The 57,671-nt window shown below is 60.4% G+C and carries 45 protein-coding genes, 4 tRNA genes and 3 pseudogenes (2 of these 52 cut by a window edge); 28 read left to right on the forward strand and 24 right to left on the reverse strand.

Annotated features, from left to right (window positions below):
• The 9 genes from HU731_RS25055 to HU731_RS25095 all read left to right on the forward strand — a co-directional run.
• Positions 1–746: the 3' portion of an NAD(P)H-dependent glycerol-3-phosphate dehydrogenase gene (locus HU731_RS25055; RefSeq protein WP_044273025.1), read on the forward strand. 280 nt of this gene lie to the left of the window's left edge; only the last 746 of its 1,026 coding nucleotides appear in the window; the start codon falls outside the window, past its left edge; it ends in the stop codon at positions 744–746.
• A gap of 10 nt (positions 747–756) precedes the next feature.
• Entirely contained in the window at positions 757–1,104 is a 348-nt protein-coding gene (locus tag HU731_RS25060) for a DUF4389 domain-containing protein (RefSeq protein WP_003190047.1), read from the forward strand.
• Positions 1,101–1,550 (forward strand): phosphohistidine phosphatase SixA, encoded by a 450-nt coding sequence (gene sixA, locus HU731_RS25065; protein ID WP_186608052.1) that lies wholly within the window; start codon positions 1,101–1,103, stop codon positions 1,548–1,550. The genes HU731_RS25060 and sixA overlap by 4 nt, the downstream gene beginning before the upstream one ends.
• A 720-nt stretch (positions 1,551–2,270) precedes the next feature.
• The gene (locus tag HU731_RS25070; protein WP_186609534.1) at positions 2,271–3,920 is read left to right on the forward strand and encodes an AMP-binding protein; all 1,650 of its coding nucleotides are present in this window, start codon (positions 2,271–2,273) and stop codon (positions 3,918–3,920) included.
• A gap of 30 nt (positions 3,921–3,950) precedes the next feature.
• Complete coding sequence (locus tag HU731_RS25075; RefSeq protein WP_014717751.1) at positions 3,951–4,394, forward strand: hotdog fold thioesterase; 444 nt, start codon at positions 3,951–3,953, stop codon at positions 4,392–4,394.
• Between the two features lie 97 nt (positions 4,395–4,491).
• Positions 4,492–5,295 carry an alpha/beta fold hydrolase gene (locus HU731_RS25080; RefSeq protein ID WP_044273029.1) on the forward strand — a complete coding sequence of 268 codons (804 nt, stop codon included), beginning with the start codon at positions 4,492–4,494 and terminating at the stop codon, positions 5,293–5,295.
• The gene (locus HU731_RS25085) at positions 5,292–6,146 is read left to right on the forward strand and encodes an alpha/beta hydrolase (protein ID WP_186609532.1); all 855 of its coding nucleotides are present in this window, start codon (positions 5,292–5,294) and stop codon (positions 6,144–6,146) included. The genes HU731_RS25080 and HU731_RS25085 overlap by 4 nt, the downstream gene beginning before the upstream one ends.
• A 102-nt stretch (positions 6,147–6,248) precedes the next feature.
• Positions 6,249–7,067, forward strand: a complete 819-nt coding sequence (locus HU731_RS25090; RefSeq protein ID WP_186609530.1) for a DUF4892 domain-containing protein — start codon at positions 6,249–6,251, stop codon at positions 7,065–7,067.
• A gap of 73 nt (positions 7,068–7,140) precedes the next feature.
• Positions 7,141–8,205 carry an AI-2E family transporter gene (locus HU731_RS25095; protein ID WP_003190063.1) on the forward strand — a complete coding sequence of 355 codons (1,065 nt, stop codon included), beginning with the start codon at positions 7,141–7,143 and terminating at the stop codon, positions 8,203–8,205.
• Positions 8,206–8,368: 163 nt separating this feature from the next.
• Here the strand turns inward: HU731_RS25095 and HU731_RS25100 are convergent, their stop codons facing one another.
• Together HU731_RS25100 and HU731_RS25105 are read right to left on the reverse strand one after the other, a co-directional pair.
• Positions 8,369–9,400: a sensor histidine kinase gene (locus HU731_RS25100; RefSeq protein WP_186609528.1), complete on the reverse strand. Its 1,032-nt coding sequence runs from the start codon at positions 9,398–9,400 to the stop codon at positions 8,369–8,371.
• Positions 9,400–10,164: a response regulator gene (locus HU731_RS25105; protein WP_034127268.1), complete on the reverse strand. Its 765-nt coding sequence runs from the start codon at positions 10,162–10,164 to the stop codon at positions 9,400–9,402. Before HU731_RS25105 ends, HU731_RS25100 begins: the two co-directional genes overlap by 1 nt.
• A 259-nt stretch (positions 10,165–10,423) precedes the next feature.
• Here HU731_RS25105 and pyrF point away from each other — a divergent pair, with 259 nt between their 5' ends.
• Positions 10,424–11,122 (forward strand): orotidine-5'-phosphate decarboxylase, encoded by a 699-nt coding sequence (gene pyrF, locus HU731_RS25110; protein WP_032892612.1) that lies wholly within the window; start codon positions 10,424–10,426, stop codon positions 11,120–11,122.
• A 124-nt stretch (positions 11,123–11,246) separates the two neighbouring features.
• Here the strand turns inward: pyrF and HU731_RS25115 are convergent, their stop codons facing one another.
• Positions 11,247–12,254, reverse strand: coding sequence for an NADP-dependent oxidoreductase (locus HU731_RS25115; protein WP_186609527.1), 1,008 nt, complete (start codon positions 12,252–12,254; stop codon positions 11,247–11,249).
• Positions 12,255–12,482: 228 nt separating this feature from the next.
• Between HU731_RS25115 and HU731_RS25120 the strand changes: the two genes are divergently transcribed.
• The 4 genes and pseudogenes from HU731_RS25120 to HU731_RS29025 all read left to right on the forward strand — a co-directional run bounded on the left by HU731_RS25120 (position 12,483) and on the right by HU731_RS29025 (position 16,937).
• The gene (locus tag HU731_RS25120; RefSeq protein ID WP_003190072.1) at positions 12,483–13,244 is read left to right on the forward strand and encodes an SDR family oxidoreductase; all 762 of its coding nucleotides are present in this window, start codon (positions 12,483–12,485) and stop codon (positions 13,242–13,244) included.
• 200 nt (positions 13,245–13,444) lie between these two features.
• Positions 13,445–14,857 (forward strand): aminotransferase-like domain-containing protein, encoded by a 1,413-nt coding sequence (locus tag HU731_RS25125; protein WP_186609526.1) that lies wholly within the window; start codon positions 13,445–13,447, stop codon positions 14,855–14,857.
• A gap of 994 nt (positions 14,858–15,851) precedes the next feature.
• Positions 15,852–16,031 (forward strand): annotated as a pseudogene (locus tag HU731_RS29020) (HAMP domain-containing protein); the annotation flags it as partial.
• Positions 16,032–16,232: 201 nt separating this feature from the next.
• Positions 16,233–16,937 (forward strand): methyl-accepting chemotaxis protein, encoded by a 705-nt coding sequence (locus tag HU731_RS29025; protein WP_437180740.1) that lies wholly within the window; start codon positions 16,233–16,235, stop codon positions 16,935–16,937.
• A gap of 36 nt (positions 16,938–16,973) precedes the next feature.
• Here HU731_RS29025 and HU731_RS25135 read toward each other — a convergent pair whose 3' ends face one another.
• Positions 16,974–17,786 (reverse strand): alpha/beta fold hydrolase, encoded by an 813-nt coding sequence (locus HU731_RS25135; RefSeq protein ID WP_186609520.1) that lies wholly within the window; start codon positions 17,784–17,786, stop codon positions 16,974–16,976.
• Positions 17,787–18,079: 293 nt separating this feature from the next.
• On the reverse strand, positions 18,080–18,838 hold the full coding sequence (locus HU731_RS25140) for a hypothetical protein (RefSeq protein ID WP_014717762.1): 759 nt from the start codon (positions 18,836–18,838) through the stop codon (positions 18,080–18,082).
• 370 nt (positions 18,839–19,208) lie between these two features.
• Here HU731_RS25140 and HU731_RS25145 point away from each other — a divergent pair.
• The 5 genes from HU731_RS25145 to HU731_RS25165 all read left to right on the forward strand — a co-directional run bounded on the left by HU731_RS25145 (position 19,209) and on the right by HU731_RS25165 (position 19,835).
• Positions 19,209–19,284, forward strand: a tRNA-Glu gene (locus HU731_RS25145).
• Between the two features lie 3 nt (positions 19,285–19,287).
• Positions 19,288–19,363 (forward strand) — tRNA-Gly (locus HU731_RS25150).
• 105 nt (positions 19,364–19,468) lie between these two features.
• Positions 19,469–19,544, forward strand: a tRNA-Glu gene (locus tag HU731_RS25155).
• 3 nt (positions 19,545–19,547) lie between these two features.
• Positions 19,548–19,623: transfer RNA gene (locus tag HU731_RS25160), tRNA-Gly, on the forward strand.
• Positions 19,624–19,661: 38 nt separating this feature from the next.
• Positions 19,662–19,835, forward strand: a complete 174-nt coding sequence (locus HU731_RS25165; RefSeq protein ID WP_186608375.1) for a hypothetical protein — start codon at positions 19,662–19,664, stop codon at positions 19,833–19,835.
• A 429-nt stretch (positions 19,836–20,264) separates the two neighbouring features.
• Here HU731_RS25165 and HU731_RS29085 read toward each other — a convergent pair.
• The 7 genes and pseudogenes from HU731_RS29085 to tssF all read right to left on the reverse strand — a co-directional run.
• Positions 20,265–20,579: pseudogene (locus tag HU731_RS29085) on the reverse strand (hypothetical protein); the annotation flags it as partial.
• Between the two features lie 180 nt (positions 20,580–20,759).
• Positions 20,760–20,951: pseudogene (locus tag HU731_RS25180) on the reverse strand (PAAR domain-containing protein); the annotation flags it as partial.
• Positions 20,948–21,439, reverse strand: a complete 492-nt coding sequence (locus HU731_RS25185) for a hypothetical protein (protein ID WP_186608377.1) — start codon at positions 21,437–21,439, stop codon at positions 20,948–20,950. The pseudogene HU731_RS25180 and the gene HU731_RS25185, both read right to left, overlap by 4 nt.
• Before the next feature lie 60 nt (positions 21,440–21,499).
• Entirely contained in the window at positions 21,500–25,981 is a 4,482-nt protein-coding gene (locus tag HU731_RS25190) for an RHS repeat-associated core domain-containing protein (protein ID WP_186608378.1), read from the reverse strand.
• Positions 25,978–28,758, reverse strand: a complete 2,781-nt coding sequence (locus HU731_RS25195; protein ID WP_186608379.1) for a type VI secretion system Vgr family protein — start codon at positions 28,756–28,758, stop codon at positions 25,978–25,980. Before HU731_RS25195 ends, HU731_RS25190 begins: the two co-directional genes overlap by 4 nt.
• 189 nt (positions 28,759–28,947) lie before the next feature.
• Positions 28,948–29,745 carry a type IVB secretion system protein IcmH/DotU gene (gene icmH / locus HU731_RS25200; RefSeq protein ID WP_186608380.1) on the reverse strand — a complete coding sequence of 266 codons (798 nt, stop codon included), beginning with the start codon at positions 29,743–29,745 and terminating at the stop codon, positions 28,948–28,950.
• Between the two features lie 15 nt (positions 29,746–29,760).
• Positions 29,761–31,527: a type VI secretion system baseplate subunit TssF gene (tssF, locus tag HU731_RS25205; protein ID WP_186608381.1), complete on the reverse strand. Its 1,767-nt coding sequence runs from the start codon at positions 31,525–31,527 to the stop codon at positions 29,761–29,763.
• Between the two features lie 313 nt (positions 31,528–31,840).
• Here tssF and tssM point away from each other — a divergent pair, with 313 nt between their 5' ends.
• Entirely contained in the window at positions 31,841–35,518 is a 3,678-nt protein-coding gene (tssM, locus tag HU731_RS25210; protein WP_186608382.1) for a type VI secretion system membrane subunit TssM, read from the forward strand.
• Between the two features lie 35 nt (positions 35,519–35,553).
• On the opposite strand, the gene HU731_RS25215 is transcribed toward tssM, so the two are convergent.
• Positions 35,554–36,345, reverse strand: coding sequence for a helix-turn-helix transcriptional regulator (locus HU731_RS25215; RefSeq protein WP_186608383.1), 792 nt, complete (start codon positions 36,343–36,345; stop codon positions 35,554–35,556).
• Positions 36,346–36,482: 137 nt separating this feature from the next.
• Here HU731_RS25215 and HU731_RS25220 point away from each other — a divergent pair, with 137 nt between their 5' ends.
• From HU731_RS25220 to HU731_RS25240, 4 genes are all read left to right on the forward strand, one after another.
• Entirely contained in the window at positions 36,483–37,586 is a 1,104-nt protein-coding gene (locus tag HU731_RS25220) for a polyamine ABC transporter substrate-binding protein (RefSeq protein WP_186608384.1), read from the forward strand.
• 28 nt (positions 37,587–37,614) lie between these two features.
• Positions 37,615–37,902 carry a hypothetical protein gene (locus HU731_RS25225; protein WP_225931528.1) on the forward strand — a complete coding sequence of 96 codons (288 nt, stop codon included), beginning with the start codon at positions 37,615–37,617 and terminating at the stop codon, positions 37,900–37,902.
• A gap of 654 nt (positions 37,903–38,556) precedes the next feature.
• Positions 38,557–39,768, forward strand: coding sequence for a sodium/glutamate symporter (gltS, locus tag HU731_RS25230; RefSeq protein WP_003190086.1), 1,212 nt, complete (start codon positions 38,557–38,559; stop codon positions 39,766–39,768).
• Positions 39,769–40,154: 386 nt separating this feature from the next.
• The gene (locus HU731_RS25240; RefSeq protein WP_186608386.1) at positions 40,155–40,850 is read left to right on the forward strand and encodes an outer membrane protein; all 696 of its coding nucleotides are present in this window, start codon (positions 40,155–40,157) and stop codon (positions 40,848–40,850) included.
• Here HU731_RS25240 and pdxR read toward each other — a convergent pair.
• Entirely contained in the window at positions 40,847–42,334 is a 1,488-nt protein-coding gene (pdxR, locus tag HU731_RS25245; RefSeq protein ID WP_186608387.1) for a MocR-like pyridoxine biosynthesis transcription factor PdxR, read from the reverse strand. The genes HU731_RS25240 and pdxR overlap by 4 nt on opposite strands.
• 77 nt (positions 42,335–42,411) lie before the next feature.
• Between pdxR and HU731_RS25250 the strand changes: the two genes are divergently transcribed.
• On the forward strand, positions 42,412–44,073 hold the full coding sequence (locus tag HU731_RS25250; RefSeq protein ID WP_186608388.1) for a M24 family metallopeptidase: 1,662 nt from the start codon (positions 42,412–42,414) through the stop codon (positions 44,071–44,073).
• 129 nt (positions 44,074–44,202) lie between these two features.
• Here the strand turns inward: HU731_RS25250 and HU731_RS25255 are convergent, their stop codons facing one another.
• From HU731_RS25255 to HU731_RS25285, 7 genes are all read right to left on the reverse strand, one after another.
• Positions 44,203–45,942 carry a dipeptidase gene (locus tag HU731_RS25255; protein ID WP_186608389.1) on the reverse strand — a complete coding sequence of 580 codons (1,740 nt, stop codon included), beginning with the start codon at positions 45,940–45,942 and terminating at the stop codon, positions 44,203–44,205.
• Between the two features lie 166 nt (positions 45,943–46,108).
• Entirely contained in the window at positions 46,109–46,537 is a 429-nt protein-coding gene (locus HU731_RS25260; protein WP_225931530.1) for a hypothetical protein, read from the reverse strand.
• Positions 46,538–46,692: 155 nt separating this feature from the next.
• Complete coding sequence (locus HU731_RS25265; protein ID WP_186608391.1) at positions 46,693–47,910, reverse strand: phospholipase D-like domain-containing protein; 1,218 nt, start codon at positions 47,908–47,910, stop codon at positions 46,693–46,695.
• Between the two features lie 56 nt (positions 47,911–47,966).
• On the reverse strand, positions 47,967–48,614 hold the full coding sequence (locus HU731_RS25270; protein ID WP_186608392.1) for a MotA/TolQ/ExbB proton channel family protein: 648 nt from the start codon (positions 48,612–48,614) through the stop codon (positions 47,967–47,969).
• 25 nt (positions 48,615–48,639) lie between these two features.
• Entirely contained in the window at positions 48,640–50,925 is a 2,286-nt protein-coding gene (locus HU731_RS25275; RefSeq protein ID WP_186608393.1) for a TonB-dependent receptor, read from the reverse strand.
• Between the two features lie 24 nt (positions 50,926–50,949).
• Positions 50,950–51,678, reverse strand: coding sequence for an energy transducer TonB family protein (locus tag HU731_RS25280; RefSeq protein WP_054897857.1), 729 nt, complete (start codon positions 51,676–51,678; stop codon positions 50,950–50,952).
• 2 nt (positions 51,679–51,680) lie between these two features.
• Positions 51,681–52,088, reverse strand: coding sequence for an ExbD/TolR family protein (locus tag HU731_RS25285; protein WP_005786670.1), 408 nt, complete (start codon positions 52,086–52,088; stop codon positions 51,681–51,683).
• 191 nt (positions 52,089–52,279) lie between these two features.
• Here HU731_RS25285 and HU731_RS25290 point away from each other — a divergent pair, with 191 nt between their 5' ends.
• Both HU731_RS25290 and HU731_RS25295 read left to right on the forward strand, forming a co-directional pair.
• Entirely contained in the window at positions 52,280–52,834 is a 555-nt protein-coding gene (locus tag HU731_RS25290; RefSeq protein ID WP_186608394.1) for a GNAT family N-acetyltransferase, read from the forward strand.
• Positions 52,831–54,402, forward strand: a complete 1,572-nt coding sequence (locus HU731_RS25295; RefSeq protein ID WP_186608395.1) for an alkaline phosphatase D family protein — start codon at positions 52,831–52,833, stop codon at positions 54,400–54,402. The genes HU731_RS25290 and HU731_RS25295 overlap by 4 nt, the downstream gene beginning before the upstream one ends.
• Before the next feature lie 90 nt (positions 54,403–54,492).
• Here HU731_RS25295 and HU731_RS25300 read toward each other — a convergent pair whose 3' ends face one another.
• A complete protein-coding gene (locus tag HU731_RS25300; RefSeq protein WP_186608396.1) occupies positions 54,493–55,134 on the reverse strand; it encodes an alanyl-tRNA editing protein in 642 nt (213 codons plus the stop codon).
• 89 nt (positions 55,135–55,223) lie between these two features.
• On the opposite strand from HU731_RS25300, the gene HU731_RS25305 reads away from it, so the two are divergent.
• Entirely contained in the window at positions 55,224–56,168 is a 945-nt protein-coding gene (locus HU731_RS25305; protein WP_186608397.1) for a LysR family transcriptional regulator, read from the forward strand.
• 135 nt (positions 56,169–56,303) lie between these two features.
• Here the strand turns inward: HU731_RS25305 and HU731_RS25310 are convergent, their stop codons facing one another.
• Entirely contained in the window at positions 56,304–56,711 is a 408-nt protein-coding gene (locus tag HU731_RS25310; protein WP_032892578.1) for a PA2817 family protein, read from the reverse strand.
• A gap of 75 nt (positions 56,712–56,786) precedes the next feature.
• Positions 56,787–57,671: the 3' portion of an acyl-CoA dehydrogenase gene (locus HU731_RS25315; RefSeq protein WP_186608398.1), read on the reverse strand. Its footprint extends 1,563 nt past the window's final position; 885 of the gene's 2,448 nt are visible here — the last part of the coding sequence; the start codon falls outside the window, past its right edge; it ends in the stop codon at positions 56,787–56,789.

Genomic DNA, 57,671 nt, shown 5'->3' on the forward strand with positions numbered 1-57,671 from the left:
ACGCCGAACGCCTGGCCGGCAAGTTGCTGGTCAGCCTGACCAAGGGCATCGAAGCCCACACCTTCAAGTTGATGAGTGAAATCCTCACCGAAATCGCCCCCCAGGCGCGCATTGGCGTGCTGTCCGGGCCGAACCTGGCGCGGGAAGTCGCCGAGCACGCGTTGACCGCCACCGTGGTCGCCAGTGAAGACGAGGCCTTGTGCGAGCGGGTCCAGGCGGTGCTGCATGGCCGTACTTTCCGGGTCTACGCCAGCGCCGATCGCTTCGGCGTCGAATTGGGCGGAGCCTTGAAAAACGTCTACGCGATCATTGCCGGCATGGCTGTGGCGTTGGGCATGGGCGAAAACACCAAGAGCATGTTGATCACCCGTGCCCTGGCCGAGATGACCCGTTTTGCGGTGAACCAGGGCGCCAACCCCATGACCTTCCTCGGCCTGGCGGGCGTGGGCGACCTGATCGTCACCTGCTCATCGCCTAAAAGCCGCAACTATCAGGTCGGGTTTGCCCTGGGCCAAGGGCTGAGCCTGGACGAGGCGGTGACGCGCCTGGGCGAAGTGGCCGAAGGGGTCAACACCCTCAAGGTCTTGAAGGCCAAGGCCCAGGAAGTGGGCGTATATATGCCGCTGGTCGCCGGGCTGCACGCGATCCTGTTCGAAGGGCGCACCTTGAACCAGGTCATCGAGTTGCTGATGCGGGCCGAGCCCAAGACCGATGTCGACTTTATTTCCACCAGTGGTTTCAACTGAGGAACGCGTCATGAACGATCCCAAAGCAGCCCCCCCCTACGAGTCGATTGTCTTGCGCATCCTGTGGATGCTGGTGTTTGCGCTGGTGTGGCAGGTGGCGCAATTCCTGCTCGGCGCGCTGGTGGTGGTGCAACTGATTTACCGGCTGATCTACGGCGCACCGAACCTGGGCCTGATGAACTTTGGCGACAGCCTCAGCCAGTTCCTGGCGCAGATTGGCCGCTTCGGCAGCTTCCACACTGAACAAAAGCCTTGGCCATTCGCCGATTGGCCAACCCCGCGTGCACCCGAAGGTGAAGCGGCCCACAGCGTACCGCCGGCACCGCACCCGGTGCGTGATGAAGAGCCGAAGCTATGAAGGTATGGATTCTGCGTCACGGTGAAGCTGAAGGGCACGCACCCACGGACGCCGAGCGCAACCTTACCGAGCATGGGCGTGCCGAAGTATTGCGCAGTGCTGCGCACCTGATTGGCCAGCCCTTGGGCGCCATTATTGCCAGCCCTTATGTACGGGCGCAGCAGACGGCGCAGCTGGTGCGCCATGTGCTGGGGTTTCAGGCCGATATCGTTACGGTGCCGTGGCTGACGCCCGATGGGGATGTTCAACAGGTGCTGAAGAAACTCGACAGCGATGACGACGTGCTGTTGGTCAGCCACCAGCCGCTGGTGGGCAGCCTGATCAGTTTTTTGCAGCATGGGCATCAGCGTCAGCCACAGCCGATGTACACGGCCAGTTTGGCGCAGCTTGAGGGGGACTTTCCGTTGGCGGGGTTGATGAGTCTGGTGGATGTGAAGAATCCCTAACGCACTCCACCTGTGGGAGCTGGCTTGCCTGCGATGACGGCCTGCCAGCCAACACCTATCTACCTGACACCCCAACGATCCCTCTGTGGGCTTGCCTGCGATGACGGCCTGCCAGCCGACACCTGTCTACCTGACACCCCAACGATCCCTCTGTGGGAGCTGGCTTGCCTGCGATGACGGCCTGCCAGCCGACACCTGTCCACCTGACACCCCACAATCCAACTGTGCGTGCGGGCTTGCTCGCGAAGGCGGCCTGACAGGCGACACAGTTGGATTGGGTACATATCCATTGCTGCGGTAACGGCCACCTAGGGTTCCGCTCTGACAGCGGGTCACTTTTGGAAAAGAGCCCCAAAAGTAACCAAAAGGGCTCTTGCCCCACCACTCGGCACCTCGCTTGGGCTCGGTGTGCCCGTAATCCGCCAGTGATTTGGGGGGCCGCCGCCACGCGCCATCCATGGCGCGGGGCGGCTAAACCGGCATCCCTGCCGGTTTACCCCCCAAATCCCTGTCGAATTCCGGCCAGCGTGGTTTGACGGGGCGCTTAAGATCAAAATCAAAAGCAGATCAAGAGCAGATCAAGAGCAGATCAAGAGCCAGATCAAGAGCGGCTCGCTTCGCATCGTGGTTAGCGGTAAGCCGTTTCCTTCTCCTGTGCTATACAGTCAACCAAGCAAGTGCTTGGTTGGCTGTATCTCGGATCACAAAGGAGCGCGTCCCATGCCTGTCGCTTTTCGTTTGCCGTTGCAGGTCTTCTTTGAGCGTGAAGCGCGGCACCCGCGTAAAGTTTTTCTTGTTCAGCCCATCGGCGGCGGTGAGGTGCAGACCCTTACATGGGGCGAGGTCGGCCACCAGGCGCGTTGCGCTGCGCATTGGCTGCGTGCGCGGGAGTTGCCCCAGGGCTCGCACATTGCGCTGATTTCAAAAAACTGCGCGCACTGGATCATCGCCGATCTGGCGATCTGGATGGCCGGGCATGTGTCGGTGCCGCTTTATCCCAACCTCACCGCTGAGTCCGTCGCCCATGTGTTGACCCATTCGCAGGCGCGGTTGGCGCTGATTGGCAAGCTCGATGACTGGTCGGCGATGGCGCCTGGCGTTCCTGCGGGGGTGTCGACTATCAGCCTGCCGCTGTGTCCTGGCGGGGCTTTCGATTTCAGTTGGGCAGACCTGCAAGCCTGTTCTCCGATCCAGGACAACCCGCTGCCGGATGCCGCCAGCCTGGCCACTATCATCTACACCTCCGGTACTACTGGCCTGCCTAAAGGGGTGATGCACAGTTTCGGCGCCTTGGGTTTTGCTGCCACGCGCGGTACTGAGTTGTTCGGCCTGGGGGAAGGCGACCGGTTGCTGTCGTACCTGCCGCTGTGCCATGTGGCGGAGCGGATGTTTGTCGAAATGGCTTCGATCTATACCGGGCAAACCGTTTTTTTCGCCGAGAGCCTGGAGACCTTCCTCACCGATTTGCGCAGGGCGCGGCCGACGGCCTTGTTTGGTGTGCCGCGTATCTGGACCAAATTCCAATTGGGCGTTTACGCCAAAATCCCGGAAAAACGCCTCGATACCCTGTTACGCCTGCCTTTTATCGGCAAGCGCGTCGGCCATAAAGTCCTTGCCGGTCTGGGGCTGGATGCGCTGCGTATCGCTCTGTCCGGCGCGGCGCCGGTGCCCGAGGCGTTGCTGCGTTGGTATCAGCGCCTGGGCCTGGATGTGCTGGAGGTGTATGGCATGACCGAAAACTGCGGCTATTCCCATGTGTGTCGCCCTGGCGGGCAAAGGCTCGGTTGGATCGGCCAGCCCTGCCCAGGCGTGCAAGTGCGTATCGACCCGTCAGGCGAAGTGCAGGTACACAGTGGCGCGACCATGTTGGGCTACTTCAAGGACCCGCAGAAAACCGCGGATACGCTCACCGCAGATGGCTTCCTGCGTACCGGTGACAAGGGCGAGCAGGACGCTGACGGCCGACTGCGCCTGACCGGGCGCCTCAAGGAAATCTTCAAGACCAGCAAAGGCAAATACGTGGCCCCGGCGCCGATTGAAAACCGTCTGGCCGAACATGCGCGTATTGAGCAGGTGTGTGTGGTCGGCGAGGGGCTCAGCGCACCGATCGGGCTGTGCGTGTTGTCGGCGCCGGGCGAGGACCGCCGCGCCCTGAGCAGTGGCCTTCAGCGTTGGCTGGCACAGGTGAATGCTGGCCTGGATAAGCATGAGCGCATGGGGCAGTTAGTGGTGGTGAAAGATCACTGGGCGGTGGAAAACGGCTTTCTCACGCCGACCTTGAAGATCAAACGCAACGTGATCGAGTCGACGTACGGGCCACATTTGCAAGCGTGGAGCGCGCGCGGCGAAACCGTTCTGTGGCAGGATTAGGGCCGTAATAAAACCAACAAGGACAACCGTATGAGCCTGTGGCGTACCCAACCGAATATCGAACACCTCAACGCGATCCAGAAAAACACCATCGGTGAAATGCTGGATATTCGTTTCGAAAGCTTCGACGACGAATCCCTCACCGCCAGTATGGTGGTCGACCACCGCACCCATCAGCCCTACGGCCTGCTGCACGGTGGCGCCTCGGTGGTACTGGCCGAAAGTGTCGGCTCCATGGCTGCCTATTTGTGTATTGATGCCAGCAAGTTCTATTGCGTAGGCCTGGAGGTCAACGCCAACCACTTGCGCGGTGTGCGTAGCGGGCGGGTGACGGCGGTGGCCAAGGCCATTCATATCGGGCGCACCACCCAGGTGTGGGACATCCGCTTGAGCAGCGACGAGGGCAAGGCCAGTTGTGTCTCACGCCTGACCATGGCCGTGGTGCCGCTGGGTGAACAACCGCCGGCGCGATAGGCGTGGCGTGAGTGTCATCATTCCTGGCAGTTACAGTCATTGCTGAAGGCGCCGGGCATGGTGACAATCCCCCTCTGTTCTGGTTGATGGAAACTGTATGTCGCAGCACGTGTTTTTTACCCACGCCAATGGCTTCCCTTCGGCCACCTACGGCAAGCTGTTTGCCGCCTTGGCCCCGGAATATGCAGTGGCACATCTGCCGCAGCACGGTCACGACCCCAGGTTCCCGGTGGATGATAACTGGCAGAACCTGGTGGACGAACTCATCCACCATCTGGAGCAGCAGCCAGAGCCAGTGTGGGGCGTGGGCCACTCCCTGGGCGGCGTACTGCATTTGCACGCGGCCATGCGCTGCCCGCACCTGTACCGGGGCGTGGTGATGCTGGATTCACCGGTGCTCACCCGCGCAGACCGCTGGGTGATCCGCGCTGCCAAGCGCTTTGGCTTTATCGACCGCCTCACCCCGGCTGGGCGCACCCTTGGCCGGCGCGAAGAATTCACCGACCTGGATACCGCGCGCAGCTACTTCGCTGGCAAGACCCTGTTCCGGGGCTTTGACCCCGATTGCTTTGACGCGTACCTGCAACATGGCCTGCAGCAAGTGGGCGATCGCCTGCGCCTGCGGTTCGACCCGGCCACGGAAATCAGCATCTATCGCGGCGTGCCCCACACCAGCCCGGGCCAGGTGCGCCAGTTGAAGGTGCCCCTGGCCGTGGTGCGTGGCCGCCAGAGCCGGGTGGTGATGCGTCACCATGCCAGCGGCGTCGACCGCCTCCCCATGGGCGAAATGCTCACCATGCCCGGCGGCCATATGTTCCCCCTTGAACGCCCCCAGGACACCGCCGCCTTGATCAAGACTCTGTTTGCCCGCTGGCAGGCCCGTGAGCGCAGTTGCGCATGAGTACGCCTGTCGAAGAGGTACGCCTGAGCCTGCCGCACATCGAACTGGCCGCGCATCTGTTTGGGCCCGAGGACGGCCTGCCGGTGATTGCGCTGCATGGCTGGCTGGACAACGCCAACAGCTTTGCGCGCCTGGCGCCCAAGCTGCACGGCTTGCGCATCGTCGCTCTGGACATGGCGGGGCATGGGCATTCGGCGCACCGCCCGGCCGGCGCCGGTTATGCCTTGTGGGATTACGTCTACGACGTGCTGCAGGTGGCCGAGCAACTGGGTTGGAAACGTTTTGCATTACTTGGCCACTCCCTGGGCGCCATCGTCTCCCTGGTGTTGGCCGGGGCTTTGCCGGAGCGGGTGACACACCTGGGCCTGATCGACGGTGTGATCCCGCCGACCGCCAGCGGCGAGAACGCGGCCGAGCGCCTGGGCATGGCGTTGCAGGCGCAAATGAGCCTGCAAGACAAGCGTAAGCCGGTCTACAACAGCCTTGATCGAGCGGTTGAAGCGCGGATGAAAGGTGTGGTGGCGGTCAGCCGTGAAGCGGCGCAGCTCCTGGCCCAGCGCGGTTTGATGCCGGTGCCGGGCGGCTACACCTGGCGCAGCGATAGCCGCCTGACCCTGGCGTCGCCGATGCGCCTGACCGATGAACAGGCCATGGCTTTCGTGCGAAGGATAGGGTGCCCTACGCAGTTGGTGGTCGCGGCTGACGGCATGCTGGCGAAACATCCCGAATTGCTTTCTCAGCTACCCTTCACGGTTACCACGCTGCCAGGCGGCCATCATTTACACCTGAATGACGAGCCCGGGGCGGTTCTTGTTGCAGACTGTTTCAATCGGTTCTTCTCCACGCCTTGACTTGGCGGGGTCAACTGCCGAGGCTGGGCGGATTGAAAGGGAGTCAACCATGAACACACTCAATATCGCTGTGAACAACATTGGCCAGGGCTCACTGATCCGATGAGCCTGGGTAGAGGAGGTATCCGTGCCCTTGGCCTTTGCTGTTTCAGCCCCCTCGTATTTGCCGCCGACCTGCCGGGCAGCCAGGATTTACCGGCGGTAGCCCGCCAGGTGGATGCGCAAATCGTCGATTACCGCCCCGCTGAAGACAAGGAACGCATCTACCCCATGGGCGCGATCCGCAAGATCAGCGGCCAGTTGCGCTATGAAGGCCAAGCCATCGCGCGCGGCCCGGCCACTGCCATCACCTATGAACTGCCCGCCGAACACAGCTCCAGCGCTGCCTTTACCTCAACGCGCGAAGCCTTGCAGGCCAAGGGCGCGCAGTTGTTGTTCTGGTGCAAGGCCCGCGATTGTGGCGAAAGCAGCCTGTGGGCCAACGAGGTGTTCGGCAACGCCAAGCTGGTAGGCGCCGACGGCCAACAGGAATACCTGCTGCTACGCCTGGCCGCCCCCCAGGACAATTCCCTGGTCGCGCTGTACGGCATCACCCGTGGTAACCGCCGCGCCTACCTGCATGTGGAGCAACTCGACGCCAGCGCGCCCTTGGGCGACCTGCTGCCCACCTCGGCCACCCTGCTGCGGGAACTCAAAAGCACCGGCGAGCTGGATTTTCCCGCGCTGGGCACCGAACCGGATGACACCTGGCTGACCTTGATATCCCGAGCCTTGAACCTCGACACCACCCTGCGTGTGAGCCTGAGCGGGCCGCAGGCGCAGGCCTGGCGCCAGGCGCTGGTGGAGAAGGGCGTGCGCACAGCCCGTCTGGAAACCGGCAGCGGTGAAACCCGAGGGCTGCATCTGCATCTGATACGCTAAGCACCACAAGGGCGAACGGACCCGCGCCGTTCGCCTAAGCTCTCTTTCTACAGCCTTCTTCTCGAGATACCCGATGCTCAATAACGATCGCCTGCTGGTGCAAATCCTGCTGTTGGTGCTGTTTGGTGCCAGCTTCTGGGTCATGGCGCCGTTCTGGTCGGCGCTGTTCTGGGGCGCGGTGCTGGCCTTTGCCAGTTGGCCGCTGATGCGTTTGCTCACCCGCTGGCTCGGCGGCCGGGAATCCCTGGCCGCCGGCATCCTGACGTTGGGCTGGATGTTGCTGGTGGCGGTGCCATTGGTATGGCTGGGGTTCAACCTGGCTGACCATGTGCGTGATGCGGTGGCGCTGATCAAGGACATCCAGGTCGACGGCTTGCCCGAGGCGCCGACCTGGTTGGGGTCGATCCCCTTCGTAGGCGAGCGCCTGGTGGCGACCTGGGACAGCATTGATCAACAGGGCGCGGCGCTGATGGTGAGCATCAAGCCGTACCTGGGCCAGGTCGGCAATTGGTTGTTGGCGCGCAGTGCGCAAATTGGCGGCGGCATTCTTGAACTGACCCTGAGCCTGGTCTTCGTGTTCTTTTTCTACCGCGACGGGCCGCGCCTGGCGATGTTTGTGCACCGCCTGTTGGAGCGCCTGATTGGCGAGCGCGCGGGCTATTACATCGAACTGGTGGCCGGCACAGTGCAGCGGGTGGTCAATGGTGTGATCGGCACCGCTGCGGCCCAGGCGCTGCTGGCGCTGATCGGCTTTCTGATCGCTGGCGTGCCGGGCGCGCTGGTGCTGGGCATCGTGACTTTCCTGCTCAGCCTGATTCCCATGGGGCCGCCGCTGGTGTGGATCCCGGCCACGGCGTGGCTGGCGTGGAAGGGCGACTACACCTACGCGGTGTTCCTGGGCGTGTGGGGTACGTTCGTGATCAGCGGCGTGGATAACGTGCTCAAGCCATACCTGATCAGCCGTGGCGGCAACCTGCCGTTGGTGATTGTGTTGTTGGGCGTGTTTGGCGGGTTGATAGCGTTTGGCTTTATCGGCCTGTTTATTGGCCCGACGTTGCTGGCGGTGGCTTACAGCCTGCTGACAGACTGGAGCGCGAGCCAGGCGCAGGTGCGCCGTGAAGACAAACCCTGTAACTGATCGGTGACTACATAACTGGCCTTCTGTAGGAGCGAGCTTGCTCGCGAAAAACGTCAACGATAACGCGTGCTTCCTGAATAAACGCGGTGCCTGTGAGTTTTTCGCGAGCAAGCTCGCTCCTACATTTTGGCCTCCCACAGGTGCGGGTCGTGCGACTGCCTTCTTAAACCCTCGGCAACCACATCACCGCCGTCAACCCACCCCCTGGTGTCTCCTCCAGGCTCAGGTGGCCGCCGAGTCGCTCGACGGCCTCCCGGGCAATGGTCATCCCCAAGCCGACCCCTCCGGAATTGCGGTTGCGCGACCCTTCCAGGCGAAAGAACGGCTCGAACACCGCTTCGCGCTTGTCGGCGGCGATTCCCGGGCCGTGGTCGATCACCCGAATCACCAGGGCGCCACGGCTGTCGGCCAGTTCTACCCGGGCGGTGCCGGCATAGCGCAGGGCATTGTCGATCAGGTTGTTCAGGCATGAACGCAGGGCCATCGGCTGTACCTGCAACGGCGTACAGGTGCCGGAAAATTGCACATCGCGGCCTTGGTCCTGAGCGTTTTCACTCAAAGATTCCACTAATGCCTGCACATCGAGCCAATGCCGTGTCTCGCTGGTGCGCTGTTCGTGCAGGTAGCTCAAGGTGGCATCGAGCATGCCGATCATGTCGTCCAGGTCCTGGCGCATCTGGCCTTGCAGCTTGGGGTCTTCGATTTGTTCCAGGCGCAGCTTGAGGCGCGAGAGCGGGGTGCGCAGGTCGTGGGAGACCGCGCCGAGCATGCGGGCGCGCTGGCTGACTTGTTCGCGGATGCGCTTTTGCATCAGGTTGAAGGTGGAGGCCGCCTGGCGTGCTTCGCGAGGGCCGGATTCCATCAGGGGTGGGCTGTCGAGGTCGACGCTCAGGCGCTCGGCCGCTGCGCTCAGGCGCTGGATCGGCCGGCTCAGCAGTTTGGCGCCGTACCAGGCAGCGATGATCAGCGAGATAAATTGAAACGTCAGGGGCACCACCGGTCCGCCGAACCAGGGGCGAGCCGCTTTGCGCAAAGGCGTGAGGCTGCCGTCCGGTTGCTCGACGAAGGCCGCGCGAGGTGGTGGCGGCGGGCCGTAGTGGTGGAACCAGAAGAACGCCAGCACATGGGCCAGCACAATCGCCACCAGCAACAGGCCGAACAGTCGCCCGAACAGCGTATTGAAGGGGGCGCGCATCAACCGATATCCCGGGCGTCGAACAGGTAGCCTTCGCCGCGTACGGTCTTGATCAATTGCGGAGCCTTGGGGTCATCCCCCAACTTCTGGCGCAGGCGCGACACCAGCAAGTCGATGCTGCGATCAAAAGCCTCGATGGAGCGCCCACGGGCCGCGTCCAGCAGCTGTTCGCGGCTCAGCACACGGCGGGGGCGTTCGATAAACACCCACAACAAACGAAACTCGGCGTTGGACAACGGCACCACCAGGCCATCATCGGCCACTAACTGGCGCAGCACGCTGTTCAGGCGCCAATTGTCGAAACGGATATTGGCCCGCTGTTCGGTGCGGTCATCACGCACCCGGCGCAGGATGGTCTGGATACGCGCGACCAGTTCTCGGGGTTCGAACGGCTTGGACATGTAGTCATCGGCGCCCAGTTCCAGGCCGATGATGCGGTCGGTAGGTTCGCAGCGGGCGGTGAGCATCAAAATCGGAATATCCGACTCGGCGCGCAGCCAGCGGCACAACGTCAGCCCGTCTTCGCCCGGCAGCATGAGGTCGAGCACCACCACATCGAAGGTTTCGGCTTGCATGGCCTGGCGCATGGCAGTGCCGTCGGTAACACCCGAGGCGAGAATATTGAAGCGTGCCAGGTAGTCGATCAGCAGTTCGCGGATCGGCACGTCGTCGTCGACAATCAGCGCGCGGGTGTTCCAGCGCTTGTCTTCGGCGATCACCGCGTCTTTTGGCGCTTCGTTTACAGGGTCGCAAGGGGTATGCATAGCGAGGTCATCTGCCTGAGTGTGGCTGTCAGCATAGGCGCCCAGTTCCAGGGCTGGAAGTGCTGGGCGGGCGGTCATGTGCGCGAGGCTAGCGGGGCGGCGTATTGGGGGCGTGTCGTGAATGTATCGGGGTTGAAACAATTGCCCTGAATCGCCGGTATTGGGCGCTTGATCAGTATTTACCGATCATCGGATCCCGCAACGGCGCTGCTTGCGCTACAATCCGCGCCGATTTCGACTTGCCTGAGAGCCCATTCCAATGTCCGTCTGCCAGACTCCTATCATCGTCGCCCTGGATTACCCCACCCGTGACGCCGCACTGAAGCTGGCTGACCAGTTGGACCCCAAGCTTTGCCGGGTCAAGGTCGGCAAGGAACTGTTCACCAGTTGCGCGGCGGAAATCGTCGGCACTTTGCGGGACAAAGGCTTCGAAGTGTTCCTGGACCTGAAATTCCATGACATCCCCAACACCACGGCGATGGCCGTCAAAGCCGCAGCCGAGATGGGCGTGTGGATGGTCAATGTGCACTGCTCCGGTGGCCTGCGCATGATGAGCGCCTGCCGCGAAGTGCTGGAACAGCGCAGCGGCCCCAAACCGTTGTTGATCGGTGTAACCGTGCTCACCAGCATGGAGCGCGAAGACCTGGCAGGCATTGGCCTGGATATCGAGCCGCAGGCGCAGGTGTTGCGCCTGGCAGCCCTGGCGCAGAAAGCCGGCCTCGACGGCCTGGTGTGCTCGGCCCTGGAAGCCCAGGCCCTGAAAAACGCGCATCCGTCGTTGCAACTGGTGACACCGGGTATCCGCCCCACCGGCAGCGCCCAGGATGACCAGCGCCGTATCCTGACCCCGCGCCAGGCCCTGGATGCGGGCTCGGATTACCTGGTGATCGGCCGTCCGATCAGCCAGGCGGCGGATCCTGCAAAAGCGTTGGCAGCGGTCGTCGCCGAGATCGCCTGAATGTCCCCAATCTAAAATGTGGGAGCGGGCTTGCTCGCGAATACGTTGTGTCAGGCACCGAATGGGTTGACTGAACCACCGCTTTCGCGAGCAAGCCCGCTCCCACATTTAGATCTGCACTGTGTCAGGCTACCTTTAAAATCAACTTTCCGAAATTCTCGCCGTTGAACAACTTCATCAGCGTTTCCGGGAATGTCTCCAGCCCTTCGACAATATCTTCCTTGCTCTTGAGCTTGCCCTGGGCCATCCAGCCGGCCATTTCCTGACCCGCCGCCGCGAAGTTCGCTGCGTGGTCCATCACCACAAAGCCTTCCATGCGCGCACGATTGACCAGCAATGACAGGTAGTTGGCCGGGCCTTTGACCGCTTCCTTGTTGTTGTACTGGCTGATTGCACCGCAAATCACCACGCGGGCTTTGAGCGCCAGGCGGCTGAGCACCGCGTCGAGAATATCGCCGCCGACGTTATCGAAATACACATCCACGCCTTTGGGGCACTCGCGCTTGAGGGCGGCGGGCACGTCTTCGCTTTTGTAGTCAATGGCGGCGTCGAAGCCCAGCTCATCGACCAGGAACTTGCACTTTTCGGCGCCACCGGCGATCCCCACCACGCGACAGCCTTTGAGCTTGGCGATCTGCCCGGCGATGCTGCCCACGGCACCGGCAGCACCGGAGATCACCACGGTGTCACCGGCTTTCGGTGCGCCGGTCTCCAGCAGAGCAAAGTAGGCCGTCATGCCGGTCATGCCCAGGGCCGACAGGTAGCGAGGCAGGGGCGCCAGCTTGGGGTCCACCTTATAGAAACCACGGGGTTCGCCGAGGAAATAGTCCTGCACACCCAGTGCACCGTTCACGTAGTCCCCCACCGCAAAGTTCGGATGCTTCGAGGCAAGCACCTTGCCTACGCCCAAGGCGCGCATCACTTCGCCGATGCCTACCGGTGGGATATAAGACTTGCCTTCATTCATCCAGCCACGCATGGCCGGGTCGAGGGACAGGTATTCGTTGTGCACCAGCACCTGGCCGTCCTGGGGTTCGCCCACCGGCACTTCCTGGTAAGTGAAGGTCTCTCGCGTGGCTGCGCCGACCGGGCGTTTGGCGAGTAGAAATTGGCGGTTGGTCTGGGCGGTCATGGCAAGGACTCTTTAGAAAGGGAACATGAGTGATAGACCCTCAGTGGCAGAAGGGCAAGGGTGTGGGGGGCCGGCGAATGCCCGGCAATAGGCCTCGCTGATAGTCAGCCGGGCGGCTTTATCACTGCCATTCATGCAGCGCCAACCGGCCTTCTGATAGTGCTGACGCGCGGCTCCCGGCGTTGGCTAGACTCGCTCCACCGCTACTAACTCCACAGGACAGTTCCCATGAGCATGACGTTTTCCGGCCAGGTCGCCTTGGTGACCGGCGCCGCCGCTGGTATTGGCCGCGCCACCGCGCTGGCATTCGCCGCCGAAGGCTTGAAGGTGGTGGTCGCTGACCTTGATGTGGCGGGAGGTGAGGGCACCGTGGCACTGATCCACCAGGCCGGTGGCGAAGGGATATTTGTGCGCTGCAACGTCACGCTCGACACCGACGTACAGCAATTGATGGCGCAGACCGTCGCCACCTATGGGCGCCTGGACTACGCCTTCAACAACGCCGGGATCGAGATCGAAAAGGGCAAGCTGGCCGATGGCAGTCTGGATGAGTTCGATGCGATCATGGGGGTTAACGTCAAAGGCGTGTGGCTGTGCATGAAGTATCAGTTGCCGTTGCTGTTGGCCCAGGGTGGCGGGGCCATTGTCAACACCGCGTCGGTGGCGGGGTTGGGGGCGGCACCGAAGATGAGCATCTATGCGGCGTCCAAGCATGCGGTGATCGGCCTGACCAAATCGGCGGCCATCGAGTACGCGAAGAAGAAAATCCGCGTGAATGCCGTCTGCCCGGCCGTGATTGATACCGACATGTTTCGCCGCGCCTATGAGGCTGACCCGCGCAAGGCTGAGTTTGCCGCAGCCATGCACCCGGTCGGCCGCATCGGCAAGGTTGAGGAAATCGCCAGCGCCGTGCTGTACCTGTGCAGTGATGGCGCAGCGTTTACCACCGGTCAGGCCCTGGCGGTGGACGGCGGCGCGACGGCGATCTAGGACGGCAGGCCACGCGGCATTCGAAAACAGAGCCGGGTGCTGTGGGGCGTTTCCATGGCGGGCAGTGGGCTGTGCTCGAATATGTTTCAGTAGGTAAATAATCTAATAAAATCAATACTTTAATAAAAGTTGGCGGCCGGTTTTACCAGGCTTCTGTGCTTAACTGTTTTGGGTTAACAGACAGTTCAAGTGAGTGGCTCATGGATTTAGGCATCGATCGACAAGCCCTGGTACCGGTTGTTCAGCAGATCGTCAGCGCGGTGGCAGAATGGATTCGCAAGGAGGGGGTGAGCCCTGGCACGCGCTTGCCGTCCATTCGCCAATTGGCCCTGGATAACCTGCTGAGCCAGGCCAGCGTGATCGAGGCATTCGAACGGTTGGTGGCCCAGGGGCTGCTGGCCCCCCGGCATGGCTCGGGATTTGTGGTGGCGCAACCCGCCACGGCCCACGAAAACCATTGGTATGAAGGTGCGGAACAGGGCTGGGGCGCCTTTACCGATGGCCCGCTGGGCGAGCTTAAGCTGGGCTGCGGCTGGCTACCCGACACCTGGCGCGAAAGCGATGACATCAACTATGCGATCCGTGAACTGAGCCGTACTGACACCGGCGGCCTGTTCAACTACAGCACGCCTCTGGGGCTGCCGGCGTTGCGCGAACAACTGCTCAAGCGCCTGACCCAGATACACGTGCCCGCCAGCCTGGACCGTATCCTCACCACCCATGGCGCCAGCCATGCCCAGGACCTGCTGATACGCACGCTGCTCAAGCCCGGTGATGAGGTGGTGGTCGAGACCCCAGGGTATGGCAACCTCTATCGCCAACTGGCCTTTCAGGGGGTCACGCTGCTGCAGGTGCCGCGCACCCGTGGCGGCCCGGATATCCCGGCGTTGGAAGCGCTGCTGCACACCCACCGGCCCAAGTGCCTGTTCATCAACAGCCTGTATCACAACCCCACGGGGACCAGTTTGAGCCGTCCGGTGGCGGAGCGCTTGTTGGAGTTGGCACGCGAGCGCGACTTCCTGATTATCGAAGAGGATGTCTACGGCGACCTGCAGCATGCCAGTTGCACACGCTTGGCGGCGTTGGCCCATGATGACCGGGTGATCTATGTGTCGAGCTTTTCCAAGACCCTGAGCAGTGCCCTGCGCGTGGGTTACCTGTGTGCCAGTGCTGCGATCATCACGCAATTGGCCCAGCTCAAGACCCTGACAGGCATCGGTACCTCACGTTTTGCCGAAGCCATGGTGGCGACGTTGTTGAGTAACGGCACTTACCGTAAGTGGGTGCAGCGCCTGCGCAAGCGCCTGAATGCGCAGATGGCCGCGACATTGCAGGTGCTGGAGGATGAAGAGTGGCAGGTATTTGCCGCGCCCGCGGGCGGTATGTTCCTGTGGGCGCGACCCGGCTTGGCCGACCCCTCACGGCTGCAAACCTGCGCCCAGCGCCTCGGTGTGTTGCTGTCGCCGGGGGCGTTGTTCAGCCCCACGGGTGAGTGCAGCGAATGGCTGCGCATCAATGTGGCCTACGCCGCTGATCAACGCGCACTGACGCTGTTTCGCGCCATGGGCGCGGCAAGATCGACCTCGACCATTCTGAAAACGACGCACATGTAGCTTTTTGCCATTATTCCGGCGCCAGTGGCTTGTGCTCAGTGCCTCGGGGTTGCGAATCTCGCTGCTTGTAACCTGGCTTATGGCATTTGCCATTGCAAGAGGATCAAGTGCAATGATTTCGGGCGTGCAACGACGTTTCGCCAACCTCGGTATGGCAAAAAAACTCGGCTTGGGTTTTACCCTGGTACTGCTGCTGACTGCCCTGGTCGCGGCCATCGGTGTGTGGTCCCTGCAGACCATCGGCCAGCGCTTCGAAGGCCTCACGTCGATGTCGACGCTTAACAGCGACCTGCTCAAGGTGCGCTTGATCGAGCAGGACTATGCGCTGCACGCCGACCCCAAGGCTGTTGAGGCCCTGCATGCCAGTGTCGATGCGCTGCTGGCCCAGGCCACGCGTCTCAAGGCTCGGTCTGCCAGCAACGAGCGAGTGATGGGCGACGTTGAGCAAGCCTTGGTCGCCTATCGCCAGGCATTCGATGAGTTCGTCGAGTTGACCCAGACCAAAGACCTCGCCCTGGAAATGGCCAGTTGGTCGGTGTCCAGCGTGGCCAATAACCTGGATGTGCTGCAGGCCGGGCTGGCGGACGACGGCGCCTATGGCCTCAAGGAAAGCCAAGGCAAGGAGGGCGCGGAGTTTATCGAGCAGGCAGGGCAGGTCAGCCAGGTGTCGCGCCTGATGTTGCAGGCCATGAACGAGGCGCGGGTACGCCTGGACCAGAGCCGTAGGGCAGACGCAGAGGACGCCGGGCAGGGCAAGATCGAGCAAGCCGACCAGGCCCTGGCTGAAGTCGAGAAACTCAAAACCACGGTCAAGGACCCCGGCTACCAGACCGTACTCAATGAAGTCGCCGGGCATATCGCGTCGTTCAGTGAAAAGCTCGGCGAATACACCGCGCTGCTGGCCCAGGAAAAAGTGGTCTACACCCAGTTGCATGACCGCGCCGAGCAAGTGGTGAACCGGGTCAACCAGGCGTACGCCGCCGAGGACCAGTCCATGCAAACGCAGTTGCAGCACAGCACGCTGTTGATCATCGGTTCATCCGCCCTGGCACTGCTGGTGGGTTTGATCGCTGCGTGGGTGATCACCCGCTTGATTGTTGCGCCGTTGCGTGCGGTGATCGCCGTGGCCCAGCAGATCGCCTCGGGTGACCTGAGTGGGCGCATGGAGGTCAGCCGGCGTGATGAAATCGGCCAGTTGATGCAGGCGATGCAGCAGATGGGCAACAGCTTGAGCCAGATGGTCAGTGGGTTGCAGGCGGGGATCGAACAACTCGCCAGTTCCGCGCATTCGCTGTCCAGCGTCACCGAGCAAACCACCGCCGAAGTCAGCAGCCAGAAGGATGAAACCGAGCAGGTCGCCACGGCGATGAACCAGATGACCGCCACGGTGCACGATGTGGCACGCAATGCCGAGCAGGCGGCCCAGGCCGCGCAGACCGCGGATGCCAAGGTCGATAGTGGCCAGCAAGTGGTGCGGATGAGTTTGCAGCGTATCGAATTGCTGGCCACATCCAGCAACAGTGCCAGCGCCAGCATCGAAAGCCTCAGCGCGCAAATCCAGAATATCGGTACCGTCTTGAGCGTGATCCAGAGCGTGGCCGAACAGACCAACTTGCTGGCCTTGAACGCTGCGATTGAGGCCGCGCGAGCCGGTGAGCAAGGGCGTGGCTTTGCGGTGGTGGCCGATGAGGTGCGGGCACTGGCCAAGCGCACCCAGCAATCGACCGAAGAAATCGAACGGCTGGTCAGCACCTTGCGCAGTGCCGCGCATTCCTCGGTGCAGCAAATCCAGCAGAGCGGCGAGCTGGTGAAACTGGCGGTCGGTGATGCGCTGGAAACCGAAGGGGCCTTGGGCAGCATTGCGGCGGCTGTTTCGTTGATCCAGCAGATGAACCAACAGATCGCCGCCGCCGCCGAGGAGCAGAGCTCGGTGGCCGAAGAGATCAACCGCAGCGTTACCAGTATTCGGGCGAGTGCCGATCATTCGGCGTTGAGCATGCAAGGCAATGCCGCCTCGAGCATCCAGTTGGCGCAGCTGGGCGCGCAACTCAAGGGCATGGTGGGGCATTTCCGCCTTTGATCGCAGCCAAGGCGCTGCGATCTGAGGGCAGGGCGATCAGGCGTGGTTGGCGAGGAAGGTCAGCAGCGCCTCGTTGACGAAATCCGGGTTCTCGCGGCTGGAGATATGCCCGGCTTCGGGGATCAGGATCAGGCTGCAACCAATCAGTTCGGCCATTTCCTCGGACTCGGCCGGTGGCCGGGGTTTGTCCTGCTCGCCGCACATCACCAGGGTGGTGTCGGAGTCCAATCCAGGTAATTGCGCAAGGATGTCTTCGCGGCTGAAGATCAGGCGGCCCAGCGGCACGATACTGTCCAGCAAGCGTTCTTTGGGGAAGCTTTGCAGTGACTGGCGAAAATCCTGGTACAGCGCGGATTCGCGGTCGATGCCCGGGCGGAAGAAGATCGGTGCGATCACATCCAGCAACGGTTCGGGGATCGCCCCGGCGTCTTCAATCATCTTGAACAGCGAGAAATAGTACTGGCGCGTTGCTTCGGGTTCGGCCCCGAGGTAAGTATCCATCAGCACCACGCTGTTGATGCGCTCGGGAGCCAGCAGCGCCAGGCGTGCGCCCCACATGCCACCGACCGAGAGGCCCACCAGGTTGGCCTCTGCGATGTCCAGGTGATCCAGCAGTGCCAGGGCCTGACGAGCAAGGTCATCTAAGGAACGAGTGAGTGCTGGCAACGGGCCGGACTCACCGTGGCCCCACAATTCGGGGACGATCACGCGGTATTGCTGCGACAGCGCTTCAATCTGCGGCGCCCACATGTCGCTGGCCCACAGGTAACTCGAACCCAGTAGCACGACGGGGCCGGTGCCCTGGTCGATATAGTGCAGCGGTTGTCCATCAATCACGGCGACAGGCATAACAGGCCTCTAATTTCACGGAGTGAGGGGCACTTTTTTACGCTAGTCGGAGGCGGGGGGATAGGTGCACATTGATGGCATGTGATGATTTCACTGTGGGAGCTGGCTTGCCTGCGATGAAGGCCAGCCAGCCGATGCTCACCTACCTGACACCCCGCCATCGAACTGTGGGAGCGGGCTTGCTCGCGAAAGCGGTGGGTCAGTCAACGTCAATCTTTGCTGGGCCGACGTCTTCGCAGGCAAGCCCACCACCTTTGATCTTCGTTGCTTTGCGCATTGCGCTCGCGTTGCCATCAATCGTAAATAGCTTTCTTCTTCCACTCGGCGTCAGCGTCGACGACTTTCAAGCCCTCGGTCAACTCGTTGACTTCGTCCTCGGCAGGCTGGCTGTTGGTCAGCACCGTGGAGTTGGCGCGCGCCAATTGGGATTCCAGCAGTTGCAACTGAGCGCTGTAGAGCACCGGCTCCGGTTGTTTGCGCAGGTACTGCACGCCGCGCTCGAACGCCAGGCGTGCCTGGCCGGGTTGGCCTTGCAGCAGGGCGTGCTGGCCGAGGTTGTTGAAAAACTCGATGTGCAGCAGCACCAGGATATGCCGGATTTCCTTGATCCAATGCTTGGCCTCGTTGGTCGGCAGGAAGCCGTCCTGGGCGGCGCGGGTGACTTGGCCGTGCAGGGCTTCGAGCAAAAAGCGCACGTCCTTGGCCTTGGCTTCGGTCTGGATCGGTGCCGGCGGGTTGGCCACTGGAATCGACTCGCCTTGGGCGATCAGCGCATTCAGTTCGTTGATGCGCGCCTTAAGTGGTGTGCTGGACTTGTTGAGGTTCAACAGGCGCTGGTTGACGTTCAGCTCCAGGCGAGCCAGCAACAGCTTGAGCGCTGGGGTCATCAGTTGGCCAGGGAAGGTCTCGGTGATTTCACCGCAGCGACGCAGCCGATCGTTAAGCTCGATCTCGGTGCGCTTCTTTTCCAGCTTGTTGTTTTCCACCACGTGGTTCATGTAGCCAATGGCGATCAGTATTACGATCCCGGCTATTACCAGCAGGGTGATCATGAGTGGTGTCACCGGTGTGACCTCTTTAATAGGGTGTGCTGTGGAGTGTAGTGACTGGGTCATCCGGCGGATAGGACCGATCGACCAGTTGCCCAGGTGATTTCTTCTATATAGGTAGGCGTTCCCGGATGGATGCACATTGCCATCATTTGCCTGGGTGAACTATAGCGTCTTGTCGAACGCCAGAATATAGGCGCCAAGGCTCGGACGGTACCAATGCCCGCGAAGGCCGTGAAACCATGGCGAAGTCATTGATTTAAATAAATTTATCCTTGGGGGTTGACGACCTTTCAATCCATCCATAGAATGCGCGCCACTTACAGCGTAAAGCACACAGCGAAACGCGGTAGGGAGTGAATGTTGTACGTGTGTCCCCTTCGTCTAGTGGCCTAGGACACCGCCCTTTCACGGCGGTAACAGGGGTTCGAGTCCCCTAGGGGACGCCATATGCGGGAATAGCTCAGTTGGTAGAGCACGACCTTGCCAAGGTCGGGGTCGCGAGTTCGAGTCTCGTTTCCCGCTCCAATTTACAAGCAGTGTGGCCCTCGGGCGGCATTGAGTGAAACCAGGACCAAGTCTTCGGACAAGGCCTCTGGGCACTGGAACACACACCATGTGTTTCAGTAGCGTGTCCCCTTCGTCTAGTGGCCTAGGACACCGCCCTTTCACGGCGGTAACAGGGGTTCGAGTCCCCTAGGGGACGCCATTTGCGGGAATAGCTCAGTTGGTAGAGCACGACCTTGCCAAGGTCGGGGTCGCGAGTTCGAGTCTCGTTTCCCGCTCCATATTTAACGAAAACGCCGATCAGTGATGATCGGCGTTTTTGTTTGTGCGCAATAAATACCGCAACGGTGAGCCGAGTGTCGTCGATACGGGTCAGTTGCCCGGCTGCGTCGTGCCGGTAGTTGCGTACCACCAGGCGTTGAGGGTCGCCGCGTTTGCCCAATGCCTGTTCCAGCAACTGGCCGTTGGGTGTCCAGGCCTGCCGCTGCTGTAGACCGTTGCCCTGGTCGCGGACGATTTCGCGGTGCAGGTTGTCGCGTTGGTAGCTGAGCAGTTCTTGGTCATCTACTTTTAGCGCCAGTAAATGGCCGCTGCCGTACGTTAGGCAGCTGACACGATGGCCATCCGGGCGGGTGGTAGCGATACGCTGGTTGAGGGCATCGTATTCATGCTTCCACACCGCCACATGCGGTTCCTGCAAATAGCGCAGGTATTGGTGCTCGCGGGTGTTGTTGCCCGCACGGTCGTAAAACCATTGCAGCTTGCATGCAGCGTTCTCGGCCAGCAGTAGGTTGCCGTTGCCGTCGTAGGCGAAGGTCTCGGTCTGCCATTCCTCGCCTTTCCTGTGCCCGGCATTACGGGCGATCAAGCGACCGAGTGGGTCGTACTCGAACGTAGTGACCCGGTCGCCAGCTATGCGACGGGTCGGCTGGTTGCTGCCGTGGTCGTAGAGGTAATCGGTGATCTGCTGGTCGAAGCTGGTTTCCTGGCGTAGACGTCCGGCGGGATCGTACTTGAAGCTGGCGGTGCTGTTGTTTTCGTTGCGTAACTCGGTCAGTTGGCCGAGGCGGTCCCAGCGGTAATCGAGGGTTGTGTCGTTGGCATCCAGGCGCTTCTGGATCAGCCCAGCCTCGTTGTAATACCAGGTGGTGCGTTGGCGCAGAGCATCGGTATGGGTGAGCAGGCGACCTTCGGCGTCGCGTTCGAAGTGTTCTTCGGTCTTGTCTGGGTGGATCAATCGTACGAGTTGTCCGCGCGGTACTCGTAGCGGGTGACATGACCTTCGGCGTTGGTGACATGACCGAGCCGAGAGGGGGCATCTTTTTGTTAAAGAGCGGGGAACTGATCAGCGGTGCACGGAACTGCGGGAGTCGCTGGCGATCAAGGTGGCGCCGCAGGTGGTCTTCATACCATCTCAAGCCACGGGAATGCCGTTGACCGAGTAGGTGCTGCTGCCTTCGACAATCGGGAATGAGCCCTTGCATAAGGGGCACATCACCATGTGGCCTTTTCCGGCCATGGGTTTGCCGCTGAGGTTGGTGTGGGGGATGACCTCGATTACTGAACCACCGTGGTCGGTGGTGTTACCGAAGCGAATCATTTTCTTCATAATAGTCTGCTCATAATATCTTTTATATTGTTTTTTAAGGGGCTTTCTAGTTGTTTGTTTTTTGATAGTATGTTTAAGCCCAGAGCAATTCCTTCTTTTCCTTGGCTGGTTGAGTTTTTCGCGGCTCTATCAAAAGCATGAATTGCAGAGCTTGGCTCATATTGGCGTGCAATGATATCTGCAATAACCCAGCAAAAATCCAAGTTTTTATATTTGTGATAGTTGTTGATAATGGTGTCCAATAATTTGTTTTTTTGCGAAACGGAAAGTCTTTCAACGTCTGTCGAGAAGCGAAGCAGGAATGAGTCCATGCCAGTCCTCATAAAAAGTTCTTCGACCGTTAAGATTTCAAATATAAGGTCAAGACACTCATCGGGATAAAAGTCGTACCCAAGTGTCATCTCGTCGTAGGTTTTAGCAAGCTCTTTTAATGCCTTGCCTCCTTTGCTACCAGTTTTCTCATATAATGCCTGCCTTAGTGTTTTCATGTGCCCCTCTCTTTAGTTTATATAAGAATCAAAGTGTATCCAGTCAATCGGATGGCGCTATTATTTCGACCTGCAAGGGCATGTTATCTTTTTTTCTCCACCGCATTCTTCTTCATATTGCTTTTCTATATCTCTCAGAACTCTATCCTCTCTGTTGATCAGCTGCCTATGGCCTCGTCTAGTTTGATAAGCTTTTTCTCCAGGACCTATATACTCTGGTAGGCCTTGCTCATCAGACTCTAGTTCACTCCAGCGCTTGTCTAAGCTTTTACGAATGTTAATAATTTTAAGGTGTAAGCCTCGACAGTACGCACTATCGGGGCTATGTTTAGCCAGCCCCAGTGGATCAATCCACTCCACCGAATTCGGTGCATAGGCATACACATTCAAGTCACCAGCAAACCCAATCGGATCCTTGCCAATAAACCGCCCAACCTGCGGATCATAGTACCGATAGCGGTTGTAGTGCAGCCCGGTTTCCACATCGAAGTACTGGCCTTGAAAGCGCAACGGATTGCGGATGTCGGTACGTTTGGCAGTCTCGCTACGCTGCTCCTTCGCCAGTCCCCAGGCTTTGTAGACCCCGGCCCAGGCGATGTCACCTTGTTCGTCCGTCAACTCCATCGGTGTGCCGAGGTGGTCGCATTGGTACCAAGCCACAGCGCTAAAGGTCACCGGTTCTGGTTTGTGCTGCCAAACCGGATCACGGTCGATGTCGTAGGCGCCTTCGTACACCGGCTCGGGAAGCAGTTGGATGCTGCGTTGCTCCACCGCCTGCGCCACCGGCACAAAGCTGTCCGGTTCAAAAAAGTAGTGGGTGAGGTGTTCGCTTTTGTCGTTGTTACGGCTTTCAAAGGCCAGCAGATCACCGTCCCAGCCATAAATCGTGTAGCCGCAGCCGTATTGTTCGTCGAGCTTGGCGCGCTCCAGCTTGTTCCACATCGGCCCGGCTTCGCGGCGGTCGTGGTACTTGGCCTTGGACAGTTTGAACAGACGCCGTCCCAGTGCGTCGTAGGCAAAGCTGACGGTGAGTCTGTCGTCTGCGTAGCCAATCAGACGGTCGTATAGATCCCAGGTGAAGTGTGATTTTTTGCCGTTGTGCAGACGTTCCTTGAGGTTGCCGCGTTCGTCGTAGCTGTAGTGGGTGCCGACGTAGTCGCGCAGCAGGTTGTCGAGCAGTTTGGTTGGGCCGTATTGGTTGGGACGACGCGGTGCCTGCGGGTCTAGGAGGTTGCTGGCCGGGTCGAAGGCGAAGGTTTCTTCGCCGCTGATGGTTTGGGCTGCGAGCAGTCGACCGAGTGGATCGTAACGGTAACTGAGCGCGCCGCGTCGGGTGTCGTCGATGCGAGTCAGTTGGCCGGCTGCGTCGTGCCGGTAGTTGCGCACAACCAAGCGTTGAGGGTCGCCGCGTTTGCCCAATGCCTGTTCCAGCAACTGGCCGTTGGGTGTCCAGGCCTGCCGCTGCTGTAGACCGTTGCCTTGGTCGCGGGCGATTTCACGGTGCAGGTTGTCGCGCTGGTAGCTGAGCAGTTCGGTGTCGTCGACCTTCAACGCCAGCAGATGGCCGCTGCCATAGGTCAACCAACTGACACGATGGCCGTCTGGTCGTGTAGTAGCGATACGCTGGTTGAGGGCATCGTATTCGTGCTTCCAAATGGCGACATGCGGTTCCTGCAAATAGCGCAGGTACTGATGCTCGCGGGTGTTGTTGCCCGCACGGTCGTAGAACCATTGCAGTTTGCACGCGGCGTTCTCGGCCAGCAGCAGGTTGCCATTGCCGTCATAGGCGAAGGTCTCGGTCTGCCATTCCTTGCCTTTCCTGTGCCCGGCATTACGGGCGATCAAGCGACCGAGTAGATCGTACTCGAACGTAGTGACCCGGTCGCCAGCTATGCGACGGGTCGGCTGGTTGCTGCCGTGGTCGTAGAGGTAATCGGTGATCTGCTGGTCGAAGCTGGTTTCCTGGCGTAGACGTCCGGCGGGATCGTACTTGAAGCTGGCGGTGCTGTTGTTTTCGTTGCGTAACTCGGTCAGTTGACCGAGGCGATCCCAGCGGTAATCGAGGGTTGTGCCGTTGGCATCCAGGCGTTTCCGGATCAGCCCGGCTTCGTTGTAGTCCCAGGTGGTGCGTTGGCGCAGGGCGTCGGTATGGGTGAGCAGGCGACCTTCGGCGTCGCGTTCGAAGTGTTCTTCGGTCTTGTCGGGGTGGATCAGTCGTACCAGCTGCCCGGCGCGGTACTCGTAGCGGGTGACATGACCTTCGGCGTCGGTGAAGCGGCTGAGCTGGCCTAGCGCATCGTAATCCCACTGGCTGACCTTGCCTGAGCAGTCGGTGTAGCGGATCAGTTGGCCGTCAGGGTTATAGGCCAGTTGTTTGCTGCCGCCGTTGGCATCGGTGATGACCACGGGCAGGTTGTCGCTGTTGTAGCTGTATTGGGTTTTGTTCTCCAGCGGGTCGATGGTTTCGATGATGTTGCCGCGTTGATCGTAGTCGTACTTCCACAGGCCGCCTTCGGCATCGCGGGTTTTGAAGCGTTGATCCTGATCATCGTAGGCGTGATGAACACTGCTGCCGTCGGGGCGGAGGTGTTGGAGCAGGTTGCTCCGGTCATCGTAGACATAGTTGTCGGTACTACCGTCGGTGTGGATATGACGGACGACGTTCTTGGCATCGTCCCGGTAGAACCACTCTTCATTGCCGTCTGGATGGATGACACGGTAGGTGTAGCCGAGGATGTCGTAGTAGTACCAGGTCTCCTGGCCCAGCGCGTCGGTCACGTAGGTCAGGCGGATATTTTCATCCCACTCCAGGCGGGTGTCGTAGGTGCCGTCGTCGGCCCATTCGCGTATGGCCTTGGCGTCGGCACCTTCGCCTTGCCATTGCAGGTTGATACCGCGCCCGGTGCGGTCGGTATAACGGGTGATCAGGTGATGCTGATATTGGTAGTCCCACTGCGCGGCGTGTTCGTCGCGGGCGGCAATCAGGTCGCCGTGTTCGTCGTAGTCATAACCCGTCAGTTGGCGCTGAGGCAGGCCTTCGTGCATCAACCACAGAGCATTGATACGGCCGTGTTCGTCGAGGCGGGTCTGAATGTGCTGGTGCTGAGTGTCATCCTGATAGGTGAGCAGGTCTGAAAGCAGGGCCCGGCCTGCGTGTTGATGCTCATAGTGCAGGGCGATGCGTGCGCCCCCTCGTAAGGTAATGCCGCTGAGCAGGTAGCGATCACCTTGCTTTTGAAATGTCTCCTGGCTGTCGTGACCGCGTACGACCACCAACGTGTTGAGCGTGGTGCGAATCAGCAACACCCCTTCGATCGGGTCGTAGTGATGCTTGCTGATCTGGACATCAGGGTAACGCTGGCTGCGCCCGTCATAGCCGTTATAGCTCAGGCCGTTCTCATCTTGATCAATGCGAATCGAGAATGGCGTGATCCAACGTGCGCCAAGGCTTCCTTGATCAAATGCAGCAAGGCTGGAACGGTAGGTTCGCGTCCACTCGATTGGGAAGGGGCCGGGCAGCGAGAAATCGGTATGTTCCAGTGTTTCACTGCCGGTGGCGAAACTGATGCTGTGGCGAGTACCTACAGGGACGCTAGGCTTGCAGTTCTTACAACCATTTGGGTCATGGGCGGTTTTGCGTTGAGTTGATTGACTGACCAGTGGGCCTTGGCCTTGGGTCGCTTGAGCTCGATTGTTCTGGTGACTGGAGGCACTGGCTGTTTGAGTACCTCGACGTTTGCGGGCTGCCAATGCACTGACCAATGCCATGATCAGGTTGCCGATGCTGCCGATTTTTTTCGGGTCTCCTAGCCCCTGTACTTTTTGCGCCACCGCCAAGCCGATTCTGTCAGCGGCACTGGCGACGGTGAGCAGTTTCTGGCAAACGGCTTTGGACAGCAGCCTGTCGTCAATCATGAATTGGGCGGCAATGCCGACCACTGGGCCGAAGAAGAAAGAGCCGATCTTGGCCTTTTTTGCCAGCGCCTGCTGCCCTTGCTCGCTGGCAATACTCCTGAGCATACGGGCAAAGGCGGCGCAGGCTTTCCTGATTTCTGCGGCGATTTTGGTGAGCAGTTCACTGAGACGCGCTTGGATGGCGTTGGCAAAATCTTCCAGGGCGCCACGAGTTTTGTCGTTAAGGTTCTCCTCCAATGCACTGAGCATGGCCGTCGAAATGGCGGGCAAACCGTTGCGCCTGACCGTTAAAAGCGTGGTGCGCACCGCCAGCCGTGCAGGCCCGACACCGGGAAAGGAGATCAGGCCGACGACATTGACACCAAAGCTGACCCAGGTCAGGAAGTCGTTTTGATCACCGTCGATCAGTGTGAGCAGGTCACCAATCGCATCAATCGCGGCAAAGACGGTGCCGACACCTGGAATTACAGCGCCTGCGGTTTGTACGGCATTCCAGCCAATGGCATCGTTGGTGAGATTACGCAGCCACTTGTCGAGCTTTTCCTTGCCCGCATCAATGTCATTTTTTGATGTGGTATTGAGCGGGGCGGTGGCTGATTGAGGCGGGCGCGCAGTGGCTGCGGTCATTGTGTCTTCTCCGAGAGATTGCGTGGCAATCCGAGCCTCTCGGCGTTTTTCACGAGTGCCTGAGGTAACTGGGAGGCCAGCGCTGTCGCAGCGTTTGGCATTGGCACGGTCTTTTTCAGAAGGTCGGTAGCCAGGCTCGTTGGCGTTTGTTTGGTGGTGTTGAGCACCTTGTCCAGTAGGGCTTGCGCTTGTGTCGGCAGTGGTGGGGAGGCTTCAGTGGCGCTTGCTTCTATCTGCTCATGCGGACCGGGAAAGCCGGGATCGGTCCAGACATCGACCGGGTCTTTGCTGAAAAGCACTTTGGCCGGACCTGGCGCAACACCGGCTACCGCTGCAAATCCGTTCGCGTCCAGAGACCCTTTGAAAACCTTCCCCAAGGCATCCTCAACCTTGTATTCGCCTCCCTTGAAGGCGACTCCGTTGGCATACTGTTGGAGCAATTCCAAATTCCCTTTCCCCGCCTTCGGCTCCTCCGGAAACGCCCCCGCCTTACTCTTCGAAGAGTCGTAGATAAACTGCACGGCGTGCCCGGTGTACACCCCACCGGTAGCATGAGTAATCCCCCCGGCGTTGTAAGTGGTGCTACTCCCCGCCGCCTGAATCACAATCTCTTCCTTGGCACTCAACGTAATGCGCTCAGCCGTTACGGTGACCTTGAGCTTGGCCAACACGTTGATGTTGTCTTTCAGCGCCCGAATATCGATATCGCCGGAGGCCGCCACCAACCGCCAGCCCAGGCTCTGCACAAAGGTGCGCACCCCCCGGCTGGCGCTGATCAGCAGGCGCTTGCCGATGGCCAGGCTGGTGTGGCCGCCGCTGCTGAGGGCCAGGTGTTCGCCGCTGGCGATGTGGGTGGACTGCGGGGTGTTGCTGGCGATGCCGGCCGGGCTGTGCAGTACCAGGTGCGGTTCGGCCAGTTCCGGGTACTGGTTGGCGTTGGGGTTGCCGCCGGTGCCACGGATGGCACTGTGTTGGGCCTTGAGTGCGTCGGCGACTTCGTCTTGATCGCCGCTTTCCTGGGCCAGGTGGTCGCGGGCTTCGCTGGCGAAGGTGGCGTGGTGTTGGCGGGCGGTATCGAGTTGTTCGGCGGTCTCCGGCAGGTCGGTGTGGTGCTCTGCGGCACGGGGGCGCAGTTGGGTGGTGAGTAATAGGCCGGCGCCGGCGCGCAGTACACCGTGGGCGTCGGTGCGCAGTTCAAAGCCTTCGCCACGCGGCACGCCGCCCCCGGGGCGTGGGTGGGTGAGGTAGCCGAGGGTAAGGGCGCTGGCGGCGTGTTCGCTCATCAAACTGGCGCTGATCTGCCCGGTGGTGTCGTCCAGGCGCAGTTCATTGTGGCGCTCGCCGTGAAGCTCCTTGCTGCGGATGGGGCTGAGGGCCTTGAAGTCCGGCAGTTTGTACGGTGAACGGTTGATGGCGTGGTAGCTGCGGCCGATGATCATCGGCTGGTCGGGATCGCCTTGCACAAAGCCCACCAGCACTTCCTGACCGACCCGGGGCAGGGCGACGTGGCCCCAACCAGCACCGGCCCAGTTGTGGGTGACACGCACCCAGCAGGAGCTGCGGTCGTCGTCCTGGCCTTGGCGGTCCCAGGGGAATTGCACGCGCACGCGGCCGTGTTCGTCGCAGTAGATTTCTTCGCCGGGCGGGCCGACCACGGTGGCGATCTGCGGGCCTTCGATACAGGGTTTGGGGCGTGGTGGTGCTTGCCATTCGACGCTGTCGGGAATCAGTGTGGCGGTAAAACTGTAATGGGTGCCCACCTGGCTGCCGGCGGCTTCTTCTTCCATCGCGGTGTGCTGGCGGCCGACATGTTTGATGACGACGGCGCGCCAGCCGATGTTGAGGTCCTCACGCGGGTGACCGACCAAGTCAAACGCCAGCCCCGGCACCAGGCGCGCATCGTCGCCCGTGACTTCGGCGGTGCGCGCATCGCCGCGCAGGCCTTGCAGGCGGGTCTGGGTAAAAGGTTTACCGGCGTCGTCGTGCTTGTAGCGGCCGGGGTAGTCGTAGCGTTCGTAGTCGGGGCTTTGGTGCTCCAGCTGGCGTGCCTGCTCGTGTTGCTCCAGGTTGTAGCGCGGGTGGGTGAAGGTGTAGTCGCGCTGGGTTTGCTGGGCACTGCGCACCTGCTCGCGGTAGGTGAAGCTGTGCAGCGCCGGCTGCGCCTGATCGCCACCGGGGTTGGCCTCGTACACCAGCGGTTCGCCCTCGAGCATCCCGAAGCTGGCGATATGGTCGGCCTGAATCAGCTGATGCCCGCCCTCGCTGTGCTGGAAGATCGACAACAGGCCTTCTTCGGCGGCCAGGCGCTGGTAGAAGTCCCAGTCCAGGTCGCCGGCCTGTACGCAGTATTCGCGGGGCAGGTGGGTTTCGGTCAGGTGTTGGGTACAGGCGCCCCAGCGGCGTTCGGTGCACAGCTGTTCGAGAATCTGCGGCACGCTGCGTTGCTGGAAGATGCGCCAGTCCGATTGCAGGGTGGCGCGGGCCAGTTGTGGTTCGATCACGGCGCGATAGCGGGTGCGGCGAAAGCCGGTCTTGCCCTGTTCGAAACGGCTGATGAGGCCGTGTACATGGCGCACCGGTTGCTCGCCTTGCCAGATGGTCAGGGCGGCGGGTTGATCCAGCAGTTGCATGAAGTTGGCGTTGGCCGAAGTGCTGACCAAATCCACGATCAGGCAATACAGTTCGCCAATACCTTCGGTAAGTTCAAACGAGACCACATCGAAGTCGATACTGGCGGTAGAACTGAAGGCAAAGCGCACATCACGCAAGTTAGGCATGGCAACTCCTGCGGGCAATCCCTTTGGCAGGTTTCAGAGGCCTTGAACTTTAAAGAGGCGTTATCTGGCTGTCGCCTTCATGCTTTCCGTGTGTGTTGTGGGAAGTTTCTCTAAGTTGGGGTGGGGTGTTTTTTTCGAGGTGGCTACTTACGTTGTTAGTACGAGGGGCAACGAATGTGCGCACCGTCGTTAACGCAACAAGATGGCTTCCAGCGATTGCATGACTTGTTGAGTGGTGGTGTTCAAGCGGATGGCAAAGAACGTGTATGCCCCCAGGCAAACCACTCCGGCTGCTGCCCAGGGCGTCCACCACGGCCATTGCCGGTTCATCTGGTAGTGGCGCGGCGCGACGTTATCCAGTGGGCAGGTCAATTGCGCAGGTGCCGGCTCGTGCAGCGCGCCGATGACGCTCTGTAACCGGCTGATCAACTTTTGCAAGGCCTGGTCGCCTTGGGTCTGCACGCTGTACTGGCCCTTGAAGCCCAGGCATAGGCACAGGTACATGAACACCAGCACGTCGCGGTAGTGTTCCGGGGTTTCCTGCAGGCGCGTCAGCAGGGTGAAGAACGTTTCGCCGCCCCAGGTTTCCTGGTGGAAGGTGCTCAGCAGCGATTTGGCTTGCCACACCGACCCGCTGCCCCAAGGCGTGGCTAATACGGCCTCATCGACAAACACGCACAGCGCATAGGAGAACACCCGCAGTTCGGCCTCGCTGTAGTCGTGCTGGCGCAACTCCTCCAGCATGACCGTGATCTGGTTAGAGAGGTGCCCGTGCAGTTGTTCTCCCGCGCGGTACGCATCGGTTTTACGCAAACGAATCACCAACCCGAACAGCGGCATGGCGACATCCACCAGCGGGTTGAGGCTATGTCCGCGCAACTGGAACTCCAGCGGGTCGTGATGGCAGAACAGTTCATGGTCAGGCAGGTTTTCGCGGGCGTCGTCGTGCGTACTGGAGAAGGTAGTGGTAGGGGTGAGGGTTGGCATGCCGGTCTCCACGAATCAGATGATGGGTTGCTGGCCGGTACGCATCGGCCAAGTGAAGGCAGTGCGGTCGGCGGCGTTGATGATTTCCAGCTGATGGAAGGCGTTGGCGCTGGCGTACAGTGCCATGAAATGTGAGAGCACACTGCCAAACAGGTGCAGGTCGCCGGCGTTGCTGAAGGCGGCGGGGTCCATGGTCAGGGTGGTGCAGTTGCCGCGTACGGGTACTCCCGTGATCAACCAATCGACCGGGGCGGTGCTGACCTGGCGAATGCCCTCCAGGCGTCGTTGGGTGGCGCGGTGGTGCGGCAGGTCGTGAGCGGCGACGAAGTCATATACCTGTAACACCGCCTTGAGCGCTGCAGGCGAAGAAAGTGACAGGTTGTTCAGGGCCAGGTTGGAGATCAGCGCCCATTGGGTCTGGCCGTCAAGCATCGGCGGGTAGGCGCGTGTTGGTCGGGTGAGGTTGCGATAGGTGGCGAACGAAGGGGTGGTTTGGGTGATGAGGCTGAGTTCGCCCACCTGTAAGTGTCTAGGCAGGTCGCCGTTGCTGCAGGTCAGTTCGATGTTGAGCACTTCACGCGCGCCCAGGTATGGGCGCTGGTCGGCATGGATCAGGCGCAGGCTGTGTTTGGCGCGATCCTTGAGCAGCTCCGGTTCAATGGTGTGGCTGTAATAGCGCGCCGTGCGCTCGCCGGCCGGTTCCACCTGATGCTGCAACGATTCATACGGGGCGAAGTCGACGCGATAATTGTCCGCTGGGGTTTGCGGTTTGCGACGCCGAGCGCTGACCTGGTCGATGCTGAAAATCTCATAGGTATGGGCGTATGGGCCGCGCGGCTGCACTGATGCGTGCAATTCTTCTCCGTCCAGTTGGATTGGTTCGGCGGGGTGCTCAAACAGGTTGATGGCAGGGGTGCAGTACAGGCAGAGCGTGTCAGGGGTGATCTGGAGGGACGCCGGCAGCGGAGTGGAAAAGTGCAACTCCAGGCGAGTCCGCCCCGCCGTTGCCTGCGGCCAGAGGCGGCTTAGCCCGCTGACGCTGAAGCCGTGAAAGCGCTGGGGAAAGTAGAAATATTCCTGGAGCAGGCGATAGCCCTCCAGTTGATGGTCCAGGCCAGGTAACAGGGCCTCTTGGGGCGTGAATCCGGGAAAACCCAAAGCATCCGCGGGCAGGCCCATGCGCTGGTCGTCGAAACACAACACCATCTTGTTCAGGTGTTGGGCCAGCCATTGGTAGAGCGTCAGCGCGTTGAGCTCACTGCCACCAAGATGGAAATCCAGGCGGTTGCTGTTGATTTCACTCAGCGGCTGGTCCGACAAGGCCTGCAGCTCGATGCTCAACACCGACTTTTGCACGCTGTGGGAAACACTGACGCTGCTGATCTGCAATGGATAAAGGGTCACATCGGTACAGGTGCGAAAGGTGCAACTGACGCCGTCTACTGGCCGGGAAAACAGCTGCGTGCCCTTGGCAATCACCTGCGGGCCGCTGAGAGCCTGCCCCACCGGGTCAAAACGCACGTGGGTCATGCTCGGCAATGGGCGCAGGTAGTTGGGGTAAACCTGTTGCAGCAGCGGGTGAGTGAGCTGCGGTAGATCGTCTTCGATTTTCAGGGCCAGTTTGGCGGTCAGAAAGGCGAAGCCTTCCAGCAGGTGCGCGGCACCCGGGTCCGTTGCCTGGTCGCCCAGAAACGGCGCCAGCTGCGGATTATCTTCAGCGAACTCGCGTCCCAACTCGCGCAAGTAGCGAAGTTCTTCTGAAAAACGATCTTTTAGTGACATGGCGCGAGCCTGTTTAGTGGGTTTAAGTTGTATGGGTTAGTTGTAAGAAGGTTCTGTAGGAAAGTTGTGGGTTGATATTTTTTGGGTTGCAAGGCTGTTTGTAAATGGTTCTTTTGGTCGGCGTGTTTCGTCAAGGTAATTGCAGGGCTTAGGTGTAATATTTTGTTTCTCTAGAAAATAACATTGATTGCTAGTTATTTGCGCTGCTACTGTTTGTTTGAAGTTATGAACGAAACCCTTCAAGGCCAACATTGTTTTCCTCCATTAGGGTGGGGCCGTTTTTATCTTGGAAAAAGTTCAGGGGCGAACAGTCATGAATAAGAAGCTGGGCATGTTGGCACGTGGGTTTTCTGCCCTTCAGCGCCATGGGGCACTTGTCGCCATGGCCGCCGGGATGTTGGCGATTGCCGTGGTGCTGGGCTGGCTTTGGTGGCTAGCGCCGAACTGGACCTGGCGCGACACGCAACCGTTGGCGCCTTGGCCGTTGCGCTTGGCCATCAGCGTGGTTTTGGTGGTGTTGCCGCTGTTGGCCTGGACCTGGCAGGTGCATCGTCGTCAGCGCCGGTTGCAGCTGGAGCGCGAGCAGCAGGCACAGCGGGTGCAAGACCCTTGCCTGGTTCACCTGAAAGCCCAGGAGCGCTCACTGGAGAACAACCTGGCGAGGGTACGCGACAACCATCAAGGCCGCAGCCTGCACCAGATCCCCTGGTACCTGGTGCTGGGGGAAGAGAACGCCGGCAAGTCCAGTTTTATCAGCCGTTCCAGCCAGAGTTTCGCCCTGACCCGCACCGCGCGCAGTGGCACCGCGCAGACCACCTCGGATCCAGACCTTGCGTTCGACATCGACTGGTGGATCGGCGATGAGGCGGTGTTGATCGATCCGCCCGGCGAGTTCATCAGCCAGCCCGAGCGGCAACCGCAGCCGACGCCGGCTCCAGTCGCGCCCACTGAGAATGCGGTGGCGGACCCTGAAGCGGTCGCCGAGCCCGTGGTCGTTGACCAAGTCAAACAACCCACCGGTCTGCCCGCCGGCGCCGAGAAGCGCCTGTGGCACCATATGATCGATTGGCTGGCGCGCAGCCGCAGCCGTCGTCCGCTCAACGGCGTGGTGCTGTTGGTGGACATGGTCAGCCTCTTCGAGCGCCCGCCCAACGAGCGCCGCAATCTGGCCTATATGTTGCGCGCTCGCCTGAACGAACTAGGCCATGAACTGGGCACGCGCCTGCCGTTGTACGTGGTGCTGAGCAAGTTCGATTTGCTCGATGGCTTTGAAGAGTTGTTCGCCAAGCTTCCGGCGTCGGCGCGGGAAGAGGTGCAGGGGTTTACCTTCAGTCTCGAATCCGTCGAGGATTTTGATGCTTGGCTGAATGAGTTGACGATCGTCTATGACCGCTTCGTCGATGCGTTGAACAGGCAGGCCATGCGGGCCATGGGTGACCCCGGGCCAGCCGAAGTGCGTGAGCGGCTGTTCTGCCTGATGCGTCAGCTCAGCGGCTCACGGGAGATTTTGTTGCGCTTTCTTGGCGATGTGTTGGGCAGTGATCGCTACACCACGCCAGCCCTGGTGCGTGGTGTGTACCTGTCGTCGGTGTACCAGCGCGGCGTGGTGGCCAACCTGTTTGTCGAGGCCTCGGCACGGGCCTATGGTTTTCCCGCACCGGTCAGCTCGGCCAAGCCCCAGGGGCATTCGGTGGTGTACTTCGCCCAGCACCTGTTGCAGCGGGTGGTCTACCCGGAGGCCGGGTTGGCCGGGGACAACTTCAAGGTGGCACGGCGCAAGCGTCGCCTGCTGCTCAGCGGTTCGGTACTGGCCGGGATTTCCAGCGCATTGCTGGTGGGCGGCTGGTGGTACTACTACGGTATCAACCACGACAAGGCCGACCAGGTCCTGGCCCAAAGCCAGGCCTTCAGCAGCAAGGCCAGCGACCTGCAGGCAGACCCCACCGGGCTGAACTTGCTGGTGCCGCTGGATGAAATTCGTAAGGCGGTCACGGTGTATGGCGACTATAGAGCCACCTGGCCGCAATTGGCCGACATGGGCTTGTACCAGGGGCAGCTCATCGGGCCGATGGTCGATCAGGCCTACCTGAACTTGTTGTCCCGACGTTTCTTGCCCGCGATTGCCGAAGGCGCGGTCGAGGTCATCCGCCGCGCCGAACCGGGCAGCGACGAGCAACTTGCCGCGCTGCGCGTGTACCGCATGATCGAGGATCGCGATAATCGTCGCCCGAAGATCGTTGCGCAATGGATGGCCCAGCAATGGCAACAGGCTTATCCGGGGCAGGGCCAACGCCAGGCCGCCTTGATGCGTCATCTGACTTACGCGCTGTCCTATGCCGATGTCGAGCTGCCCGAACACCGCGAGCTCATCGCACAAACCCAACAGCAACTGCGCAAGCTGCCTATGGCGCAGCGGGTGTACATGACCCTGCGCCAGCAAACCCAGGAACGCCTGCATGGCGAACTGGATTTGCGCAATGAAATTGGCCCGGCCTTCGACGTGGTCTACCGTCCCCTGAACGAACGCCACAGCGGTGCGGCGCTGGACGAAAACCTGGCGCTGCCACCGCTGCTGACCGCACGGGGCTTTCGGGATTATTTCGAGCCCAACAGCCAGAACGTCACCGAGCTGGCATTGATTGATCAATGGGTGCTGGGCGAGCGCCGCAGCCTGGATTATTCCGAGGCTGACCGCAGGGTGCTGACCGAGCGACTGCGGGCCTTGTACAGCGCTGATTACGTCGACAGCTGGCGCCGCGCGTTGAACCAGTTCGCCGTGACCGACTTCACCGATCTGGCCCAAACCCTGGAAGTGCTGGGGCAAGTCACCGGCCCGGCCGCGCCGCTGCGTCGTCTGTTGGAAACCGTGCGTGACAACACGCTGATCTATCCACCACCCACCGGCAAGGACGAGGCAGCGCCCGGCGATGAGGCGGGTCGCACTCAGGCGCTCGGCATCCACCGCGCGTTCGCAGGCCTGTCCGGGTTGCTCAATGCCGAGCAGGACAAGCCCTCCTACTACGAAGAAACCCTGCGCGCGATCAGTGGCGTCTACGACTATGTTAAAGGTGTGCAGGATCAGCCGAACCCTGGCAAGGCGGCACTGGGCGTGGTGCTTACCCGGTTTTCCAAGTCCGATCCTGACCCGATCCGCAACTTGCAACGCATCGCTTCGGGTCTACCCGAGCCACTGAACCGACACGTTAACCAATTGGCTGTACAGAGCTCTCAGATGCTGAACATTATCGCGTTGCGCGAGTTGGACAAACGTTGGGACAGTGAGATTTACAGCTTTTACCGTGACCGCCTGGCTGGACGCTATCCGTTCAAGGCCAGTGGCGAGGATGCCTCGCTGCAGGACTTCGTCGCTTTCTTCGGACCAAAAGGGCGTCTGCAACAGTTTCAGGACCAGTATCTGAACGTATTCCTCAAGGACAATCTGGACAGCCTGTCCACTGGAGACCAGGGCGGCCACTGGATGCGCCAAGAGGTATTGGAGCAACTTGAAAAGGCTGAGCGCATCCGCGAAACCTTCTTCAACCCAGACGGCCAATTGGCCGTGCAACTAACCATCGAGCCGCTGGCCTTGAGTGCGACCCGCCTGAGCAGCATGTTCAGCGTCGATGGCCAGTTGATCCCTTATCAGCATGGTGCGCCGCAACGCACGGGGCTGGTGTGGCCGAACACCCTGGGCAATACCAATGGTAGCCAACTGACCCTCGTACACAGCACCGGCAACACCGCCAGTTTGAGTTATCGCGGACCGTGGTCACTGTTTCGGCTGCTTAGCCGCGGGCACCTCAATGGAAGAACCGACACCAGCGTAGACCTGACCTTTGCCGTTGCCGATGGATTGATGCGTTATCGCATTGGTGCGGAAAAAGCCAACAACCCCATTACCCAGCGAAGTTTTGAAGGGTTTGCTTTACCGAGGACTTTGCTGGAAGAGCGGCGGCAAGCATCATCCAAGGATGAGGTCACCCTGTTGTAGAACTGTCATTTATCCCGCCAGCGCACCGCCCCCATTCAAAGCGTCGATGTAATTTCCTGCCGTGGCATAAAAAACCGCGCAAACAGCTCCGACTGAGATTTGATATTCAGCTTGCTGTAGATATTACGGCGGTGAACCTTGATGGTTTCCGTCGACAGCGACAACTTGCCCGCGATCTCTTTGTTGGAGAACCCACTGAGCAGTAACTTGAGCACGTCTTTTTCACGCGTCGTTACGTGTGTTTCCAACTGAGTAAGTGCCTCGGCCCATGGGGCCGGCTCGGCGAGGTTTTTTGCCGGGTCAGTTTCAAAGCCCATGCGTTGATGCATCAGTGCCGTTACCCACGGCTTGATCATGTCCAATACCGTTATCTGCGCCTGGGTGAATCGCAGGTTGCTGCCAAACGACATACACAGCGTTGTGCCGGCATCGAGCCGTACGTTGTATTGCGCCTCATCGACCGAGATGTATTGCGCGAAATATTGTTGGTAGTACTCGGTTTCCCGGAAGTGTTCCGGCGCAATATCGAGCAGATGGAAGAACCCGCTCTGCGGGTTTTCTCGGTCAGCGATATAGAACGGGTCCAGCAGATACAGGCCTTTCACATAGCGATGAATAAAGGCGTCGATTTCTTCGCTGTCTGCCACCTCTGGCAGGCTGATCACACGCACTGCGTGGTCGCCGAAAACCAGCACCACCCAATTGTCTATCTGCACATATTCATTCAGTACGCGAATCAACGAACTCCAGAACTCCGGGCGGTTGAGCTGCATGATCAGTTTTCCAACCGATCGGTGCCAAGCCAGGCTATGAAGGTCAAGCGACATGTTCTACCCCTTTAGGGTTAGGGCTTTGCAGGCCAGAGCTAAGTACTTGTAGGTATTTACTATTCGTCGAGGCTCGGTATATTCACCCCGAGCTTACGATAGCCATGAAGGCGCGTCGTGTGGACAAGGATAGTCATATGAGTCGAGCACACTTGCGAGCTATTTTTTTAGCGTCGCTTATGGGCGCTGCAATCAGCACGCCCGCAGCCGCCGCTGAAAATTCGGTGTATCTGTATAACTGGTTCGGGTTTCTTGAACCGCAGACGCCCAAGCAGTTCCAGCAGGAGACCGGCATCAGGCTGCATATGGATGCGTTCGACAGCGCCGAAACCATGCAGAGCAAGGTCATGGCTGGGCGCACCGGTTATGACCTGGTGGTAGCCACCTCCAATGTATTGCCCGGCTTGATCAAGGCTGGGGTGCTGCAACCATTGGATCGCGCGCAGTTGAGTAATCTGTCGCATATCGACCCTGACATCCTGTCCCTGCTGGCGGTCAATGACCCTGGTAATCGGTACGCCGTGCCGTATGTCTGGGGCACCACCGGCATTGGCTACGACGTGGATAAAGTCAAGGCGGCACTGGGTGATGACGCCCCGGTGGACAGCTGGGACCTGATCTTCAAAGAAGAAAACATCAGCAAGCTCAAGTCCTGTGGCGTGGCCATGCTTGACTCTCCCAGCGAGATCATTTCCATTGCCTTGCACTACCTGGGGCTGCCCAGCAATAGCACCGATCCCGAGGATTACCAGAAGGCCCAGGCGCTACTGTTGAAAATCCGTCCCTATGTGCTCTATTTCGACTCGTCCAGAATCGACACCGACTTGGCAGACGGCAATATTTGTGCAGTCGTCGGCTGGGCCAATGGTGCCCTGGCGGCGCAGGCGATTAATGAAAAGTCCAACAGCGGCCGCAAGATTGCCTACAGCCTGCCACGGGAAGGGGCGTTGGTCTGGTCTGAAAACTGGGTGTTGCTCAAGGATGCTCGCCACCCAAAGGCCGCTCTGGAATTCATCAACTACATGCTGCGGCCACAGGTGATAGCCAAGACGTCCAACTACATGCTTTATCCCAACGCCAACAAAGATGCCACTGAGTTTGTCGAGCAAAAATTGCGGGATAACCCTTGGATCTATCCCGATAAAAAGACCATGGCGACATTGGTTCCGCTTGAGCCCTTGCCGCTGAAGGCCGAGCGTATTCGCACGCGGGTCTGGACCAAGGTCAAGAGCGGTACGTGACGGGGATGGGGCCGGGGAGGGAGATAGCATGCGCCAGGGCGGTGATCAGCGCTATTTAGAGTCAGACGACTACAAGGCCTACAAAGAGATTGAAGAGCAGATCGGCCTCTGTACGCCAGAGCAGGCCTGGGCCATGTACTACGTTTCGACGGGCATGGTGCGGGAAAACATTACCCTGGCGGTGATGGAGCACATTGGCCGGGGCAATCGTGCCTTGTTGCTTGAGTTTCCCGACTTGGTGCGAGTTGCAGGGCGTGACGCTGAGCCGGGTGCGCTCGCCTCCAACTGGCCTTTGCTGCGCACGCGTCGTCGATAACTCTGCTGGATGCACCTCTCGAGGGACGATACGCAACATCGATGCGAAGCTGAACCCGTGACGGACTGACAGCCGACGCCTATCTCCCTGACACCCCGCAATCAAACTGTGTGCGGGCTTGCTCGCGAAGGCGGCCTGACAGTCAACACACTTGGACCGGGTACATATCCGTTATTTAGGTAACGGCCACTTAGGGTTCCGCCCTGACGGCGGCTCACTTTTGAACAGCGCAAAAGTAAGCAAAACGCTCTTGCCCCACCACTCGGCACCTCGCTTGGGCTCGGTGTGCCCGAACGCAGGCTTGAATCCGTGGGCCGCCGCCACGCGCCATCCATGGCGCGGGGCGGCTAACCCGGCGTCCTGCCGGGTTACCCACGAATTCAAGCCTGCGTTCGGCCAGCGTGGTTTAACGGGGCGCCTAAGATCAAAAGCAGATCAAGAGCGGCTCGCTTCGCATCGTGGTTACCGTCGGGTACTTCGGCTTATAGAGTTGTATCGATACTTATCCCTATGGGGAGGTGCAGCTCAGTTGTAGGTTATTATTGTGAGGCTTGTAGGGAAAGTCTGCATTTTTTGTAGGGTCGATGCCTTTTCGCCCTGTGTTCTCTACTCTGGCCACCCATTCTCCCTGCCCACTTTCAGAGAACTGACCGGATGCTTCAACTCGATTTTTATTCAACCCTCGTTGCCGCTTCATTGGTGCTATTGCTGGGACGCGGGCTTGTGGCCCGTATCGGCTTTTTGCGTACTTACAATATTCCGGAACCGGTAGCCGGTGGCCTGTTGGTCGCCATGCTGCTCCTGGCGTTGCGCGGGTTTGCCGATATCGAAGTACGCTTCGATCCTTCATTGCAAACCCCGTTGATGTTGGCGTTCTTTGCCACTATCGGTTTGAACGCCGATTTTGCCAGCCTGAAGAAAGGCGGGCGGATCCTGGCGGTGTTTCTGCTGGTGGTAACGGGTTTGCTGGTGGTGCAAAACGCGATGGGTATCGCGCTGGCGTCGGCGCTCGGGCTTGACCCATTGATGGGCCTGCTGGCGGGTTCGGTGACCTTGTCCGGTGGGCATGGCACCGGTGCGGCCTGGGGCGCGGTGTTCAGTGAGCAGTATGGCGTGGCGTCTGCGTCTGAATTGGCGATTGCTTCGGCGACCTTTGGCCTGGTGCTTGGCGGCCTGATCGGCGGGCCTGTGGCGCGTTTTCTGATCAAGCGGGTCGAGGTGCCAGGTATTGGGCAACCACAGTCGAGCCTGGCCAAGGGCTTTGAACAACCGAACGAAGAGCGCCTGATCACCGCGTTTTCGTTTATCGAGACCCTGGCACTGGTGGCGATCAGCTTGCAGGGCGGCAACTTGTTGAATGCCGCCATCCAAGGCACCGCTTTCGAATTGCCGACGTTCGTGTGTGTACTGTTCGTGGGTGTGGTGCTGCGCAATGGGCTGTCGATGCTCGGCTGGCATCAGGTGTTCGAGCGCGAAGTCTCGGTGCTGGGCAATGTCAGTTTGTCGTTGTTCCTGGCCATGGCGCTGATGTCACTCAAGCTCTGGGACTTGGCGGCACTGGCCTTGCCGATTGTCATTCTGCTGGCCGCACAGGCATTGCTGATGGCGTTGTTCGCGATTTTCGTGACGTTCCGGGTGATGGGCCGCAACTACGATGCGGCGGTGCTGGCGGCGGGCCATTGCGGCTTCGGGCTTGGCGCAACGCCCACGGCGATTGCGAATATGCAGGCCGTGACGCAGCGCTTCGGGCCGTCGCAGATCGCGTTTCTGGTGGTGCCGATGGTGGGCGCGTTCTTCATCGATATCGCTAACGCCGTGGTGATCAAGTTGTACCTGGCGCTGCCGTTCCTGGGCACTGCTGGCTGATATTGCACACTTCCTCGTCACGGGCCTGATGGCGCACGCTAGTGTTGCCGCCATAGCCCGTGACGCAGTCCCGCTGGGATATAACGTGCTGCTCGCCGTCGATGTATCGGCAGCTCGCGCCGTTACCCGGACGTTGATTCGAACCTGACTCTTCGCACCTTAATCAGTGCGCCAAACATCTTTCCAATACGCTGCTGGGCTGGGCGCCATCTCCATTCTTGGGACATTTCATACAACAACTAAGGCGTTTATATCGGTTGTTTGTTTCGACGCTGACACAAGATGAGCTGCCGCACTCGGCTCATGGAAACGTAAGCACACCGGCGTCGGATTGCCCCTTGAATGAAGTGTGTTGTTTTGTATTCAAACCGTATTGGAATAATAAAATGCAAATATCCAAATCTGTTCCCGTGTTACTACTGGCTACTTCTGCCATGTATATGTCGCAGGCGATTGCTGCGCCGGCCGACGAGGAGGGGTACTACGGGGTTGCTCGTGTGATCAGCGCCGAGCGCAAAGCCCGCAATATGGATGCCAGTGCCCGTCCCGGCATTGGTTCGTTCGTGTCCGGCGACGACAGCCAGAAGGATATGACCGGGTCCATCGGAGTCGGCTATCGCTTCGGTAATGGCTGGCGCGTGGAGGGCGAATTGACCCTCCCGCAAAGCGACACATTCACCAGTGGTTCGACTGCTTTCCCTGCCAGTCTCAATCAGCATCACATCGACTCCAGGCGCGTGATGCTCAACGCCTATCGCGACTTGCGTATCACCGAGAAGTTAGCGATCTATGGTTCGGCCGGGTTGGGTCTTGCCCGCCTTGAGTCGAAAGGGTGGCAGGGCAATGAGTCTCGCCGGTATGGGGCCTCGACCCAGACCAATCTGGCGTGGTCGGTCGGTGCGGGCGTCGCCTACGACGTTACCGATCGCCTGGCCCTGGACCTCGGCTATCGCTACGTTGATATGGGCGATACCGAAAGTGGCTGGAACAACTTTGCCAATGCCCGCGGCCTGCAAGATGAAAAAATGAAGGCCAACCTGATCTCCAGCGAGTTCTCGTTAGGCATGCGCTGGGCGTTCTAACAAGCGCTCTCGCCGCAGGCTTTGGCCAGGCGTAAAGTGGCCTCGCGGATCTCGTCCTGATTGAGCGACGCGAAGCCCAGCCGCAGGGCATTCTGCGGTTGGTCCTGCGGCGAAAACTGGCGGCCGCTGCGCACCACCAAACCGTGGCCTACCGCGGCTGCTACCATCCGATCAACGTTTATTCCCTCCTCGAAACGCACCCACAGTGCCAAGCCGCCTTCGGGCTCGCGCAGCTGGATACGCTCACCCAAGGCTTCATGTAGACAGTTTTGCAACGTCTCTCGCCGGGCCCGATATTCTTTAGTTACACGGCGCAGGTGCTTCTTCAGCTCACCGTCATTGATCAAGTCGGCCAGCATCGTCTGCGCGACAGCGTCGGCATCGCCCAGCATTAGCGCCGTGTTGCGGTGCAGCACTTCAATCACCTGGGTAGGGGCCACCACATAACTGCAGCGAAACGTCGACCCCAGCGTCTTGGATAGCGAGCCTATGTAAATCACATGGCGCTGGGTACGGTCACTGGCCAGCGGCAGGTAAGGGCGGCCATTGAAGTGAAACTCATGGTCGTAGTCCTCTTCGATAATGCAGAAGTCATGCTGCGCGGCCAACGTCAGCAAGTGTTGCCGGCGTGCGGCATGCAAGCTCACGGTGGTGGGGAATTGGTGATGGGGCGTGAGGTAGATCATGCGCACGCTGTGCTCGCGGCATAAGCGCTCGACCTGGTCGGTGCGGCAACCTTCATCGTCGATATCGACCGTGACCAACTGTGCGCCGAGCTTGCGGAAAATCTCCCATGCCGGTGGGTAGCTCAGGCGTTCCACCAGTACGACGTCGCCGGGCTTGAGCAGCAGGCTGGCGCTCAGGTACAGGGACATCTGGGTGCCCTGGGTCAGGCAGATATTTTCGGCAGTGACCGTCAGCCCACGGTTGTTGCGCAGCATCTCGGCCAAGGCGCAGCGCAGGTGATAGCCGGTGCCTTCGCTGCCGTAGCGCACGGTATTGGAGGCGAAACTGTTGCGCAGTGCGTGGCGATAGTAACGGTGCAAAACGGCCTGGGGCAGCAGGCGGTGGTCGCTGGTGCCGTTGTCGAAAAACAACGCGTGGTGGCGATGCTCAAGCGCGACTACCTGCGCGTTGTGGGTGAAATACGGCACCAGTGGTTGGTCCAGCAACTGCGGCGCGAAGGACGGTTGCGTAACGCTGGGCAGTTGCTTGGGGGCCAGCTGCGCATTGACGAAGGTGCCACGGCGCGGCTCGCTGATCAGCCAGCCCTTGGTCATGGCTTCTTCGTAGGCCAGGATCACCGTCTTGCGGTTGACGTCGAGTAGCTGTGCCATTTCCCGCGTGCCTGGCAGCAACGTTCCGGGCGGCAGGCGACCCTCAAGGATGGCATTGACCAAGCCTTCGGCAATCTTGCGGTAGGACGCCTGGCTTGTGCCTTCTTCAAGCCGCAGCAAGGGGCGCCATTTGCGCATCTGGACCATCTGAAGTATCCAAATCTGGAGGTTTTAATGGGCCTAGTCTAGCGCAACAATCAGGCCTCACTTAGCCCGAGGTTGTTATGAATACACGTCATGTCATCGAACTGTCGCCCTCGGGGAAAACCTTTGAGGCGGGCGACGAACTGTTGCTCGACGCCATGCTCGCCAGTGGCCTGGCGGTGCCGTTCTCCTGTCGGCGTGGTGCCTGCGGTTCGTGCAAGGTGGTGGTGGCCGGAGGTGAGTACCGGGCCAAGCGCCTGGCGCCGGGTGCGCCGGCACCTTCTTATCCTCTGGCAGCCAATGAAATGTTGTTATGCCAGAGCCACGCCTGTGGCGACATGCGCCTGCATATTCCCGGCTGGTCGCTGGATACGCCCGCGCTGGTAGTGGCGGCGCAAGTGCACAGCAAGCGTGCGCTCGGCCCGGATGCGATCGAGTTGGTATTGATGCCCGACACGCCCGTAAGGGTGCGGGCCGGCCAATACCTCAAGTTCCGGCTGGCGGACGGTGACACGCGCTGCTTCTCGATTGCCAACCTGCCCGCCGAGGACGATGGGCGATTGGTCTTCCAGATTCGCCGGGTGAGTGGCGGATACTTTTCCGAGGGTATCCTGGGTGGTCTCGCCGTGGGTGCGCGTCTGCACGTGGAAGGGCCGTTTGGTGCCTGTACCTGGCAGGACGATGATGCGGCGCCCGTGCTGTTATTCGCCACGGGTACTGGTTATGCAGGCATCAAGCCTATCCTGCTGACCGCGCTCAAGCGCGATGTCGACGTGACGTTGTATTGGGGCGGCGCGCAATCGGCGGATTTTTATGACAGCGCCGTCCTCGACGACTTGATGGTTGAGTATCCGCGTTTTCGCTGGCATCCCGTGCGGTCCTCCGAGGGCAGGGTGCAAGAGGTCGCATTGAGTCATGGGCATCAGTGGGAGCAGGCTCAGGTCTATGCGTGTGGCAACGGTGCAATGCTCGGCCAGGTGCGCGCCCATTGCCTTGAAGCGGGGTTGCCGAGCCACCGGTTTATCGCGGAGGCGTTTGTCGCCAGTGGTCGGTCAAGTGCTGGAGCAGTCTCCCTGTCGTTTGACCCGGTCTGGGAGAAGGTCGGCCCGCGTTATTCCTTGGACGGCATGCTGGCTGCGCGGGAAAAATCCATACGTGCCCTGGCGGCGATTGCCAGCCAGTTGAAAGTCGGCATGACGACCGGTGAGGCCCTGGAGATGGCAGCGAGGCAGCTGCAGGCCATGGGCGCTTCGCACACCTGGCATCCGACCTACATTCGTTTTGGCGCTGATACTGTTCGCCCACCGCGCGAGGGCATTGATCGTCAGCGCAGGCTGCGGGCTGATGACATTGCCGTGGTCGATCTTGGCCCGGTGTGGGATGGCTACGAAGGGGACTATGGCGATACGTTTGTGTTTGGCGATGCGCCTTTGCATCAGGCCTGTACAACGGCCTTGCATGAAGTCTTCGATGAAACGCGCCAAGCGTGGCTGCGTGGCCTGACCGGGCGTGAGCTCTACGACTTTGCCGAGCAGAGCGCTGCGTCAAAGGGCTGGAGGCTGGCACGCAACCTGGCAGGGCACCGCCTTGCGGATTTCCCCCATGCATTGTTCGAAAGCAAGGAGTTGGCTGACCTGGAGATCCCACCGAGTGAAATGGCCTGGGTATTGGAGATCCAGCTGTGCCATCCCACTGAGCCGGTGGGTGGGTTTTTTGAGGATATGCTGATGCTGCAAGGCTGAATTGCGCATACACCGCCGATCCCCTGTGGGAGCTGTCGAGCTTTAGCGAGGCTGCGAAAGCGGTGGGTCAGGCGCTGAAGATTCTGCCTGTACCGCCGCCATCGCAGCCTCGCTGGGGTTTCAACGGGGTCAGAGCTTCGGCAACTGCCCGACGCGGCCCATCATTTCGGTGACGATCTGCAGGTCCAGCAAGAACTGCTCAACCGTCTTGAACTCGCTGTCCGTGTGCCCGGTGTACTTCTCTTCCGGGCGGGCCAGGCCGAATTGCACGCCGTTGGGCAGGTCGTGCACAGAGGTTGCGCCGGCCGAGGTGCCGAATTTGTGCGCCATGCCCAGGTTTTCAGTAGCCACTGCCAGCAAGGCTTTTACCCATTCGCCTTCAGGGTTGCGGTACATCGGTGCGTCGAGCGAGTAAGTGAAGTTCACCTTGACCTTGGCATCCTGGTTCCAGGCGGTGAGCTTCTGCTCGATCTGCGCCTTGAGCGCCTCCGGGGTTTTACCCTTCGGTGCGCGCAGGTTCACGGCCAGTTTGAAGGCTTTGTCATCCTGTCCCACAAACGTCAGCGAGGTGGTCAACGGCCCCATGAAATCATCCGCGTAACCCACACCCAATTTGCCGCCCAGGTAATCCAGGCCCCAGTTGTCGGCAGCATACCGCGCGGCATCGGTGATGTGGTTGTGCTTGAGGGCGACCTTGCCGTCGAGGCTGTGGATCAGGTCCAGCATGCGCGCCACCGGGTTGACCCCGGTTTCAGGCTCGGAAGAGTGAGCGGAGACGCCGGTCACCGTGAGTTTGACGTCCTTGCCATCGACCTTGGCCGTCACCTGGAAATTGCCACCGTTGCGCTTGGCATAGTCGGCACCGGCCTGTTGCAGGCTGGCGGCCAGTTCGGCGGGGGTATCGCTGACCAGCGTGGCCACCGAGGCCGATGGGATCTGGTTGTTCGCCTTGCCGCCGGTCATCGCGATGATTTGCGCGCCGTTGCCTTCGCCCTTGCGCACCGGGAAGGTGGCCATGACCGTGCCCGAGCCTTTCTCGGCGATCACCACCGGGTAGCCGCCATCCAGCGCCAGGTTGTATTGCGGCACGGGATTGCGCTCGAAATAGTAAGGAATAGCCTCACCGGAAGTTTCTTCGGTGGTGTCCACCAGCAGCTTGAACGTGCGCGCCAGTGGCAGCTTTTCTTCCTTGATCACCTTCATGGCGTACATCGTCACCACGATGCCATTCTTGTCATCCTCGGTACCGCGGCCATACATGCGGTCGCCGATCAGCGTGACCTTGAACGGGTCGAGTTTGGTACCGTCTTGCAGTACCCAGTTTTCCGGAGTCACGGGCACCACATCGGCATGGGCATGCACACCCACGACTTCATCACCGCTGCCTTCCAGGGAGATTTCGTACACGCGGTTATCGACGTTACGGAAATTCAGGTTGAAAGACTTGGCCAGGGCCTCGATCTTCGCGGCGATCTTGAGGAATTCCGGGTTTTTATACTGTGGCAGGCCGTCTACGTTAAACGTGGGGATCTCCACCAGTTCGCGCAGGGTTTCGAGCGCGGCTTTGCCATATTTAACGCGGGTGTAAATGCCCAGCAGGCGATTGATCTCGTTCTGCTGCTCGGCGCTCAGGGTTTTGTTGCCCAGAAACGCGCTGATAGCAGGGCCGGTGTCAGCCGATTTACCCAGTTCGCCCTTAGCCAGGGTGTCGAGGAAGCTGCGGAAATCGGTGACCGATGTCTCGCTGAAGTGCTTCACGATTGCCGTGCTTTGGTCTGCGCTGATGTTAGCGGATGCAGGCGTGGCGATTGCCGAAAGGCTCGCGGCGAACAGGGTGGCAGCCACCAGTTTTTTCAGTGGAAAGTGCATGGTTAAAGGCATTCCTTTGCAAAGTGAATGTAGGAAATATTCTGATCGTTATGTCAGAAACAATTTCACACACTAACACTGCAAAGGAACAGTAGGGGAGACCTTGAACAAGGAAAAATCCTACTTCAATAAACGCGTCGTTCGTTAGCCGCTGGCTTTTTCAGGGTTAGGGCCGAACCAAATACAAGGTCTGAATGAACGTACCATCAGGGTTGGGTTCGGAGCTCATTTCGCCGGTGGAACCGGCATAGGTGCCTGTGCTGCCGATGACGGCGACCACGGATTTTCCAGCTTCCAGTTCCTGGCCGGCGACTACCACGGTACCTGCGACAGCGCCACCTGGGCCGAAGAACAGTAATGTCCATTGGCATTGGCTGTGAACGCCTGGCCGTGTGCTGACACAGTAGCCACTGTTGCTGCCGATATCACGGCGGTCCTGATCCATCAGCGGTTGGTCGAACACGAAAAGATCGCCCTGGGAAGGGCCTGGCGGGCCAATATCAACCGCGCTCTTCAAACCGCGGGTGCCGTCGGCGAGGGTGACAAGCGTGATGGGCTGACGGCTGTTGATGCAGGCTGCGAGGGAGATAAGCATAAGCAGCGCACAGGAGGTGCGAAGAAAAGCGGTTTTCATGGCTGTGGTCTCGTGGCAAGTGCACTCCGGACGCAGCACCGCTAAAGCTGCAGCCGGAAAATACTAAGACTAGCGGCCAATCAGGAAAACACAACATCGTGCCTGCGCGCCGTCACTTATCGCGTACCTGGGTGGGGAGGCGCATAGTCGGTCGACACATCCAGCGCTTTGGCATAGGGCCCATCCCACAATTGTTCATGCAATTGGCCTACGCGCTTGGCCATCGCCTCACTGCGCATCACCACCTCCAGATTGCGCGAATTATCCAGGTAGCCGCCCAACCAATTGCTCGTGCCGACCCACGCCACCTGGCCATCGATCTCCATGGTTTTGCTATGGATCACCCGCGCATATGGGATAAAGCCCTGCTTGGCTTCGGGCAGGGTGACGATCTTGATTTCGACATTGGGCAGCACCGCCAGGCTCTTGAGATAGGGCAGCTCCAGTGGGTCGGTATTCCAGTTGGACACCATCAGTTTGACCGACACGCCACGGGCAGCGGCAGCGCGCACGGCGTTGTCGATCACGGCGTAGTACGGCCGGGTTCGATCCGGCCCGTAGGACAACGGCGCGTAGTCGAGCAACTGCACGCGCACCTCTTTTTTGGCTTCGCCCAGCAGGCGCGGCAGTTCCAACTGTGAGTCGCCCACGCCGGGCGGGTTGTAGCGTTGCGGGCTGGCCACCAGATAGTTGCCGGTACGCGTGGGCTCCTGGCCGCTGGCGGGTAGCGGCACCGGTTGTTTATCGGCGAGCGCGGCCTGGGCTTGCCAGTCTTGCTCGAAGATCGCCTGCACTTGGCCCACCACCGTTTCGTCAGTGATCCGCAGCCCGGTTTCGTGGATATGCTCCAAGGCGCGCCAGTCGAAATTCTGACTGCCGACAAACGCTTGCTTGCCATCCACCAGCAGGTACTTGGCGTGGATGATGCCGCCGCTCAGTTGCCCGTAGGGCAGCACGCGCAAGGTCAGGTTGGGAATGGCGCGCAGGCGTTCCAGGGTGGCGGCGTCCGACAGCTTGATGCCTTTTTCCTCGAGCAGGAAACGAATCTTCACGCCGCGTTTGCCGGCGGCTTCCAGGTGTTCCAGCACCGTGTTCATCACCGAACCGGGGTGATCCGCGGCGTAGAACTGGCCGATATCAATGCGGCTTTTGGCGCCGTCGAACAGCTCGATCCATACCGGGCCGGGCTGGCGCAAATCGTCGGTGCTAAGGGCGGTGTCCACGGGTACGGTATGCACCAGTTCAAAACCCGGAATAGAAAAGTCCGCCAAGGCCAGCGGACTGAGGAGCAAGCCGGTCAGGCCGGCGATACGCAACTTCATCGAAAGGGACATAAGCGTCTCATCGCACCAAAGGAAAAGGCGAGCGCCCAAGGCGCCCGCCCTGCAGGTCAGGCTGTGCGGCTGTGCAGCGGGGTGGGCACGCGATGGGGCACTTCATCCTGTGCGCGGGCGCCGGTGGCGGCGCGAATCAACAGGATCTTCAACTGGTCGTTGATGCGCTCCAGGCTGTCCTGGAAGAAGTTGTGGAACACCACGCAGAACAGCGCGATGGCGATACCTAATCCCGTGGCAAACAAGGCCGTCCCGATACCACCGGATATCTGCCCTGGGTCCGACACGCCTGCGGTGGCCAGTGCCTTGAAGGTGTCGATGATGCCGAGAATGGTACCCAGCAGGCCCAGCAGCGGGGCGGCGGTGGTGATGGTCTCGATGATCCACAGGCTGCGGGCCAGTGGGGCGCGGGTCTTCAGGTACTGGGTGTCGATTTCGTCGTCCAGGTCCTTGCGCGAACCGTGGGTTGCCTTCTGGGCCAGCACCGGCAAGATCATGTTCAGCGGCAGGCTGTCGCGACGGGTCAGGTTCTCCGGCAAGTCACGCTCGCTGTGCACGCTGGTGCCCAGGGCATCGATCAACGCGCGAGCCTGGCGGCGCACGTAGGCAAAGTAGATACCGCGTTCGATGGCGATGAAGATCGCAATGGCCATCGCCGCGTACATCACATAGAAGGTGACGTCGTGGAGCAGGTTCATATCCATGATGGTGTTCCTCTTGGGGTGAGTCTTAGAAATTCGCTTCCAGCGAAACCGTGACGGTGCGGTCCAGGCCGACGATGTACGCAGGGTCGCCATCGCGGAAGCCGCTGTAGCTGGCCGCGTTGGTCTTGGTGGTGTACACGCCGTCCAGGTATTTCTTGTCGAACAGGTTGTCGACGTTCAGGCGCAGGGTCGCGTCCTTGACCACCTTCTTGTCCACCGGCAGGTAAATACCGGCGCCGAGGTTGAACACGGTGCGCCCGGAAATCGCCTCGTCGTTGGTCAGGTCGCCGTAGAGCTTGCTGGTGTACTTGCCGCCGAAGGTGCCGTAGAAGCGCCCGTCGTCATAGCCGATGTTGGCCGCCAGCATGTTCTTGGGCACATTGGCGAACTGCTTGCCGCTGGTGGGCAGCACGATGGGTTTGCCGGCGTTGTAGACGGTCAGGTCATCCTGCTGCTCGGCCTTGGTGTAGGTGTAGGAGGTGTAGTAATTGAAGTGGTGGGGCAACTGGCCGCTCCACTCCAGTTCCAGGCCTTTGTTGACCACGGAACCTGCGTTGATGTCGGCAAAGTCGCCGTTGATGTCCCGGGACGACACCTGGCGGTTCTTGAAGTCCATGTAGAACAGGGTGGCGGCCAGGCTCATGTCGTCGCCGCTGTAGCGCCAGCCCAGTTCATGGTTCCAGCTGGTTTCCGGCTCGGCGTCGATCGAGCCGGCGCCTTTGTCGTAGAGCACGTAGTTCTGCGGCACGCGCATGTTGCGCGACAGGCTGTAGAACAACTGGTCACGCTCGTCCAACTGGTATTTCAGCCCGGCGTTGGGCAGCAGTTTGTTGTAGGTCTGGTTACGTTTTTCCGGGCGTTCGTTGAGGCTGCCGTGGTTGGTGCCTTCACGCTCGACGTTCATGTAGGCCAGGCCGGCGATGAAGGTCCAGTCCGGGTTGATGTACCAGGTGTCCTGGGCCCAGACCTTTTGCGCTGGCGTCACGGTGAAACGGTCGCGACCCTGCACGGTGTTGCCGTTGGCATCGACGATGGCGCTGTTGGAGTCCGGCCAGGTGTCCACCGGCTTGCCGTTGCTCTTGAGCGGAATGAACGGCTGGGTCTGGCTCTGGCGTGCGCGCTCGTACCAGTAGCCGAATTGCAGGCTGTGGTCGCCCAGGTCCCAGGTCAGCTTGGTGGTGATGCCTGGGCGCCAGGTTTGCGTGCGGGAAGGGCGGTAGTACACGCCGCTGTTGGGGGTACCGTCAGCGTTGTATTGGGCGGCGGTGGGCAGGTTGCCGAGGTCGAACACACCGCCCTGGTTGGAGCCACGGTTGAGGGCATAGCTGGATGAACCGACGCCGCTGCCATTGCCCCAGTAGTAATACGGGATCACCGACAGCGCGAGGTTATCGGCCAGTTTGAACTGGGTGTTGAGCACGGCGGTGAAGGTCTGGAACGGGTTCTGCGCCAGGGCGTAATAGCTATTGTACTTGCCGTTGCTGCCCACGCTGGGGGTGGCCGGATAAGGGTCGTACTTGCGGCCATTTTGCTGGAATTGCGCCTTGGTCAACTGGCTGTAACTGTTGTTGTCCTGCTCGTGGTACTTGAGGATCAGGTTGGCGGTGTTGCCATTGCCGGCGTCGAAGAAGCTGTTCCACTCCACCTTGTCTGCACGTACCGCGCCCGAGCCGCGCCACATTTCACCTTCGGTATGGGACACCGACAGCCAGTTGCTCAGGCCGTTGATTTCGCCGGTATTGAGGCGGGCGAAAGTCTTGCGCGTGGCATTGCTGCCGACGACTTGTTTGACGAAGGCGCCGGTTTCCTTGGTTGGGCGAATGGTCACGATGCCAATGTTGCCGCCGCTGGAACCAATGTGCGGGCCGTCGGATTCCGCAGCGCCCTGGGTGACGAAGATCTGGTCGATGTTTTCCGGGTCGCCCAGCAGGTTGGAATACAGCGCGTAGTTGCCCGAATCATTGATCGGCATGCCGTCCACCGACATGCCCACCTGGTCGGAGTTCATGCCGCGCATGGTGAAGCGAAAGCCCGACAGGCCGGTGTTGTCTTCACTGGAGATGTTCAAGCCCGGGGTGTACTTGAGCTTGTCGATGGCATTGCCGGTGGCTGCCTGTTTATCCAGTGCTTCCTTGGTCACCGTGGAGCGGCCCTTGATGCTTTCCTCCGGCACCATGTAACCGCCCCCGGCGGTCGCCTTGCCTTGTACGCCAATGGTGCCGACATCACTGTCGCTGGTCTCTGCCATGACCATTCCCTGGGTCATGCTGGTCGCGGCCACTAGTGCCAGATGAATACGGGTGAACTTCATCACTGTCGTCCTGGTGTCGGGTGCTTATTGCACGCTGTAGTTGAAGGTGGCGGTGAAGCGCTGCTCATTGCGCCCCCCGAAGGCTTGCTCGGGGAACGGTTTGACTTGCTTGATGCGACGCAAGCTATTGGTGGCGGCCCGGTTGAGCAGCATGCTCGAGGCCTGGGTTTGTAAACCCGAGTCGAGTACGCGGCCTTGACGGTCTACCAGCAACCACACCACCACCTCGCCGCTCGGGCGTTCGAGGGACGCCTGGCGCCCGGTGGGGTACTGCTTGTAGGTGTCCAGTTCGTTGCGCAAGCCTTTGAGATAACCGCTTTCCAGGGCCTGGCCATCGACCTTCGGTGGCGCGGGTGGGGCGGGTGTCGGTGCCGCTTGGGCCACCGGGGCCGGGGCTGGTTTGGCGGCCACCGGTGGCGGCGTTGGCGCAGGCTTGGCGACCACGGGCGCAGGCTTGGGCACAGGTTTTGGCTTGGGCTTGGGTTCGGGTTTTGGCAGCGGCTTGGGCGGCGGCGGCGGGGGAGCAGGCTCGGCCTCTTCCTCTTCGATCACCGGCGGTGGCGGTTCTTGCTCCACCACTGGCTCCGGTATGACCTCCGGTTCCGGCTCGACCAAGGCCAATTCGACCGCAGACTCGTCATACACCGGCTCGACTTTCAACGTCTGGGACTGGATACCCAGTGCAATCAGCACCAGGGCGATCAGGGCCGGGACACTGCCCAGCAGCTGACGCGCACGAAACAGAACGTACATGGTCAGGACTTACGCGTAGCAATGGACACGGAGGTGAAGCCACCCAGACGCAGGGTGTCCATCACTTCCACCAGGCGCGAAACCTCCACGCCTTTGTCGCTGTTGACGATGATCGTCGACTTGGTATCGGGCTTTTCGGCCGCCTTCAGCGCCGGCACCAGGGCATCCACCGTCAGGTCCTTGCCGTCCAGTTGCAACTGGCCTTCCAGGCCCAGGGTGAGGATGAATTTGTTCTGCGGCTTGAGCTGCTGCGAACTGCTGGCGCTGGGCAATTGGGTCTTCATGCCGAGCGCGGGAATCACGTTCAGGCTCACCAGTACGAAAAACACCAGCAGGAACATCATCACGTCGATCATCGGGATCAGCTCGATGTGCGCCTTGCGTTTCTTGGGTTCGTCCCAGGTTCTCATTCCGTTACCCCGTCATTGAATTAGGGGCAAAACGCTAACAGCCAAAAATGACCGATTGGTTAACTTTAATTGACCGTTTAGAGGCTCTAGGACGCGTCTTTTTAGAAAACTTACCGGTCAGTTTTCAGGCGTAATGAAACTGACACTCTGGGCATCCATGCTTGAGAAATTTATCTTGAGAGTCGGCTCCCATGCCCACTGCACTGCCTCAATTGACGACCCCGCGACTGTTGTTGCGCACCCTGCAAATGCACCAGGCGCAGGTGCTTTTCACGCTTGCCAACGGGCCGAAAATTGCCGACAACACGGCGAATATTCCATCGCCCTACACCTTGGAAACCGCGCAGGATTTTATTGCGGGGATCGCTGACAAGTACCGCACCGGTGAGCTGCTGAACCTGGGGATGCATGTGCGCGGCACCGACGAATTGGTCGGCATGGTCAGCCTGCGTATCAATGCTCGCCATCACTATGGGCACTTGGGTGGCTGGGTGGCGGCGCACTGCCGTAACCAGGGGTATGCGGCGGAAGCGGCGAGTGCGGTGATGGACTTCGGCTTCGAGGCGCTAGGGTTGCGGCGCGTGGGCAGCCAGTGTTTCGCGCGCAACAAGGAGTCGGCGCGGGTCATGGAAAAGATCGGCCTGCGTTATGAAGGCTGCATGCGCCAGGCGTTTTTAAAGAACGGCGTGTATGAGGACATGCTCGGGTTTGCCACCGTGCGTGACGACTGGGAGCGCTGCCTGTGAGCGGCGAAGTCGACCACGGCCGGCGCCGGGTCCTCGGCGGGCTGGCGGTCGCTACGGCGTTTTCTATTCTCAGCCCGTTTGCGCGCAGTGCCGGGGTGGATTACCCGTTCACCCTTGGCGTGGCGTCCGGCGACCCGCTGCCAGATGGCTTTGTGATCTGGACGCGCTTGGCGCCGTTGTTCAATGCGGCGGATGGCCGTGGCGGCTTGAGCCGCACGGTGCCGGTGCGTTGGCGGGTGGCCAGCGATGCGGCGATGACGCGCATTGTGAAGCAGGGCGAAGTACTGGCGACATCGCGTTTCGCTCACGCAGTGCATGTCGAGGTGGCGGGGCTGGCGGAGGATCGGCCGTATTGGTATCAGTTTGAAGGGCTCGGCGCGCAGAGCCCGGTGGGGCAGTCGCGCACGATGCCAGCGCTGCACGCCATGGCCTCGGCCCGGCTGGGCTTTGTGTCGTGCTCGCACTGGGAGCGCGGGTATTTCAGCGCCTACCGGCACCTTGCCGCCGAGCAGCCGGACCTGGTGTTTTTCCTCGGTGATTACATCTACGACAGTTCCTATGCTGCGGGGTCGGGCAAGGTGTTTCGTTCCCACGGCAGTGGCAACGCGCAGAGCCTGAGCGATTACCGCAACCGCTACGCACTGTACAAGACTGATCCAGACCTGCAGGCCCTTCATGCCGCGGCCCCCAGCGTCGCCACCTGGGATGATCACGAAGTACAGAATGACTACGCCAACCGCTGGTCCCAGGACCCGAAGGTGGCGGTGGCGCAGTTTCTCAAGCAACGGGCCGCGGCGTACCAGGCGTTTTACGAACACATGCCCCTGCGTGCCAGCAGCGTACCGAAGGGGCCGGACATGCGCATCTACCGGCGCCTGGATTACGGCCAGCTTGCGCGTTTCCATGTGCTTGACGGTCGCCAGTACCGTTCCGAGCAACCGTGCATCGCGGCCAATGGCAGCCACCAAGGGCATATTGTCACCACCCCTTGCAGCGACCTGCGTGACCCTGGCCGCACGTTGCTCGGCTGGCAGCAAGAGGCCTGGCTGGACCAAGGATTTGCCCAGTCCAAGGCGCAGTGGAATATCATCGCCCAGGATTTGCTGGTGGCGCCGCTGATGCAGCGTGACCTCACCAACCATAAGCTTGGCCGCTGGACCGATGGCTGGGATGGCTACATGGCTAACCGCTCGCGGATGCTGGCGTCGATCGTGCGCAACCGGGTGAAGAACCCGGTGTTCTGGGGAGGGGATATTCATTCGTTCTGGGCCACCGACCTGCATGCCGACGCCGACAGGCCGGACTCGGCGGTGGTCGCCACCGAATTCGTCGGCTCGTCGGTCACCTCCGATGGCCCGCCCTATGACGCGTTCCTGAAGATCATGCCGCTCAACCCCCATGTGAAGTTCTTCGACAGTCGCCAGCGTGGCTACGTGTCGGTGGAGTTGACGGCCAACACCATGTTCACGAATTTTCGTGCGATCAGCGACCCACGTGACCCGGCGGCGACGGTGTCGACGTTGAAGTCATTCGTCAATGAATCGGGCCAGCCGAGCGTGGCCCTGTAGGAGCGAGCTTGCTCGCGAAAAACTCACAGGCACCGCGTGCAACCTGACTGCTCGCGTTATCGTTGACGTTCTTCGCGAGCAAGCTCGCTCCTACAGTGTCAGGGTGTCAGCGAGGCTGTAGCGTACTGACAGCGCGCCTTTTTTCTCCGATAGCGCCAGGATCGTCACCTGGCCCAGTTCGCTCAACGCTTGAACATGCGTGCCGCCACAGGCGTAAGCCGGCAACTCACCGAAGCCGACTTCACGGGTGCCGTCTTCCAGCGTCATATGGCGGGGATAGTCGGCGGCGATCCATGTGTTGACCCACTGCTGGAGCGTCTGCGCATCCATGTCTTGTGCGGCCTGGCCACGGATAAAGGTGATCTTGCCTTCGCCCGGCCAATGGTGGGCTTTGATCGGCATCCAGCCCAGGCGTTCGCCCGCATTGCCGATCAAATGCCCTGCCGAATGCAGACGCGTGTGCAAGGCGCGCCGCTCTGCGTCGACGCGTGCAATGGCAGGTCCAGGCTCCAGAGGTTGGTCGACGTAGTGCACCACCCGTTCGGCTTCCTGCATGACTCGCAGCACCTGGCTGTCGCCGAGCCAGCCGGTGTCGAATGGCTGGCCGCCGCCTTGGGGATGAAAAATCGTCGATTGCACAATCACGGCAAATTGCTCTTCGTGCGCGGTGCAACTGAGCACTTCCAGCTCGGCCGTCAGGTGGTCGTGGGTAAAAAACAGGCGCTCGGTCATCATCTACATCCGCATCAGGGTTCTGTGGGCAGTATAAATAGTGCGCAGATGAGTGATAATCCGCTCAATTATCAATGGACCTGTGCGTCATGAGCATCAATCTTCCTTTGCCGTTGTTGGGTGAAATGGCGATTTTCGTCAAGGTCGTGGAAACCGGCAGCTTCTCTGAAGCAGCGCGGCAACTCAGTGTTTCGCCTTCGGCGGTGAGCCGCAGCATCTCGCGCCTGGAGCAAGCCCTGGCCACGCGCCTGCTGCAACGCACCACGCGCAAGCTGCGCCTGAGCGAGGGCGGCGAGGAGGTGTTCAAGCGTTGCCAGGAGATGGTCAACGCGGCGCGCTCAGTGATGGAAATCAGCGGGCAATTCACCCATGAAGCCGAGGGCCTGGTGCGGGTCAGTGTGCCCAAGGCGGTGGGGCGATTCGTGGTGCACCCGCACATGCCGGAATTCTTGCGGCGCTACCCCAAGGTGGATGTGCAATTGATCCTGGAAGATCGGCATGTGGATTTGATCGACGACAACGTCGACTTGAGCATCCGCATCACCGACAGCCCTCCGCCGGGCTTGGTCGGGCGCCAGCTGTTGCCCATCGAACATTTGCTGTGCGCGACGCCGCAGTACCTGGCCGAGCACGGTACACCGAGCCATCCCCATGATCTGCTCGGGCACAGTTGCATCTACCTGGGTGAAACACCGGGAGATTCACGCTGGAAGTTTCGCCAGGCTGGCAAGGCAGTCACGGTCGGCGTACGCGGGCGGTATGCGGCGAACCACACCGGGGTGCGGCTGGAGGCGGCGTTGCAGCATGTAGGGATTGCCAGCTTGCCGTATTTCACCGCACGGCACGCGCTGGAAGCGGGGGAGTTGGTGCAGGTGTTGCCGGGGTGGGATTTTATTGCCTCGTACCATGGTGAGGCGTGGCTGCTGCATTCGCCCACACGTTACCTGCCACCGAAGTTGCGGGTATTTATCGATTATCTGGTGGAGTGCATGGCCAAGGAGCCCACGCTGCGCCGACGGCAGGAGCGCGGTTAGGAAATGTGGGAGGGGCAAGCCTTAATACTGTAGGAGCGAGCTTGCTCGCGAAAAACTCACAGGCGCCGCGTTCATTCGGAAGCACGCGTTATCGTTGACGTTTTTCGCGAGCAAGCTCGCTCCTACATAGTGGTATCAGTGTTTGCTCTGGTCCTGAGGCATCGCCAGCAGCTGTTTTTCCTGGTTCCAGTCGAACGGTTCGTCGTTCTGTTCGGCTTCATAGCGACGTTCTTCCAGGGCCTGGTACAGGTCCAGTTCTTCGTCGGGCATGAAGTGCAGGCAGTCGCCACCGAAGAACCACAGCAGGTCGCGCGGCACCAGGTGGGCGATTTGCGGGTAACGCACAATGACCTGGCTCATCAGGTCCTGGCCCAGGTACTGGCTTTCGATCGGGTCGATCGGCAGCAGGGCGCGCAGTTCGTCGAAGCGCTCCAGGAACAGGGCATGGCTTTCCTCGGGCACCTGTTCGGCTTCGCCGACGGCAACCAGGATGCTGCGCAAGTGGTCGAGCAAGACGAGATGATCGGCAACGACGTTGGACACGAGATAAGGCCTCTAAAGCAAAAACGGGCGCGAGAGTATAAGCCTCTCGCGCCCGTTTTTATATGACCGCTCGACTCAGCGGACTTTACCCTCTGCCTGCATCAGCTCTTCCTTGCTGAAATCATCCACGTCGATCACCTTGCGTCGCGCCGCCTCGGCATCGCGCAGGGTTTGCGCCTCGGCCGGTTGCAGCACGCCGGCCTGCAAGGCCGCGTCGATGGCGTGCTCGCCAGCCACCGGCTTGACCTGGCCGCTCTTGAGCGCGCTGTGGAGTTTTTTCTGCAAGGGATGGCTGGCACCGAGCAGGTCGTAGGCATGTTGCAGGGCGCCCACCGGATCTTCTGCCGATTGCGGGCGATAACAGCCGGCCAGCAACTCTTCCAGGGTCGGGTCGCCCTTGGCGCGGCCGATCACGGCTGCCACTTCGGCATCCAGCGCGTCGGACGGCCCGGTATGACGACGCCCGAATGGGAACACAATCACCCGCAGCAGGCAGCCCAACACCTTGTTCGGGAAGTTGCTCAGCAGCTCATCCAGTGCACGTTCCGATTCACCCAGGCTTTCTTCCATGGCCCAGGCAAACAGCGGCTCCAGATGGTCCGGCGAGTCCAGGTCGTGATAACGCTTGAGCGCCGCCGAGGCCAGGTACATGTGGCTGAGCACATCACCCAGGCGAGCGGACAGGCGTTCGCGGCGCTTGAGCTCGCCGCCCAGCAACATCATGCTCAGGTCGGCCAGCAGGGCAAACGCAGCCGCCTGACGGTTCAGGGCACGGAAGTAGCCCTGGCTCAACCGGTTGCCCGGGGCTTTTTCGAAGTGCCCCAAGCCCAGGTTCAGCACCAATGTGCTGGCAGCGTTACTCACGGCGAAGCCGATGTGTTGCATCAGCAGGCCGTCGAATTCCTTCAACGCCTGGTCATGGTCTTCGCGGCCGGCCAAGGCCATTTCCTTGAGCACGAA

It is taken from the genome of Pseudomonas salmasensis, from assembly GCF_014268375.2.
GTDB lineage: Bacteria > Pseudomonadota > Gammaproteobacteria > Pseudomonadales > Pseudomonadaceae > Aquipseudomonas > Aquipseudomonas salmasensis.

Excerpts from the sequence above, each read along its gene's own strand:
- HU731_RS25195 (WP_186608379.1), bottom strand. The coding sequence starts at position 28,758 with ATGCCTAACTTGCGTGATGTGCGCTTTGCCTTCAGTTCTACCGCCAGT.
- HU731_RS25240 (WP_186608386.1), top strand. The coding sequence starts at position 40,155 with ATGCAAATATCCAAATCTGTTCCCGTGTTACTACTGGCTACTTCTGCC.
- HU731_RS25255 (WP_186608389.1), bottom strand. The coding sequence starts at position 45,942 with ATGCACTTTCCACTGAAAAAACTGGTGGCTGCCACCCTGTTCGCCGCG.
- icmH (WP_186608380.1), bottom strand. The coding sequence starts at position 29,745 with ATGCCAACCCTCACCCCTACCACTACCTTCTCCAGTACGCACGACGAC.
- HU731_RS25095 (WP_003190063.1), top strand. The coding sequence starts at position 7,141 with ATGCTCAATAACGATCGCCTGCTGGTGCAAATCCTGCTGTTGGTGCTG.
- HU731_RS25060 (WP_003190047.1), top strand. The coding sequence starts at position 757 with ATGAACGATCCCAAAGCAGCCCCCCCCTACGAGTCGATTGTCTTGCGC.
- HU731_RS25215 (WP_186608383.1), bottom strand. The coding sequence starts at position 36,345 with ATGTCGCTTGACCTTCATAGCCTGGCTTGGCACCGATCGGTTGGAAAA.
- HU731_RS25250 (WP_186608388.1), top strand. The coding sequence starts at position 42,412 with ATGAATACACGTCATGTCATCGAACTGTCGCCCTCGGGGAAAACCTTT.
- HU731_RS25190 (WP_186608378.1), bottom strand. The coding sequence starts at position 25,981 with ATGACCGCAGCCACTGCGCGCCCGCCTCAATCAGCCACCGCCCCGCTC.
- tssF (WP_186608381.1), bottom strand. The coding sequence starts at position 31,527 with ATGTCACTAAAAGATCGTTTTTCAGAAGAACTTCGCTACTTGCGCGAG.
- HU731_RS25105 (WP_034127268.1), bottom strand. The coding sequence starts at position 10,164 with ATGCATACCCCTTGCGACCCTGTAAACGAAGCGCCAAAAGACGCGGTG.
- tssM (WP_186608382.1), top strand. The coding sequence starts at position 31,841 with ATGAATAAGAAGCTGGGCATGTTGGCACGTGGGTTTTCTGCCCTTCAG.
- HU731_RS25280 (WP_054897857.1), bottom strand. The coding sequence starts at position 51,678 with ATGTACGTTCTGTTTCGTGCGCGTCAGCTGCTGGGCAGTGTCCCGGCC.
- HU731_RS25270 (WP_186608392.1), bottom strand. The coding sequence starts at position 48,614 with ATGGATATGAACCTGCTCCACGACGTCACCTTCTATGTGATGTACGCG.
- gltS (WP_003190086.1), top strand. The coding sequence starts at position 38,557 with ATGCTTCAACTCGATTTTTATTCAACCCTCGTTGCCGCTTCATTGGTG.
- HU731_RS25075 (WP_014717751.1), top strand. The coding sequence starts at position 3,951 with ATGAGCCTGTGGCGTACCCAACCGAATATCGAACACCTCAACGCGATC.
- HU731_RS25135 (WP_186609520.1), bottom strand. The coding sequence starts at position 17,786 with ATGCCTGTCGCCGTGATTGATGGACAACCGCTGCACTATATCGACCAG.
- HU731_RS29025 (WP_437180740.1), top strand. The coding sequence starts at position 16,233 with ATGACCGCCACGGTGCACGATGTGGCACGCAATGCCGAGCAGGCGGCC.
- HU731_RS25140 (WP_014717762.1), bottom strand. The coding sequence starts at position 18,838 with ATGATCACCCTGCTGGTAATAGCCGGGATCGTAATACTGATCGCCATT.
- HU731_RS25100 (WP_186609528.1), bottom strand. The coding sequence starts at position 9,400 with ATGCGCGCCCCCTTCAATACGCTGTTCGGGCGACTGTTCGGCCTGTTG.
- HU731_RS25305 (WP_186608397.1), top strand. The coding sequence starts at position 55,224 with ATGAGCATCAATCTTCCTTTGCCGTTGTTGGGTGAAATGGCGATTTTC.
- HU731_RS25120 (WP_003190072.1), top strand. The coding sequence starts at position 12,483 with ATGAGCATGACGTTTTCCGGCCAGGTCGCCTTGGTGACCGGCGCCGCC.
- HU731_RS25225 (WP_225931528.1), top strand. The coding sequence starts at position 37,615 with ATGCGCCAGGGCGGTGATCAGCGCTATTTAGAGTCAGACGACTACAAG.
- HU731_RS25275 (WP_186608393.1), bottom strand. The coding sequence starts at position 50,925 with ATGAAGTTCACCCGTATTCATCTGGCACTAGTGGCCGCGACCAGCATG.
- HU731_RS25285 (WP_005786670.1), bottom strand. The coding sequence starts at position 52,088 with ATGAGAACCTGGGACGAACCCAAGAAACGCAAGGCGCACATCGAGCTG.
- sixA (WP_186608052.1), top strand. The coding sequence starts at position 1,101 with ATGAAGGTATGGATTCTGCGTCACGGTGAAGCTGAAGGGCACGCACCC.
- HU731_RS25085 (WP_186609532.1), top strand. The coding sequence starts at position 5,292 with ATGAGTACGCCTGTCGAAGAGGTACGCCTGAGCCTGCCGCACATCGAA.
- HU731_RS25070 (WP_186609534.1), top strand. The coding sequence starts at position 2,271 with ATGCCTGTCGCTTTTCGTTTGCCGTTGCAGGTCTTCTTTGAGCGTGAA.
- HU731_RS25265 (WP_186608391.1), bottom strand. The coding sequence starts at position 47,910 with ATGTCCCTTTCGATGAAGTTGCGTATCGCCGGCCTGACCGGCTTGCTC.
- HU731_RS25290 (WP_186608394.1), top strand. The coding sequence starts at position 52,280 with ATGCCCACTGCACTGCCTCAATTGACGACCCCGCGACTGTTGTTGCGC.
- HU731_RS25185 (WP_186608377.1), bottom strand. The coding sequence starts at position 21,439 with ATGAAAACACTAAGGCAGGCATTATATGAGAAAACTGGTAGCAAAGGA.
- HU731_RS25115 (WP_186609527.1), bottom strand. The coding sequence starts at position 12,254 with ATGACCGCCCAGACCAACCGCCAATTTCTACTCGCCAAACGCCCGGTC.
- pdxR (WP_186608387.1), bottom strand. The coding sequence starts at position 42,334 with ATGGTCCAGATGCGCAAATGGCGCCCCTTGCTGCGGCTTGAAGAAGGC.
- pyrF (WP_032892612.1), top strand. The coding sequence starts at position 10,424 with ATGTCCGTCTGCCAGACTCCTATCATCGTCGCCCTGGATTACCCCACC.
- HU731_RS25300 (WP_186608396.1), bottom strand. The coding sequence starts at position 55,134 with ATGACCGAGCGCCTGTTTTTTACCCACGACCACCTGACGGCCGAGCTG.
- HU731_RS25125 (WP_186609526.1), top strand. The coding sequence starts at position 13,445 with ATGGATTTAGGCATCGATCGACAAGCCCTGGTACCGGTTGTTCAGCAG.
- HU731_RS25260 (WP_225931530.1), bottom strand. The coding sequence starts at position 46,537 with ATGCTTATCTCCCTCGCAGCCTGCATCAACAGCCGTCAGCCCATCACG.
- HU731_RS25090 (WP_186609530.1), top strand. The coding sequence starts at position 6,249 with ATGAGCCTGGGTAGAGGAGGTATCCGTGCCCTTGGCCTTTGCTGTTTC.
- HU731_RS25220 (WP_186608384.1), top strand. The coding sequence starts at position 36,483 with ATGAGTCGAGCACACTTGCGAGCTATTTTTTTAGCGTCGCTTATGGGC.
- HU731_RS25080 (WP_044273029.1), top strand. The coding sequence starts at position 4,492 with ATGTCGCAGCACGTGTTTTTTACCCACGCCAATGGCTTCCCTTCGGCC.